This is a genomic window from Aminobacterium sp. UBA4987, from assembly GCF_002396985.1.
GTDB lineage: Bacteria > Synergistota > Synergistia > Synergistales > Aminobacteriaceae > Aminobacterium > Aminobacterium colombiense.
This window is the reverse complement of sequence record NZ_DGZF01000006.1, coordinates 53,382-111,052: the sequence shown is the minus strand read 5'-3', so window position 1 is coordinate 111,052 and position 57,671 is coordinate 53,382. Positions and strand designations below refer to the sequence as shown.

Annotated in this window: 52 protein-coding genes, 2 tRNA genes and 1 other annotated feature (2 of these 55 cut by a window edge); of the genes, 3 read left to right on the top strand and 51 right to left on the bottom strand. The window is 44.0% G+C overall.

Translation table 11 applies throughout. The annotated features are described in order from the left end of the window. The 8 genes from B2U56_RS03200 to B2U56_RS03165 form a co-directional block, all read right to left on the bottom strand. A protein-coding gene (locus B2U56_RS03200; protein WP_414631796.1) for a pyruvate carboxylase subunit B crosses the window boundary here: on the bottom strand, positions 1–1,409 show its 5' portion. The gene continues 73 nt to the left of window position 1, outside the view; only the first 1,409 of its 1,482 coding nucleotides appear in the window; it begins with the start codon at positions 1,407–1,409; its stop codon lies beyond the left edge, outside the window. Positions 1,410–1,421: 12 nt separating this feature from the next. Continuing rightward, positions 1,422–2,267, bottom strand: coding sequence for a nucleoside triphosphate pyrophosphohydrolase (gene mazG / locus B2U56_RS03195; protein WP_286952261.1), 846 nt, complete (start codon positions 2,265–2,267; stop codon positions 1,422–1,424). Positions 2,268–2,269: 2 nt separating this feature from the next. Further along, positions 2,270–5,347: a DEAD/DEAH box helicase gene (locus tag B2U56_RS03190; RefSeq protein ID WP_286952259.1), complete on the bottom strand. Its 3,078-nt coding sequence runs from the start codon at positions 5,345–5,347 to the stop codon at positions 2,270–2,272. Between the two features lie 121 nt (positions 5,348–5,468). Then, a complete protein-coding gene (pth, locus tag B2U56_RS03185) occupies positions 5,469–6,059 on the bottom strand; it encodes an aminoacyl-tRNA hydrolase (protein ID WP_286952257.1) in 591 nt (196 codons plus the stop codon). Between the two features lie 6 nt (positions 6,060–6,065). After that, on the bottom strand, positions 6,066–6,722 hold the full coding sequence (locus tag B2U56_RS03180) for a 50S ribosomal protein L25 (protein ID WP_286952255.1): 657 nt from the start codon (positions 6,720–6,722) through the stop codon (positions 6,066–6,068). Between the two features lie 50 nt (positions 6,723–6,772). Next, positions 6,773–7,741: a ribose-phosphate diphosphokinase gene (locus B2U56_RS03175; protein WP_286952254.1), complete on the bottom strand. Its 969-nt coding sequence runs from the start codon at positions 7,739–7,741 to the stop codon at positions 6,773–6,775. Then, positions 7,741–9,153 carry a bifunctional UDP-N-acetylglucosamine diphosphorylase/glucosamine-1-phosphate N-acetyltransferase GlmU gene (gene glmU, locus B2U56_RS03170; protein ID WP_333593331.1) on the bottom strand — a complete coding sequence of 471 codons (1,413 nt, stop codon included), beginning with the start codon at positions 9,151–9,153 and terminating at the stop codon, positions 7,741–7,743. Before glmU ends, B2U56_RS03175 begins: the two co-directional genes overlap by 1 nt. Before the next feature lie 70 nt (positions 9,154–9,223). Continuing rightward, positions 9,224–9,298, bottom strand: a tRNA-Gln gene (locus B2U56_RS03165). Between the two features lie 166 nt (positions 9,299–9,464). Between B2U56_RS03165 and B2U56_RS03160 the strand changes: the two genes are divergently transcribed. Continuing rightward, positions 9,465–9,725, top strand: coding sequence for a hypothetical protein (locus tag B2U56_RS03160; protein ID WP_286952250.1), 261 nt, complete (start codon positions 9,465–9,467; stop codon positions 9,723–9,725). Here B2U56_RS03160 and ade read toward each other — a convergent pair. Continuing rightward, positions 9,696–11,429 (bottom strand): adenine deaminase, encoded by a 1,734-nt coding sequence (gene ade / locus B2U56_RS03155; protein ID WP_286952248.1) that lies wholly within the window; start codon positions 11,427–11,429, stop codon positions 9,696–9,698. The genes B2U56_RS03160 and ade overlap by 30 nt on opposite strands. Positions 11,430–11,502: 73 nt before the next feature. Here ade and B2U56_RS03150 point away from each other — a divergent pair, with 73 nt between their 5' ends. Beyond that, positions 11,503–12,567 carry a hypothetical protein gene (locus B2U56_RS03150; protein ID WP_286952246.1) on the top strand — a complete coding sequence of 355 codons (1,065 nt, stop codon included), beginning with the start codon at positions 11,503–11,505 and terminating at the stop codon, positions 12,565–12,567. A 40-nt stretch (positions 12,568–12,607) separates the two neighbouring features. Here the strand turns inward: B2U56_RS03150 and glmS are convergent, their stop codons facing one another. From glmS to B2U56_RS03040, 22 genes are all read right to left on the bottom strand, one after another. Continuing rightward, the gene (glmS, locus tag B2U56_RS03145) at positions 12,608–14,440 is read right to left on the bottom strand and encodes a glutamine--fructose-6-phosphate transaminase (isomerizing) (RefSeq protein WP_286952245.1); all 1,833 of its coding nucleotides are present in this window, start codon (positions 14,438–14,440) and stop codon (positions 12,608–12,610) included. A 4-nt stretch (positions 14,441–14,444) separates the two neighbouring features. After that, entirely contained in the window at positions 14,445–14,621 is a 177-nt protein-coding gene (locus tag B2U56_RS03140; RefSeq protein WP_286952243.1) for a hypothetical protein, read from the bottom strand. Between the two features lie 52 nt (positions 14,622–14,673). Next, positions 14,674–15,558, bottom strand: a complete 885-nt coding sequence (gene galU / locus B2U56_RS03135) for a UTP--glucose-1-phosphate uridylyltransferase GalU (protein ID WP_286952242.1) — start codon at positions 15,556–15,558, stop codon at positions 14,674–14,676. A gap of 33 nt (positions 15,559–15,591) precedes the next feature. Beyond that, positions 15,592–16,968 carry a phosphoglucosamine mutase gene (glmM, locus tag B2U56_RS03130; protein WP_286952240.1) on the bottom strand — a complete coding sequence of 459 codons (1,377 nt, stop codon included), beginning with the start codon at positions 16,966–16,968 and terminating at the stop codon, positions 15,592–15,594. 17 nt (positions 16,969–16,985) lie between these two features. Continuing rightward, positions 16,986–18,248 (bottom strand): CdaR family protein, encoded by a 1,263-nt coding sequence (locus B2U56_RS03125; protein WP_273015570.1) that lies wholly within the window; start codon positions 18,246–18,248, stop codon positions 16,986–16,988. Further along, positions 18,239–19,048: a diadenylate cyclase CdaA gene (gene cdaA / locus B2U56_RS03120; RefSeq protein WP_013048136.1), complete on the bottom strand. Its 810-nt coding sequence runs from the start codon at positions 19,046–19,048 to the stop codon at positions 18,239–18,241. The genes B2U56_RS03125 and cdaA overlap by 10 nt, the downstream gene beginning before the upstream one ends. A gap of 20 nt (positions 19,049–19,068) precedes the next feature. Continuing rightward, on the bottom strand, positions 19,069–20,145 hold the full coding sequence (locus B2U56_RS03115) for an alanine/ornithine racemase family PLP-dependent enzyme (protein ID WP_286952236.1): 1,077 nt from the start codon (positions 20,143–20,145) through the stop codon (positions 19,069–19,071). A gap of 7 nt (positions 20,146–20,152) precedes the next feature. Further along, positions 20,153–20,995, bottom strand: coding sequence for a deoxyribonuclease IV (locus B2U56_RS03110; RefSeq protein ID WP_013048134.1), 843 nt, complete (start codon positions 20,993–20,995; stop codon positions 20,153–20,155). Further along, positions 20,986–21,591 carry an NUDIX hydrolase gene (locus tag B2U56_RS03105; RefSeq protein WP_286952234.1) on the bottom strand — a complete coding sequence of 202 codons (606 nt, stop codon included), beginning with the start codon at positions 21,589–21,591 and terminating at the stop codon, positions 20,986–20,988. The genes B2U56_RS03110 and B2U56_RS03105 overlap by 10 nt, the downstream gene beginning before the upstream one ends. A gap of 13 nt (positions 21,592–21,604) precedes the next feature. Further along, positions 21,605–23,356: a pyruvate kinase gene (gene pyk / locus B2U56_RS03100; protein WP_286952232.1), complete on the bottom strand. Its 1,752-nt coding sequence runs from the start codon at positions 23,354–23,356 to the stop codon at positions 21,605–21,607. A 38-nt stretch (positions 23,357–23,394) separates the two neighbouring features. Then, entirely contained in the window at positions 23,395–26,829 is a 3,435-nt protein-coding gene (gene dnaE, locus B2U56_RS03095) for a DNA polymerase III subunit alpha (protein ID WP_286952231.1), read from the bottom strand. Further along, positions 26,826–28,490 carry a DNA polymerase III subunit gamma/tau gene (gene dnaX / locus B2U56_RS03090; RefSeq protein WP_286952229.1) on the bottom strand — a complete coding sequence of 555 codons (1,665 nt, stop codon included), beginning with the start codon at positions 28,488–28,490 and terminating at the stop codon, positions 26,826–26,828. Before dnaX ends, dnaE begins: the two co-directional genes overlap by 4 nt. A 90-nt stretch (positions 28,491–28,580) precedes the next feature. Then, the gene (locus B2U56_RS03085) at positions 28,581–29,660 is read right to left on the bottom strand and encodes a M48 family metalloprotease (protein WP_286952227.1); all 1,080 of its coding nucleotides are present in this window, start codon (positions 29,658–29,660) and stop codon (positions 28,581–28,583) included. Between the two features lie 68 nt (positions 29,661–29,728). Then, positions 29,729–30,178, bottom strand: a complete 450-nt coding sequence (locus B2U56_RS03080; RefSeq protein WP_286952225.1) for an HPP family protein — start codon at positions 30,176–30,178, stop codon at positions 29,729–29,731. A gap of 15 nt (positions 30,179–30,193) precedes the next feature. Beyond that, complete coding sequence (locus tag B2U56_RS03075) at positions 30,194–31,126, bottom strand: 1-phosphofructokinase family hexose kinase (RefSeq protein ID WP_286952223.1); 933 nt, start codon at positions 31,124–31,126, stop codon at positions 30,194–30,196. A gap of 65 nt (positions 31,127–31,191) precedes the next feature. Further along, positions 31,192–32,379, bottom strand: a complete 1,188-nt coding sequence (gene trxB / locus B2U56_RS03070) for a thioredoxin-disulfide reductase (RefSeq protein ID WP_286952221.1) — start codon at positions 32,377–32,379, stop codon at positions 31,192–31,194. A gap of 82 nt (positions 32,380–32,461) precedes the next feature. Next, complete coding sequence (gene prmC / locus B2U56_RS03065) at positions 32,462–33,322, bottom strand: peptide chain release factor N(5)-glutamine methyltransferase (RefSeq protein ID WP_286952220.1); 861 nt, start codon at positions 33,320–33,322, stop codon at positions 32,462–32,464. Continuing rightward, the gene (prfA, locus tag B2U56_RS03060; RefSeq protein WP_286952218.1) at positions 33,309–34,385 is read right to left on the bottom strand and encodes a peptide chain release factor 1; all 1,077 of its coding nucleotides are present in this window, start codon (positions 34,383–34,385) and stop codon (positions 33,309–33,311) included. The genes prmC and prfA overlap by 14 nt, the downstream gene beginning before the upstream one ends. After that, on the bottom strand, positions 34,369–35,313 hold the full coding sequence (locus tag B2U56_RS03055) for a DUF1385 domain-containing protein (protein WP_286952216.1): 945 nt from the start codon (positions 35,311–35,313) through the stop codon (positions 34,369–34,371). The genes prfA and B2U56_RS03055 overlap by 17 nt, the downstream gene beginning before the upstream one ends. Positions 35,314–35,315: 2 nt before the next feature. Next, entirely contained in the window at positions 35,316–36,011 is a 696-nt protein-coding gene (gene thyX, locus B2U56_RS03050; RefSeq protein WP_286952214.1) for an FAD-dependent thymidylate synthase, read from the bottom strand. A 60-nt stretch (positions 36,012–36,071) separates the two neighbouring features. After that, the gene (gene rpmE, locus B2U56_RS03045) at positions 36,072–36,311 is read right to left on the bottom strand and encodes a 50S ribosomal protein L31 (RefSeq protein WP_013048121.1); all 240 of its coding nucleotides are present in this window, start codon (positions 36,309–36,311) and stop codon (positions 36,072–36,074) included. Positions 36,312–36,392: 81 nt separating this feature from the next. Beyond that, positions 36,393–36,899 (bottom strand): HutP family protein, encoded by a 507-nt coding sequence (locus tag B2U56_RS03040; protein WP_286952212.1) that lies wholly within the window; start codon positions 36,897–36,899, stop codon positions 36,393–36,395. A 296-nt stretch (positions 36,900–37,195) separates the two neighbouring features. On the opposite strand from B2U56_RS03040, the gene B2U56_RS03035 reads away from it, so the two are divergent. Then, positions 37,196–38,161 carry a TAXI family TRAP transporter solute-binding subunit gene (locus B2U56_RS03035; protein ID WP_286952211.1) on the top strand — a complete coding sequence of 322 codons (966 nt, stop codon included), beginning with the start codon at positions 37,196–37,198 and terminating at the stop codon, positions 38,159–38,161. 85 nt (positions 38,162–38,246) lie between these two features. Here B2U56_RS03035 and B2U56_RS03030 read toward each other — a convergent pair whose 3' ends face one another. From B2U56_RS03030 to B2U56_RS02935, 20 genes are all read right to left on the bottom strand, one after another. Further along, positions 38,247–39,422 (bottom strand): alanine--tRNA ligase-related protein, encoded by a 1,176-nt coding sequence (locus tag B2U56_RS03030; protein ID WP_286952209.1) that lies wholly within the window; start codon positions 39,420–39,422, stop codon positions 38,247–38,249. A gap of 5 nt (positions 39,423–39,427) precedes the next feature. Further along, positions 39,428–40,789 carry a sodium:solute symporter family protein gene (locus B2U56_RS03025; protein WP_286952207.1) on the bottom strand — a complete coding sequence of 454 codons (1,362 nt, stop codon included), beginning with the start codon at positions 40,787–40,789 and terminating at the stop codon, positions 39,428–39,430. A gap of 371 nt (positions 40,790–41,160) precedes the next feature. Continuing rightward, complete coding sequence (locus B2U56_RS03020; RefSeq protein WP_286952206.1) at positions 41,161–42,006, bottom strand: carbon-nitrogen hydrolase family protein; 846 nt, start codon at positions 42,004–42,006, stop codon at positions 41,161–41,163. Positions 42,007–42,081: 75 nt separating this feature from the next. After that, positions 42,082–42,861: an IclR family transcriptional regulator gene (locus B2U56_RS03015; protein WP_286952205.1), complete on the bottom strand. Its 780-nt coding sequence runs from the start codon at positions 42,859–42,861 to the stop codon at positions 42,082–42,084. Between the two features lie 61 nt (positions 42,862–42,922). Next, positions 42,923–43,846 (bottom strand): glutamate formimidoyltransferase, encoded by a 924-nt coding sequence (ftcD, locus tag B2U56_RS03010; protein ID WP_286952204.1) that lies wholly within the window; start codon positions 43,844–43,846, stop codon positions 42,923–42,925. Positions 43,847–44,253: 407 nt separating this feature from the next. Further along, a tRNA-Arg gene (locus tag B2U56_RS03005) sits at positions 44,254–44,329 on the bottom strand. Between the two features lie 65 nt (positions 44,330–44,394). Then, on the bottom strand, positions 44,395–46,746 hold the full coding sequence (locus B2U56_RS03000; protein WP_286952202.1) for an endonuclease MutS2: 2,352 nt from the start codon (positions 46,744–46,746) through the stop codon (positions 44,395–44,397). After that, entirely contained in the window at positions 46,733–47,245 is a 513-nt protein-coding gene (locus B2U56_RS02995; RefSeq protein WP_286952201.1) for a CvpA family protein, read from the bottom strand. The genes B2U56_RS03000 and B2U56_RS02995 overlap by 14 nt, the downstream gene beginning before the upstream one ends. Further along, positions 47,242–47,499, bottom strand: coding sequence for a cell division protein ZapA (gene zapA / locus B2U56_RS02990; RefSeq protein ID WP_286952199.1), 258 nt, complete (start codon positions 47,497–47,499; stop codon positions 47,242–47,244). Before zapA ends, B2U56_RS02995 begins: the two co-directional genes overlap by 4 nt. 17 nt (positions 47,500–47,516) lie before the next feature. After that, the gene (locus B2U56_RS02985; protein ID WP_213700311.1) at positions 47,517–47,816 is read right to left on the bottom strand and encodes a hypothetical protein; all 300 of its coding nucleotides are present in this window, start codon (positions 47,814–47,816) and stop codon (positions 47,517–47,519) included. Positions 47,817–47,846: 30 nt separating this feature from the next. Then, positions 47,847–50,252, bottom strand: a complete 2,406-nt coding sequence (pheT, locus tag B2U56_RS02980; RefSeq protein WP_286952197.1) for a phenylalanine--tRNA ligase subunit beta — start codon at positions 50,250–50,252, stop codon at positions 47,847–47,849. Then, positions 50,246–51,292 carry a phenylalanine--tRNA ligase subunit alpha gene (gene pheS / locus B2U56_RS02975; RefSeq protein ID WP_286952195.1) on the bottom strand — a complete coding sequence of 349 codons (1,047 nt, stop codon included), beginning with the start codon at positions 51,290–51,292 and terminating at the stop codon, positions 50,246–50,248. Before pheS ends, pheT begins: the two co-directional genes overlap by 7 nt. Next, positions 51,289–51,984 (bottom strand): potassium channel family protein, encoded by a 696-nt coding sequence (locus tag B2U56_RS02970; RefSeq protein WP_286952194.1) that lies wholly within the window; start codon positions 51,982–51,984, stop codon positions 51,289–51,291. The genes pheS and B2U56_RS02970 overlap by 4 nt, the downstream gene beginning before the upstream one ends. Positions 51,985–51,997: 13 nt before the next feature. Further along, the gene (locus tag B2U56_RS02965; RefSeq protein ID WP_286952192.1) at positions 51,998–53,317 is read right to left on the bottom strand and encodes a TrkH family potassium uptake protein; all 1,320 of its coding nucleotides are present in this window, start codon (positions 53,315–53,317) and stop codon (positions 51,998–52,000) included. 2 nt (positions 53,318–53,319) lie between these two features. After that, positions 53,320–53,679, bottom strand: coding sequence for a 50S ribosomal protein L20 (gene rplT, locus B2U56_RS02960; RefSeq protein WP_013048107.1), 360 nt, complete (start codon positions 53,677–53,679; stop codon positions 53,320–53,322). Positions 53,680–53,733: 54 nt separating this feature from the next. Beyond that, positions 53,734–53,931, bottom strand: a complete 198-nt coding sequence (gene rpmI, locus B2U56_RS02955) for a 50S ribosomal protein L35 (protein ID WP_013048106.1) — start codon at positions 53,929–53,931, stop codon at positions 53,734–53,736. 69 nt (positions 53,932–54,000) lie between these two features. After that, positions 54,001–54,585 (bottom strand): translation initiation factor IF-3, encoded by a 585-nt coding sequence (gene infC / locus B2U56_RS02950; protein WP_286952287.1) that lies wholly within the window; start codon positions 54,583–54,585, stop codon positions 54,001–54,003. A gap of 187 nt (positions 54,586–54,772) precedes the next feature. Then, a complete protein-coding gene (gene thrS / locus B2U56_RS02945) occupies positions 54,773–56,674 on the bottom strand; it encodes a threonine--tRNA ligase (protein ID WP_286952191.1) in 1,902 nt (633 codons plus the stop codon). A 38-nt stretch (positions 56,675–56,712) separates the two neighbouring features. Continuing rightward, positions 56,713–56,935 (bottom strand) — a binding site (T-box leader). A gap of 51 nt (positions 56,936–56,986) precedes the next feature. Next, positions 56,987–57,427, bottom strand: coding sequence for a dUTP diphosphatase (gene dut, locus B2U56_RS02940; protein ID WP_286952190.1), 441 nt, complete (start codon positions 57,425–57,427; stop codon positions 56,987–56,989). Further along, positions 57,424–57,671: the 3' portion of a polyribonucleotide nucleotidyltransferase gene (locus tag B2U56_RS02935; RefSeq protein WP_286952188.1), read on the bottom strand. The gene runs 1,999 nt beyond the window's last position; the window shows 248 of its 2,247 coding nt (coding positions 2,000–2,247); its start codon lies off the right edge, out of view; it ends in the stop codon at positions 57,424–57,426. Before B2U56_RS02935 ends, dut begins: the two co-directional genes overlap by 4 nt.

Below are 57,671 nucleotides of genomic sequence, written 5' to 3'. Positions count from 1 at the left end.
TTCATTAGGAAATCTTTGGCTACTGCCGGGAATAATGCGTAAGAAAGTGCGTCTTCCGGCTGAAGAGCCCATGCTTCCACTGCCTTTTTCGCTTCTTCCATTTCTGGTTCAATTTTTTCTCCGGGACGGCATGTGATGGGCACTTCATCCCCTATGGCTTTCTTTCTAATTTCAGGATCAACTTCTGCCGGGGGTTTGCCGTAGTATCCCATGAGATAGCTTCGCACTTCTTTCGGTATAATTTTCCAGCGCTCCCCTACTAAGACGTTGAGAGTAGCCTGAGTCCCCACAAGCTGGCTCGTCGGCGTTACGAGTGGGGGGTAACCCATCTCTTTGCGGACACGGGGTACTTCTTGCAACACCTCATCGAGTCTATTCATCGCGTTCTGCTCTTTCAGCTGACTTTCGAGATTAGAGTACATTCCTCCAGGAATCTGATATATAAGAACATTCACGTCTACTGCTGTCAAGCTCACAAAGATATCTTTATATTTTTCGCGAATCTGTTTAAAGTGATTGGCTACTGGTACAAGCTTCTCCAGTTTCATTTCTGTATCATAAGGACCGCCGGCCAACGCTGCTACCAGAGATTCCGTAGGAGGCTGGCTTGTCCCCATAGAGAATGGGGATATGGCGCAATCTACCACGTCTGCACCAGCTTCAATAGAAGCTAGATAAGCCATAGATGCCATGCCGCTCGTGTAATGAGAGTGGACCTGAACTGGGAGTCCTGTATTCTTTTTAATGGCTTTTACCAGTTTAGAGGCATCTACTGGACTTAAGAGACCTGCCATATCTTTTATGCAGATAGAATCTGCACCCATCTCTTTCATCTTGACTGAAAGGTCTGCAAATGCAGATAAAGTGTGAACAGGAGAGAGGGTGTAGGAAATTGAAAGTTGCAGATGGGCCCCTTCTTTTTTCACCTGATCTGCTGCAACTTCCATATTTCTCAAGTCATTAAGAGCATCAAATATTCGAATGATATCAAGACCATTTCCTACTGCTCTCTTTACAAATTCCCGCACAGTATCATCTGCATAATGCCTATATCCTACAATATTTTGCCCCCTCAGAAGCATCTGGAGCTTCGTTTTCTTAAACATTTTACGGAGGCCCCTTAACCTTTCCCAGGGATCTTCATCAAGGAAACGCATGCATGAATCGAAAGTAGCGCCACCCCAAACCTCAAGAGAGTGGTACCCTATTTCATCCATCATCTCAGCTACAGGGAGCATATCTTCTATACGCATCCTTGTAGCCATAAGAGACTGATGGGCATCTCTCAATGCCGTTTCGGTTACGCGCACCTTCGGAACATTCAAGTTCTCAATCTTTCCAACCTTTGCGCTTCTCTCATTCTTCCCGATTTTGACCGTGTTTTTACCCTTTTCTTCATTCATTATCATTCACAGCCCCCATTACTGTAATGATGAATCGCAAGCCTTTTTTGGCCGCTTCGTTGAAATGGTAAAATTCTTCGCCTTATCCCATAGAACATCGAGCTCTTGTAAATCATAATCAGACCATTCTTTTCCCTCTTTGTGAACCATTATTTCTACCTGACGAAAACGATACTCGAACTTCCTGTTTGCACGCTGTAAGGCTACATCCGGGTTCACTCCCAAATGTCTGGAAAGATTAACTACAGAAAAGAGCAGGTCGCCTATCTCTTCCTCCATCTCCTGTTGTTGCTCTCGCAGAGTAGCCACTTCCACTTCTCGTAACTCTTCCTTTACCTTTCCAACAAGAGGAGCAATATCACCTTTCTCCCAATCAAAACCAACATGAGAAACTTTAGATTGAATTCGGTACGCTTTTAATAAAGGCGGCAAACTCTCGGGAATTCCCGCCAAAATAGAGGTATCGTCACGTTTTTGGGTCGATTTTTCGCGAACCTTGATTTTCTCCCAATTCACAAGAACATCAGCGCTTCCTCTCACATTAACATCGCCAAAAACGTGAGGATGCCTTCGTATGAGCTTATCACAAATTTCGGATATTACATCTTTAATGTCAAATAAGCCCTTTTCTCGAGCAAGCTGAGCAACAAAAACAATCTGAAGCAAAACATCTCCCGCTTCTTCTCGTATTTCGTCTTTATCCTGCTGAGTAATGGCTTCTACCAGTTCATATGCTTCTTCTATTATGTGACTTCTCAAGCTTTCAAAGGTTTGTTCCCTATCCCAAGGGCAACCTTCAGGAGACCTAAGCCGCGACATAATCTCCACAAGTTGTCCGAGTAAAAAGTTCTCTGTGATATCCATATTTACCCCCCATTTTTTTTAGCATTTTTACAAAGAAGAGACCAAATCGCTTCTGATAAGTCACTCATTCCTTTATAGCCTCCAGGACCAATAATACGATCTGTTGTTCTGATCCATCCTTTAAAGCTGCATAGCCTTTGGTGTATTCGATCATTTTTTATTATGACTATAGTCTTATCACTCCCTGATACTACAGAAGTTAGACCTGCAGAAGCTCCAGAAACCCTTACAATTGCTGTATCGATAAGGTATGTCATAGAATCTGGAAGGGGGCCAAAACGATCCCGTATTTCCTTCCTTAACTGGTTCAACTCCCTCAAGTCATTGCTTTTCAACAACCTCCTGTAAAGAGTAATACGTATGGTATCCTGAGGAATATATGCTGAGGGAATAGTCCCTGTAAGCTCACTATCTACCTGCGTTTCAGGAAAAAGCTCTCCCCGGATTCGGGCTATTTCCTCCTCAAGCATTTTATAATAAAAATGATAACCTATGCGCTCATCCTGTCCATGTTGTGACACTCCTATAATATCGCCACTTCCCCTTATCTGCAGATCCTGGAGGGCTAAACTATAACCCGATCCTATGTCTGAAAAGGCAGATATAGCCTCGAAGCGTTCAATTGTTTCTTTCTGTAGAGGCATAGTTTCAGGATAAAGGAAGTAAGCGTATGCCCCTTCTTCCCTCCGTCCAACACGTCCTCTGAGCTGGTACATCTGTGCAAGACCAAGCTCTTGGGCGTCATCAACGATAAGAGTATTAGCCCGAGGGATGTCAAGACCACTTTCTACAATAGTCGTACACACAAGAATGTCCAGGTTACCATTGTAAAAATCTAACATGGTTCTTTCAAGATCTTTTTCGGCCATCTGTCCATGGGCCATACATATTCTAGCCTCTGGAAACATTGTTTTCAGTTCTTCGTATTTTCCCTTAAGGCGATTAATCCGGTTAGAAACAAAGAAAACCTGTCCCCCTCTATTTAATTCTTGCAACACAGCCCGGTGGATAAGATTCTTTCTTCTTGGCCCCACCATTGTTAAGACTGGTACCCTGTTATAAGGAGGCGTTGAAATTATAGAAAAACTTCGCAATCCACGTAATGAAAGAGATAAGGTCCGCGGAATGGGAGTCGCGGAAAGCGTTAAAACGTCTAGTCCCTCCCTTGTATCTTTAAGCTTTTCTTTATGCATAACCCCGAAACGATGCTCTTCATCGATAATCAGAAGTCCAAGATCTTTAAATTCAATGTCTTTCTGGAGCAAACGCTGTGTCCCAATAAGGATATCCACCAGCCCTTTTTTAGTGTCTTCTAAAATACGTTTTTGCCTCGATGTTGAAACAAAGCGTGATAAAACCTCAACCCTAATAGGAAAACCCGCCATACGGCTTCGAAAAGTATGATAGTGTTGTTGTGCGAGAATTGTAGTGGGCACAAGTACTACTACCTGCTTCCCTGCTTCTGATGCCTTAAAAGCAGCACGCATAGCAATTTCTGTTTTCCCGAACCCCACATCTCCCACCAATAGCCTGTCCATAGGATGTGAGCTTTCCATATCCTGCAATATCTCTTGCTCCGCACGAAGCTGATCTGGCGTTTCAACATAGGGGAAAGTCTCTACAAAGTGTCTATAAATCTCTGATGCCACTGGGAAAGCATATCCTTTTAAGAGTTCTCTGCGAGCATAAAGACGAACGAGATTCTTTACTTCTTCCCTTACTCGTTCTCTTGTTTTTTCAACTGCCCTTTTCCATCGTGTCCCCCGTAAAGAATCAAGCACTGTTTCTGCAGTTGCTTCTTCGGGTAGAGAATCTATCTTATAAATTTGCATAAAGGGTACAAGCAATCTTTGTTTGTTGGCAAACTCAAGAATTAGAGAATCAAAACGTTCCCCTCCTGAGGCAATCTCTTCTACTCCCCTGTACACCGCAACACCGTAATCTTCGTGAACTACTAGCTGATTTTCGGTTAGGCGTTCTTTCCAGTCCATAGGAAGAGCTCTCCATGGCTTGCTGTGTGAAGAGAGACTGAGCCCTCCTATTTCAAAATCTGAGATTAATACTGTTTTTCGATATTCATCTATAAATCCCTTTGAAAGTGACCCCTTATGAAAAACGAGCTTGTCCTTTAGCTCATTATCATTTTGAAGGGAGGTTCCCGAGGAAATAAGATGGATAGAATACCCCTCTTGCCTCCAGTACTGACAATTCCATCGGAATTTATCCATATCTCCCCTGAAATGGGGGCACTCCTGAATAGGCAACGCTACTCGAGAACGGGCAACAGCTGCGCTAATACGAATTTTAGGTTTATTTGTAAGTAGAGACAATGAAAAATCAGGCCACGTGCTGAGGGAGGAAACTTCCGCCTTGTGTCGCAGATCCTCCCATAGCCATCGGTATGACTCCGCTTTATTTTCAATTTGCGAGGGCTCGAAAAGCACTGTATGGCAAGAGTCTGGAATCATTTCTTCCAGTTTTTTCTCGCGTGCCGTCGTTATGCTATGGATCTCTATTTCATCAAGGTTTGCGGCACTCATCTGGGTTTGGGGATGGAAAGAACGAATGCTCTCGACTATTTCATCAAAGAACTCTATCCGAATCGGAAGAGCATAGGCAGGATCATAGACATCTACAATAAACCCTCTAACAACATATTGTCCTGGGGTCCACACAAGATCGACTCGTTCATACCCAGCGGCTTCTAGCCAATGAAGAAGACGTCCCCTTTCCTCGCCCATTTCCCTTCTTAATGGAAAAACATCTTCCCCTGTTAAGAAAGGGGAAAGCAACCCTCCTGGGGAAGTAGCAAGGATGCCTCTTTCCTGTTTCCACTTAGATAGGGTTTCTCCTCTTTGTAAAAGCAAAGGTTTATTACGTACCCCCTCAACACTGAGAGGGAGTTCATAAAGGAGTCGAACTATCTCCCCTTCCCATAGATTTTCATAGTCTGATACAAAATCCTCAGCTTGGCGTTGATCTGAAAAAACCACAAGAAGAGGCACAGAAGCCCCACCTAATATCCAGGCGCGTGCTCCTCCATCGATAGGGAGATGTACCTGCTCCCCACTCTTCCACATTTCATCTCTAATATCCCAAAGCAAACTTGTTGTTTTATTCCGTGCATCAAAGACAAAAATGAGAATCCACCCTTATTTTCGTTTATAACAACAATGGCGAGACTGAGTCTCGCCATTGTGATCAACTTTCGCCTGATCCGGTTTTATCCCTGATATTTATCTGACTCATGGCTGTTTGAATTTCTTCCATGAGCCAAAGCTCCACTGCATCCGCAGCCTTCTCTATAACATCAGGCAGCAAAGACCTTTCTTCTGGAAGAAAAGTCCCTATGACCCACGACACCATATCCCGTTCTGTTGGAGCAGCTCCCACGCCTACACGGAGCCGTGGGACCCCAAGGGTTCTTAAAGCTCCCAAAACTGAAGCAAGACCATTATGGCCTCCTGCTGAACCTTTCGTTCTTAACCGCAATTGTCCAAAAGGAAGAGCCGCATCATCGCTTATGACAAGAGTCTCTTCAGGTAAAATCTGGTAATAATGGCAAACTTGAGCTACTGATCTTCCGCTAAGATTCATAAACGTAAGGGGTTTAAGCAACAAACATTTTTCGCCTTTAATAAATAATGGCCCCCATACCATGCCCTCAAATTTTAATGAGGCATTCCCAGCAGAATAGCGACCGCATAAACGGTCAAGAACCATCCAGCCTATATTATGCCGCGTTAAAGCATACTCTATCCCAGGGTTACCAAGGCCAACAATAACTCGCAAAAGAAACTACTCCTCTTCCTCCTTAGCCTTACCCTTAGCCACTACTTCCACTTCTCCTGCCTCTACTACCTCTTCTTCCTCTTCTTCAACTTCAGCCTTGGGTTGAGCTACAGTAACAACCAACTCTTCCAAATCCACCAGGATATCGGCGCTTTTTGGAAGGGCTAGATCTTTCACTGAAAAACCTTCTCCCACATTCAATCCTGAAACATCGATAGAAACAGAATTTGGTATTTCCGTTGGCAACACTTCAATCTCAACTTCATATAGAAGCTGCTCAAGAATGCCACCATGTTTTAATCCAACACAATCTTCTCTGCCCTCAAGGACTACGGGGATATTCACCGCTATTTTATGTCCTTTCAGAAGTTGGATAAAATCAATATGAATAATCTCGTTATTAAGAAGATTCCTCTGTATATTTCTCATGAGGCACATCTCTTCCCTGCCATTAGGAAGTGATGCGTTAAAACGCACTGTTTCCCAGTGGCCAGAACGAATGACCGCAGCTATATCTGACGCCTTTACTTTCACTGTAACGGCATCCTTATATTCTGGACCATAAAAAACTGCCGGGACATAGCCCGTAGGTCTTAATTTCTTGACAGCCTGCTTTCCCTTCTCGTTTCTTTCCTCGAGAACAATCTTAACCATGTCCGCCATCTACAAACATCCTCCTTTTAGAAAACAAATCGCCAACATAAGCAACGCTTTTAACTGAACAAGCTGCTTACAGATCGATCGCTGTGCACTCGCGCTATTGCCTCTGCAAAGAGCGGAGCAATAGATAACTGTGTAATTTTATCTAAGTTTTTACTTTCAGGCAATGGAATCGTGTCTGTAAGAATAACGCTGTCAATTTCTGCTTTTTCCAATCTTTCAAGAGCTGGACCAGAAAGAACGCCATGGGTGGCACAAGCATAGACTTTTTGTGCTCCACGCTCTTTCAAAGCTGCAGCAGCGTTGCAAATCGTGCCGGCTGTATCGATGATATCGTCTATAAGAATAGCCACTTTTCCTTCCACATCACCAATAATTTCCATTACCTCACAAAGATTCGCCACATCATGGGAGCGACGCTTGTCGACAATAGCGAGATCCGCATTTAACGTCACAGCAAAACGACGAGCCCTAACGACTCCACCTACATCTGGAGCTACAACCACTACTTCTTCTCTCTTTATCTCACTGGGGAAATTCTCTTTGAAGTAATTCGCCAAGAGAGGAACGCCAGTCAGGTGGTCTACAGGAATATCAAAAAAACCCTGGATCTGTCCAGCATGGAGATCTGCTGTTATAAGGCGGGATGCGCCACTATGCTCAAGAAGGTCCGCCACAAGTTTAGCAGAAATAGGATCTCTAGCCTTTGTTTTTCGATCCTGGCGGGCATACCCAAAATAAGGTGTGACCACATTAATGCGGTAAGCAGAGGCTCGCTTCAGTGCATCTAGCATTATAAAAAGCTGCATAAGGTGTTCATTAACAGGATTGCATGTGGGCTGAACCACAAAGACATCCGCTCCCCGAACACTCTCTTCAATGGAAAGTCCCAGCTCTCCATCAGAAAATCGGTAATGTTTGGCCCGAGAAAGCCCTACACCCAGTTCCGCACAGATTCTTCTGGCGAATTCCGGATGGGCTGTTCCCGAAAAAATCTTCAGTTCCCTGGAACTGGAACCCATCACTCTTTACCCCCTTCTTTTCTGCTGCCTTCACGGCGCGAAACCCATCCCTCGATATTTTTCTGTTTAGCTCGAGCAACAGCAAGGGCCCCTTCTGGGACATCCTTAGTAATTACTGATCCTGCCGCTGTGTAAGAGTCATCACCAAGAGTCACCGGTGCGACTAACATTGTATTACTTCCCACAAAACATCGATCACCAATGTGAGTGGGATTTTTGGCAACACCGTCATAATTACATGTTATTGTTCCTGCGCCTATGTTCACTTTGCTGCCAATCACGCCATCTCCTATATAGGAAAGATGGGGCACTTTGCTGCCGGAACCAATTGAGCTTTTTTTAATTTCCACGAATTTCCCCACAAAAGCGCCCTCACCAATATGAGAGTTCTCTCTTATATAGGTGAACGGTCCAATTGTAGCATGGTCCTCTATTTCACTTGAAGCTATAGAGACAAAATTTATAATGTTAACATCTCTGCCAATTTTAGAGTTACGAATAAGAGAATGACTTCCCACACGGGTCCCTTCGCCAACACTTGTGTCCCCATACATCTGAACAAAAGGATCGATCCATATGTCCCCCTCAAGCTTTACACGGGGGCCCACAAAGATACTCGCGGGATCTGCGCATTTCACTCCTTTGTCCATCCAGTAATTTAAAATCCTAGTTCGCAAAATAGATGTTACTTCAGAAAGGTGAATGGGGCTATTGACTCCCTGAAAGTCTACGTCGTTGTTAAAACAAACAGCATCTACTTTCTTTCCCTGCTTGCAGAGAAGCTCCACTACATCAGGTAAATAATATTCTCCCTGAGCATTTTCATTTGCAAGCAAATCAATGTTTGAAAGAAGATCTGTGGATCTGAAAAGATATATGCCACTGTTAACTTCGTTTATTTTCTTTATTTCTTCTGATGCATCCTTTTCTTCAATTATAGACAATCCTTTTCCACTTCTCACCACTCGGCCATATCCATCAGGATTCTGAGTTGTAAAACTTGCAAAGGTGCAAGCACCTAGGGAATTAACATGTGTTTTAATAAGATCAGCAAGAATGTCGCTTCTGAGAAGGGGGGCATCGCCTGGAATTATAAGGACATCTGAAAAAGAGCGCCACCATTCCCTTGCTATTTGAACAGCGTGACCTGTCCCCAGCTGTTCATGTTGCCATATAGACCGCACACCAGGCCAGTGCAGGGCCATGTAAGATTCCACCAACGCACCTTCATGCCCAACAACGACCGCACTCCCGTCAGATCCTGCCTCCAGAGCCGTCTGGAGAGAATAAAAAAGGAGAGGTTCTTCGAGAACAGGTTGGAGTACTTTAGGAAGGCTGCTTTTCATTCTCGTACCCTTTCCCGCAGCGAGAATCAAAACACCCACTGTTCGACGTTTCGTCACTTCCCCCATCACCTTCTTTTCATCAGTGGTAAAACACAAAAGAGGGGAACCGTAGGTCCCCCCTTGCTTGAGTCTTAAATGGCTGGGGTGGCTGGATTCGAACCAGCGATCACGGATCCAAAGTCCGCCGCCTTGCCGTCTTGGCTACACCCCAGTATGAACGCCGGTAAATATACTAACAGAGGTTCCCATCATGTCAAGGAGGGAGTTGCAATTTTTCAAATGTGCCTATAAGCAAAACACCACTTCAATTGAATGTCAATACATCAAAAAAGCTCTATACTTAATAAAAATTATTACCTTTTAAGGAGGAGCGCCTTATGATAAACCCTTTTGATTTCTCTCTGATACAGGCAAAAACACTTCTTATCATAGTGCTAATCATGTTTTCTCTCACCGTTCCCCTTGGTGCTGTAGCCTTCAGGTCTGGTAAGAAGAGATTGATCACTACAACGTGGGTACTGTTCGTTGGTGGTCTTCTTGTTATATCGCTGTATCTTCTGCTTTATGTAGGATGGTGGATAGCCTGGTCCCCTCTTTTACCTGTCCTGCTAATTATCCTCATCATCTACAAAAAATGACATGAGTCCTCCCCTGTTTAAATCCACATACCCTTGATCTGTTATTTTCAATTCAGGAATGACACTCAAAGAAAGAAAGCTCATCGCCATAAAAGGATGGGGCATTGGAGTGCCAAGATCTCTGGCTGCCTTCTCTACTTCTTCTATAGCCTGAATTACATCAAGGGCATTCCCATCGCACATGAGTCCACCCACAGGTAGCGGAAGAGAAGCCATAACCCGATCTTCAAATGCGGCAACAAGTCCGCCTCCTAAGCGCCTAAGTTCATTTAAAGCGCTAACAATGGAACTATCATCCATACCTGCAGCGATAAAATTATGAGCGTCATGGGCTACTGAAGAAGCCAGTGCTCCTTTATTTAACCCCAGGCCTTTCACGAAACCTGAAAAAAAACGTTTGCTACCGCTATTTTTGTCTACTACCACTATCTTGGCTAGGTCTCTTTCGCTATCGGCAATAACCTCTGCTCTTCGAACAGTAGGCGTTTCTATGCAATGCTCAGTTACTACTTGTCCTTTTATAAGGCCCACAACACGTATTTTCTTATCCCCTGATGATCGTATTGATAGTTCCTCCCTGGAGGGGATATAAAGCGCTTCAGCTGCTGTGGGATAGCACCTGTCCCGTTCAAAAGGAGTATTCAACACTTCACCATTGCGTACTGTCCATCTCCCCTTCTTCCATACATGAATAACATTGCACCTCTCAAGGGAGTCGATCAACACGAGATCAGCACTATATCCAGGTGCTATTGCACCTCTATCAAACAGTTTAAAATAACAGGCTGGCGAAAGGGTGACCATTCTAAGGGCGGCAAGGGGGGAAAGACCTTCTTGCACCGCAAGCCGTACAATACAATCTAGATGCCCCTTCGTGTGAATATGTTTAGCAGTAAGATCGTCACTTACAAACATGGCGCGAGAAGAACGCGCCTCATTTTCAATGATCAACGGCAAAAGTTCCGCTAAATTGTGTTCTGTTGCTCCTTGGCGAATCATAAGCCACATGCCCCGCCGCAATTTTTCCAAGCCTTCATCCCGAGTTGCGCTTTCATGATCACTGGAACAACCACTCAGCAAATAGGCACAAAGCTCCTTACCAGTAACTCCAGGAGCATGGCCACTCTTTACCACATCCCATGAAGCAAGTAATTTGCTCCACATTCCTTCATCCCCGTTTATAACAGCGGGGTAGTTCATTACTTCACCTAGAGCAGTACACCACCCTTGTTCATAGGAACTTTTAATAGCCCAGGCATCTAGCTCTTCATGAGGCGTTTCAAAAGGAGAGGCCGGAACACAGGAAGGTGCCGAAAAGAAAATATCCAAGGGGACGTTGAGAGACTCTCGATACATAAACTCAAGCCCATCCATTCCGCATGTATTTGCTATTTCGTGGGGATCAGCCATAACGGTGGTTGTCCCTCGAAGCAAAACCATTTCGGCAAAACCTGCCGGCGTAAGCATTGAACTCTCAATATGGCAATGTCCCTCTATAAAACCAGGAGCAAGGACCGTCCCAGAAGCATCCACCTCTTCTTTACCCGAATATCCTTCTCCAATTCCGGCAATCGTCCCGCCGTATAAAGCTACGTCTTTTTTTTCATATTCGAGGGTAAAAACATTTGCAACTCTTGCATTCTTAATCACCAAATCCGCAGGAAATTCACCTTTTGCAATTGCTAGCATTTTTTTAATATCCACGAAGCGCTCCTCCTATTTAGGTCAAAAGACACTTATAATAGTTGCTACAAAGATAAGGAAAGAAGGGATTCCCATGTATATTCATAAACGTGCTGCGCATCTGTTCCTGATATTATCCGCTTTGCTTGCCTTTCAGTCACTTCCTGCTGTGGCTTCCCCTATATTCACCATCTACATCCCATGTGAAATAGACTCTTCCGCCTATGTTTTGCTGCCTGACAACTCCCGCAAAGATGTTGGCATAGTGGTTTCTCTACCTCAGGCAAGCCGATGGCCAAGCTATACGGCCAGTCAATGGGGAGAAGAGGGAACCGTATGTGCTTCTGCTGTAAATGCCATACATTTACTTTGTTCTGTTGAGGAGGGGAAAGGACGTACCATCAGTATTCTACCAGAAACGACAATAGCTCCAGCAGCAGGAAAACAAACCTTTTTTTCTATTAAGTCTGATGGCGGCAAAGGCATTTTCGGAGGATGGGCGCCCACAGTGGGAACCCCTGTCTATATCCTAAGACCAGACGGAAGCCAGGAACGGCTTTCTTCTGATAAATTACCTGGACATGGCGACACGCTGGTCATCCCAGTGGAAGAAAAGGATCTCCCCTTCTTAATAGATATAGAGAATCGCCCTGGAGGGCGAATTATAGCATGGGACACCATGGGCGCACATATTATTGCCAGGGTTATTCGACCAGTTTACGGTGTAGGGCGCTTCGAAGGGACTTTTTTTCAGAAAGGAAGCCGCATAAGGGCAAACCATACAGGAGTTATTGATGTTAGCACCTCCCCCTATGGGGAGATCGGCGGTTTTCAGATTCTGCCCCTTTTCCATGCAGTCTCTAAAGAAATGTCTTCGGCCTGGAAATTAACCCAATGGATGATCATCGCTTCAGAGAATGGAGATACACTCGTAGGGGAAGGCCCTCTTTTTTCAGGGGGGATGGTACCTGGAAGCCAGCTTTCCGATGTATTATGGAATATGTGGTCTACTTACGGTCGACGTCCCCTTATTATGTGCAGAATTAATGGGGGGGGCTGGCAGTTTTTGCCAGAACGTACGGGAAGAAACGATGAGGCATTGATTAATATTACCCATATCCGCCTCTATTACCCCTTTACAAAAGAACTAAACAAGTAAAAAAAGGAGCTTGTGAAAGAAACACAGGCTCCTTTTCAACTTATTCCACCGTTACACTTTTAGCCAAGTTTCGTGGCCGGTCTATGTCACAGCCTCTGGCACGAGCAATATAGTAGGCAAAAATCTGCAAGGGTACAACAGCCAAAAAAGGGTATAGTTCATGGTCCGTTGAGGGGATATAAAAAACGTCATTGGCAACATCTTTCATGTTACTATCACCCTGAGTAGCAATAGCAATGACGGGAGATTTACGGGCTCGCACTTCCACCACATTAGAAAAAAGTTTCTCATAAAGACTATCCTGAGGGGCGATAATCACTACGGGAATATCGCTTTCAAGCATAGCAATGGGACCATGCTTCAGTTCACCGGCAGCGAAGGCCTCGGCATGAATATAAGAAATTTCCTTAAGTTTCAGGGCTCCTTCATGAGCTAAAGGGAAAGAACGTCCTCTGCCCAGATAAAGAAAATCCCGGGATGAAGCATACTTTTCCGCTATAGGCTTAAGCATTTCCTGCCGCTCGAGTATCTCCTCTATCTGATAGGGTAATTTCAATAGACCTTTTACAAGCCGTCCCTCTTCCTCAGAGGATAGAGCCCCTGACAGCTTGGCCATGTATATTCCAAGGAGATAAAGCACTGCCAGCTGTCCAGTAAAGGTCTTTGTCGCGGCGACACCAATCTCTGGACCAGCCTTTAAAAGCAACACGTGATCCACTTCACGGGCAAGAGATGAGCCCAGACCGTTTGTAATAGCAAGACACAAGGCACCTTTACTCTTTGCCAATCGTTCGGCGGCGATAGTATCAGCTGTTTCTCCCGATTGAGACACAAAAATTGCTAGTACATCCTCTCCCAAGTGTATAGACCTTTGACGATATTCAGAGGCAATTTCCACCCTTATGTCTATGGGAAGCATCCCCTCCATGAGGCGTTCCGCGACAAGAGACGCATAATAGGATGTTCCGCACGCCACAATATGAATCTTTTTTATCTTTGCAAAAGATTCTTGACTCCAGCCAAGTTCTTTTGAAAAATCTACTGCCTCTCCTTTTATACGATCACCCATAGTGCTCCTTAGAACCGCCCCTTGTTCATTGATCTCTTTCAACATAAAGTGAGGGTAGCCGCCCTTATCCACCATGGAAAGATCCCAGTCGACTCTCTGAGAGTTTTTTTCGAGGGAAACACCTTTATCACTCCAGAAGTTTATACCCTTTGGAGTGAGGCGGGCTATATCGCCATCATTCATATAAAATACATCCTGAGTGTAGGGAAGCAACGCCGGAACGTCAGAAGCACAAAATGCTTCACCTTTCCCCCTCCCTACCACAAGGGGAGATCCTTTTCTCACGCAATACAGAGTATCAGAGTCATTTTTTAAAAGAATAGCAAGAGCAAAAGACCCTCGCAGTCTTTCGTAAATGGACACAAGAGATGCGATCATATCGCCCTTAACACTGTAAATTTGAGATATGAGCTTTGCCACTACCTCAGTATCAGTTTCTGTAATAAACTCTACCCCCTGACCAAACAGCTCTTCTCTCAGCTCTTTATAGTTCTCTATGATTCCATTATGGACAAGAACAACCTGCCCCCGCTCATCTCTGTGGGGATGAGCATTAATCACAGAAACCCCGCCATGGGTAGCCCAACGTGTATGTCCAATGCCCAAGTGTCCTTCTACATGACGAGCAGACACCATATCCTCAAGCTGCTGAACTTTTCCTATTTCTTTTAGTATCTGAACTTCACTGCCATTGTTCACTGCAATACCGGCAGAATCATATCCTCTGTATTCCAACCGTTTCATACCATCTAGAAGAACACCAGCAGCATTACGAAATCCTACATACCCAACTATTCCGCACACAGGATCAGTGCACCGCCTTTCCAACAGGCAAGAGAAGACCTATTGCTCTTTTTGTCCCAGAAATCACTTCCTGGATTTGTAGAGCAATTTTTGGGTTCGGTCTTCTGAACCCCAGGGGCATCCGCCGAATTTTCGATACTCCCCCGCCCTCGTCAACTGGAATCCCAGTCCTGGCGCTCACGAGATAAGCCGCATATTACAATTGGTTAAAAACACATAGAGAATTTAAATTTTTATTTACCTTCCCCCTTTTTATACTCTTCTACAACTTGCAGTACTATATCACGTAAAGACGGATCTTTCAGGGCCAATTCTATATTTGCCTGCAACCATCCCTTTTGCGTACCACAATCCAGTCTCCTCCCTTTATAAACAACACCCCATAAAGGTTCTTCCTTTGCTAACTGGATAAGCCCATCGGTGAGCTGTATTTCTCCCCCTGCCCCTGGTTTTACCTCTTTAAGAATGGAGAAGATGCGAGGAGAGAGGACATATCGTCCCATTATAGCCAAATTGCTGGGAGCGCACCCCTTTCCCGGTTTTTCTACCAGGTTGCAAACTTGAAAGACCCTTTCCTGAATTTTCTCAGCTTCAACTATTCCATACCGGGAGGTGTCTTCATCTGAAACCATCTCTAAGGCAATAACATTACCTCCCAAACTTTCATGTACCTCAATTAATTGAGCCAGCACTGAGGGCTGAGCAATCATTACATCATCAGGAAGAATAACGCCAAAATAGTCACCGCTGCATAGAGATTCCCCGCAGAGGACTGCGTGACCAAGCCCCAAGGGTTCGGCCTGCCGCGTAAATATAAAGCGGGCCATTTGGGGAATTTGGCGAACAAGATTTAAAAGTTCCTTTTTACCCCGCTCTCCCAGTATCTTTTCCAAGTCCCAAGTTCGATCAAAATAATCTTCGATGGAACGTTTGGATCGACTTGAAATCATGACCATTTCAGTACAGCCCGCATCTATAGCTTCTTCCACCCCATAGGAAAGGATAGGTCTATTAACGAGGGGCAGCATTTCTTTAGGAACGTCTTTCGTGGCAGGAAGAAAGCGGGTTCCTAACCCTGCAACTGGGAAAAGGCATTTAGAAACTCTCTGCTTTTGCATCCTTTCCACTCCCTTTCTACCTAGGTCAAAAAACTAACAGCACTTCATCTGTATCTGATCAACAAGATCTTTTGAAATGTCTTCCATTAATTTAGGATCTTTTGCCTCAACCAGAACCCTCATAAGTGGTTCTGTCCCTGAGGCCCGAATGAGTACTCGTCCTTGTCCCATAAGTTTCCGGTTTGCTTCCTGGGATATGTCAGTTATAAATGTGGGGTCTATAACACTATTTCGACATACCTCCACATTCCTCAAAAGCTGAGGGTACCTATCAAAACGGTCAACGAGAGAGTCGATGTCTTCTCCCATTTCCTCGCAGGCCTTCATAAAAACAAAACCAGTACAAATCCCATCACCTGTAGATGTGAACTCTCGAATAATAATATGGCCGGACTGTTCCCCCCCTAGATAAGCGCCACGATACTTCATCATTTCTAAGACGTATCTATCACCTACAGGGCAGCGAAAGACTCCGATATTATGCTTTTTTAAATGTTCCTCAAGGGAGAGATTGCTCATGACCGTAGCGACAACACCATTCCCTAATTTGCCTTTTCCCGTCAGCCATCGCGCAAGAACCCATAGAATAATATCGCCGTCAAGAATCCTACCTTGAGAATCAGTTAAGAGAACGCGGTCAGCGTCCCCATCGTAGGCAACTCCCACTTTGGCTCCGCTATTCTTCACTTGGGTGGCAATATAGGCCATGTTCATAACGCCTACACCTTCGTTGATATTAAGGCCATCTGGCACGTCACCAGAGATTTGCCATTTATGGTTCCCAACTATATCATCAATAATGTGCAAAATAGGAGCAGAAGCCCCATGAGCACAATCAAAAGCAAGAGTTTCACATGACATGGATGAAGACGAAATAAGACTTGCCAGCCATTGGGCATATACTAGAGCTATATCCTTTCTTTCCTGCACTTCTCCGATGGAAGCCCCTGTAGGGCGCCAATCATCAATTAAATCATCGCCAAGATAGTCTTCGATAGCAGCCTCTGCATCGTCATTAAGCTTGTGACCTTCGTTGTTCAGAAATTTAATTCCATTGTATTCAGCAGGGTTATGAGATGCGCTTATTACCACTCCGCCTTGAGCCTTTATATGCTTCACAGCAAAACTTACACCCGGCGTAGGAATAACACCAAGAGCCAACACCTGCGCTCCAGCCGAGAGCATGCCTGCCACTAATGCATCTTCAAGCATTTTTCCCGATCTGCGAGTATCTCTCCCCACGACAATCCTTGGACGGGGAACTCCTCTTTCCGTCAAATACAGTACATATGACCGCCCGAGACGCAACGCCATTTCTGGAGTCATTACTCCTCTGTTTGCCACATCTCTAACACCATCTGTACCGAAAAGACAACGCACTTTCTTCTCACTTTCCTCCAAGCCTTTCACCTTCCCCGCCTCCCTAATTATTCCACTTCAGCACGTACTGTAACCCGAGAGGGGTCAACTTTGACCACGTGAATACTTTTTGAAGTGTTTCTTATCTGTACTGGAACCATTAGTTTTCTTGAAACAATATTTGTCACGTTAACGTAAGGCTCGATAGGGAAATTTGTTTCGTTTATTTTTTCCACTTCAGATGGAATCCCTTCTATGGTTATGTTAACAGTGGTGGGCTCAACACTCCACCCCGGATAGATGCTATTTCCTTCAACTTCCACAGCAACATTGTTAAGGAGTTTAGACACAGTATAGGGTTTTAGAAGAATATTAACACGCACTGAAGAAGCTCCCGTATATTTTAATGACGAGTCTTCTAAAGGTTTCAATGGGACAACCATGCTTTGTTCTTGAGAAAGGCCCGTAATGTCGATAGTTTCCGTTTCAAGGCGCGAGAGAGAGCCCAAGCTAGGATAGGGACCTTCTACCTCCACTTCGGAAGGCTCTACCACAATGGCTTTCACAGAATAATCAGAATCCGGCTTGCCCACTACCTGCACGTTGACAGGAACTTTCTTTTTCGGAAGCCCCTGGGCTAGTACTGCCATAAGCTTTACTTGTCCGGGATCAATGGTCACTTCGTCTTCAAACCCTTGAGACTTGATAATTTCCACAGGAACTGTTATTTCTTCCCCGCTTTTCAGCTGGTCAAGGGTTGGAGAAACGCGAACACTTTCGATCCGAGCTAGGTCTTTCTCCACACCTTTTACAGTTATATCTTTAGGGGTAACATGGACAGACTCAAGATAAAGCCCCGATGGCAAGCCATCTTTTACTGTTACTTCCACAGGAACAACCCGTTCTACGTACCGCACCATCTCCATTGCGATCTGTGACGGATTAATACCTACCAATTTGACATCTTTTGGAACAATGGCCCTTACAGCCAAACGATACTTCCCAAGGGAAAGTCCTTTTGCGTCTACTTCACAGATAATGCTCCCTTGTTGGAGGCTGTCTAATACCCGTCGACTTCCTGAAACACTTATCTCTACAGTTTTCGCCTCTGTCTTTAATATGGTCTGAGGAGGGACATTCAAAAAATCCACCTGGCATCTAAATGTTTTCACTATTTCATTTGCCCGATCTCCTGACACATAAAACCAGAGAAGAACGGCAATGACAATAGATATTATTCTTAAAAAATTAGGGGATGAAAGAAGTGTGTCTATTTTTCTTCTTACAGGCGACATGGTAGTAAAACTCCCTTCTTCGCGGTCTATTGCCACAGAGAACGTATCTCTTCCTGTATTCTGTCCAGAAAAGAACGCCTTTCATTCTCTTCCGCTCCAAAATAATGCATAAGAAGCTTATACACCTGGTTATCCTTCAGATTTCTTGAAAGATGTCCATTAATGGCAAGGGAAATCTCTCCTCGTTCTTCTGAAACAACAAGGGCAATAGCATCTGATACTTCCGTTACTCCTAGAGCTGCGCGATGGCGAGTCCCAATCCACCTTGAAAGATTTGTATTTTCAGTCAGAGGCAAGTAGGTCCCAGCTGAAAGGATCATATCCCGATCAATGATCACTGCTCCGTCATGAAGAGGATTATCTGGCCAAAATATGGCAATGATCAGTTCTTGAGAAACTTCTGCGTTTAATCTCACCGCAGTGCTCCAGAAATCTCTCAATCCTGTTTCCCTCTGTAATACTAAAAGAGCTCCAATCTTCTGCCCTTTTAAATATCCAAGAGCCCTTGTAATTTCCTGACTGAGAGCTTCTGCTTTCTTTTGTGCTCTTTTTCTCCTCCAGATATTTCCTCTTCCCAGTTCTTCCAGCATTCGCCGAAGCTCTGGTTGAAAAACTATAGGGATAGCGATGATCAAAACGCCAAGGACCTTTCCCAAAAACCAAGAAAGGGTTCGAAGATCAAGAACGCGAGCAAGAGAAGCCACTACCCCAAGAACAAGCAATCCTTTAACAAGCTGCATTGCCCTTGTCCCCACCAGCAACAGTAACAAACGGTGGATAATCACCGTTATAATAATAATATCAAGAATATCGTGCCATCGAAAAAAATCGAGCATGTCAACCCTCCCACGCTATTTTACTTTATAACATGGATAGAAACATACGGAGACGTTGTCAAAGCAAGCAAAGCACTATATTTGACTGAGAAATGCACCTTATCGCCCACATGTAATGTTCTGCCATATTTTTCTGCATCCAGCACCATATGATCGCTAGAAGCGCCTAAAATTTCGATGCCCTCTTCAAGAGGAGAAAGTCCTTCTATTCTGGCGTCCTGTTTTCCAATAGCTGAAATAGCTCTCAACCGCACTCCTCGGTCAACAAAAGAGGGGATATTTCCAAAAGCATCTGCTGCTATTTCTCCCAGGGGGAAACTTGGTTTTCTTTTAACTTCTATGATCTCTGTTTCAAGAATCACTGTTTGTTGTTTTAAAAAAGGCAGAGGCCTTCCACCGGAAGAATCTGTTCCCAGCAATATGGCCTCGCCAATACGCAATGCATTTACATTAGACGGCATAGTGCCATCTTCAATAAGGGCCAGAGAGGACGTGCTCCCTCCTGAACAGACTTTTAAAGGGTAACCTAAAAGGCTCTCCAGTTCTTTTTCGAGAACACCCAATTCCTCTAGTTTTTCCATGGAAGGGCGGACGCCGCCAAAACAACCAAAATTCACACCCACTCCCATGCATCTCACACGTTGACATCCCTTTAGAATCTTGCCGATTTGCTCTAGCTCATCAGGCCAAATGCCTTCTCTTAAATCTCCAAGATCTATCATAAGCAAAACGAGATGATCTTTCTTTTGAAAAACACTTTCATGGTCAAGAGCACGAATTGTTTCTGGCATAGACACCACAGAGGAATCTCCATACTCCACTACTTCAGAAATTTCGCTCATCATGGGCGGGCGAAGCATCATAACAGGAACGGAAAGACGCATTTCCTTTTTTAATCGGTATAAATTCTTTATTCGGCTGTCAGCAATACCTTCACAACCGCTTTCAACCATCACATGGACAATGTCTCCCTGGGCACAGGCTCCCTTTGCCACACCATATACTCCAATATTCCACTGCCTGCATAATGAAACAATTTGCGCTGCATTGTAAGCTATTTTGTCGCAGAAGACTATAAGACGAGGGTAAATGCCCATGTCTTTGTTATCCTCCTCTTAGCTTGCGAAGTATAGCTAAATTGCCTTTATTCCCGCAACCACCCTGTGGAGTTTCTAAAAGTGCCGGAACTGCATTCCACCGCTGGTCATTCACTATAAAAGAAAAAGGCAACAATCCTAAATCTCCTTCTCCTATGTGCTGGTGTTTATCAAGATGGCTGTTACGACCATAGACGCTATCATTTAAATGCCAACAGCCGATTCTTTCAAGCCCTATCTTATCCAGAACAGATGCTACAAAGCGCTCATATGCCTCAAGAGACCGTAATTCATATCCAGAAGCAAAGAGATGGCACGTATCAAGACATACTCCGACCCTTTCATTCTTTGGGAAGTTATGGAGTATGGATTTCATTTCGACAAGAGAACTCCCAAGGACACTGCCTTGTCCCGCCATGGTTTCAAGTAGGATACGCACTCTCATATTTGAAGTTTTATCCAAAACCTGCTGCAAACTATCTATTAGCTTTTCCACCCCTTCTTCTCTGGGACGGCCACGAGAAGAACCTGGATGAACTACAAGGTCATCAATTCCAAGCATATCACAGCGCTCAATTTCCTCAATAAGGGCTACTATGCTTTTTTTTCGCATATCATCAGGAGAAGCCAGATTTATAAGATAGGAAGCATGGACCACAACTTTACGAATAGAACTATTACGCCATGCGTAAAGAAACCTCTCCGCGCGAGCCATAGAAATAGGGGCACAATGCCATTGAATCTGATTTTTGCTAAACATCTGTATAGCTTCACATTCAAGCTCTTCTCCTCGCTCTATAGCTTTCTCCAGACCGCCGGCAATAGAAATATGGGCGCCAATCAGAGGCATAAATTAATTTCTCCTTTACGAACCATAGTGATGAAGTAACGTAAGATATAAGCTGTTACTCCCCAGACGACCTTTCCGTTCGGAAGATCATAACAGGGGGTTTCGGTCACATTGCCACCATGCTCTAACCTGTAAGAACGAGGCACCTCAGGTATATCATCCAGACTCATAAACGCCGTACTGGCCACTTCCTTTGGCTCGATCAGCAAACTGGAGCTTAAAGACTCGTCAACAATAACCCCTACTACTGGATAGACTGTAAAACCACTCGATATGGCTCTATGTGGCTCTAAAAGATACAGTGGCCTTATGTTTTCCCGTTTAAGGCCTATCTCTTCTTCCGTTTCTCTTAAAGCAGTTTCGAGGGGGCCTTTGTCATAGTGTTCTCTCTCCCCGCCGGGGAAACACATTTCACCACCATGATGCTTCAAATTTAACTGGCGCTCCAAGAAAAGAATTTCAAGTTTTTCTCCTGTCTTGAAAAGAGGGATAAGGACAGCACTCAATCGTCCTTTCCCCAAAGGGGCTACTGTTTTCCATGAAGGGAAAGATGCCGATATATTACAATTTCGCGCGGTTACGTTGTTCATACTCATACAACACAGCTCCTCACGCTCTTAAATGAACACTCCCAGCGTATATTACTCCCCGGAAGCCATCTACAGTAACAGACATGCCATCATGCAAAATAGAAAGCGCGTTATTAGCGCTTACGACACAAGGAATTCCAAGTTCTAAGGCAACTATAGCTGCATGACTTGTTAGCCCGCCATGTTCCGTAATAATAGCAACAGCCTTTCTCATAGCAGGTAAAAAGTCCCTGTCTGTTTCTGAAACGACTAGAATATCTCCCTCTTCCATTTTCCCAAGGGCCTCTTCTGCAGTACGGGCCGTTTTAATAACACCAAATGCTTCTTTCTTCAAGAGGGAAAGGCCTTTCACCAGAATTCTACCTACTGTATGAACCTGCAGCATATTCGTCGTTCCAGGAATACCCATGGGGACACCTGCTGTTACCACAACAAGATCCCCTTCCTTGAGAAGTCCTTTTTTGAAGCTTGCCGTAAAGGCATTTGCCACTGCTTCATCCTGATCTTTAATATTCTCAACTAAAAGAGGTTCTACGCCCCAATAGAGAGAAAGCTCTCTCCAAGTACGAACAACTGGTGTAGCTCCTATGATCAGACATGGCGGACGATGTTTACTCACCATCTGGGCAGTGCTGCCGCTCCTTGTTAAGGACACAATCGCTGCCGCTCCCATTTCACGAGCAACTGCCACGGATGCCCCGCTTACAGCGTCTGGGATACCCGTACTTAATTGTTTTCGATGAAGGGGATGTTGCCAGAGTTCAAGTTCTTTCTCTACTCGAGCAACAATACGCTGCATAGTTTCAACGGCACGCAGGGGGTATGCCCCCTTCGCTGTTTCACCAGAAAGCATTACAGCATCAGTCCCATCAAGTACTGCATTCGCCACATCACTGGCCTCTGCTCTCGTTGGACGAGGATTCCTTATCATGGAATCAAGCATCTGAGTAGCAACGATCACAGCTTTGCCTCTTGAGCGGCAAAGGTCAATAATCTCTTTCTGAACAAGGGGAACTTCTTCTGTTGGGATCTCTACACCTAGATCACCCCTGGCAATCATAACCCCATCCACCACTTCAAGAATTTCCAATATGGCATTAACGGCCTGGCGAGTTTCAATCTTTGCGATAACCTTCATGGCGCCGCCCGCATCTTCTATTATCTTCCGTACTTCCATAATATCCTTTTGATTTTTGACAAAGGATACTGCTATATAATCCATTTCGTTTTCAAGACCCCAGCAAATATCCTTATGGTCTTTTTCTGAAAGTGCGGGGAGAGAGATAGAAGCTCCTGGAATATTGACGCCCTTCCTTTCACCCAGTTCTCCGCCTACAACAACCTGACAAAAAACATCAAGTCCCTCCACACTAGTTACTTTGAGATGCAGGGTACCATCATCAATATATATATCCTGCCCTATATTCACTTCTGAAGGAAGACTGGGGTAATTAACATATACCTCTTTAGAATCTCCCACTACGTCCCTTGTTGTTAAAATAATCTTTTGACCTTTTGTCAGCATAATAAATCCTTCTTTTAAGGCTCCGGTGCGGATTTCCGGTCCTTTCGTATCAAGAAGGGTCGCTATAGGCTTGCCTATTTCTTTTTCAGCTTTTCTGACAAGATCAAGACGAGCCTTGTGTTCTTCGTATGCTCCGTGACTAAAATTAAAGCGGGCAACATTCATGCCAGCTTCAGCCATAGAACAAAGCATTTCATATGTAGAACAAGCTGGGCCAATAGTACAGACTATTTTCACTTTCTTCATTTTAATGACCCCTTCCATCACATGTGCTATATGGTCACTCAACAAAAAACCTCATAAGCTTCTTCAGGAAGGACTGGAGCTAATCCCTTAGATTTAATCGTAGGGCCATCTACCTTTATCCCTGAAAGAAGGATTACTACGCTTCCGACTCCATTTCGAATCTCTAACAACACCTGAGAACGTCCAGGAAAGTCCTTCAAAGAACGTATAAAATTTTTCATCGAATTGGGTTGCAATAACGTTCCATCGAGAACTATCTTAACAAAGGGTGGCATTTTTTCCTGTATGGCCTGGAAAGAAACAATCTCCCTTGCTATGATGTTTCCTGACCCTCTTTCATCAAGAGTCCCACGAATAATGCAGATCTCACCTGGCACTATCTGGTCTTTTATAGAAGACCAAATCTTAGGAAAGCATATGACCTCCAGTTTTGACTCTGCATCTTCCACCTCAAGGATTCCCATGGGATCTCCCCGTTTTGTATATTTTTCATGGACGGAAAGAATCATTCCGCCTATCTGAGGAAAAAGATTTCTGCTCCTCCAGTATTTAAGATTGGAGATGCTGCATGTACTATATCTACTGACCAGCGTTTCATGCTGAGTAAAGGGATGGCCGCTAATATATAGCCCCACCACTTCTTTTTCCATGTCGAGACGTTCATAAATAGCATAATCTTCTATATCAGGAAGTTCCGGTTCAAGATCCCCACTCTCAGAATCTTCATCTAAAAGACTTAGGAGGGAACATTGGTTTTTCTCCTCGCCCTTCCTCTGAGCTAAAGCCACAAAATCAGGAAGAGCTGAAATAAGCTGGCGTCTATTCGAGTTAAGGCCATCAAAGGCTCCTGCTTTAATAAGATTTTCTATTACAGATTTGTTTACAACCCTCAAATCAACACGACATAAAAAGTTCCATAGCGAAGAAAATTCACCGCCACATTCCCGTGCCGCAATAATAGCTTCTACTGCCCCGTGACCTGCCTTCGCAACGGCTCCCAATCCGAACCGAACTACTTCGTCTACTGCGGCAAAAGACTCCATGGAAGAGTTGACATCTGGGGGCAAAACCTCTATGCCAGAATTTCTTACTTCGCGAATATAGCGAGCCATTACATCTTTTTTTGAACCTATTTGACTTGTTAGATAGGCAGCCATGAATTCTGGCTGAAAGTTTGCTTTCAAATAGGCTGTCTGATAACTGATCAAAGCGTAAGCTGCACTATGGGACTTGTTAAAACCATACCCTGCAAATTCCTGGATGATATCAAAGATTTCTTCTGCTTTTCGAGCCGGAACGTTATGTTGGGCACAACCATCAGCGAACATCTTTCGCTGCTGCTGCATTACTTCCACTTTCTTTTTCCCCATGGCTCGACGCAATAGATCGGCCTCTCCTAGGGAATATCCAGCTAGACAGGCCGCACTTTGCATTACTTGTTCCTGATAAAGGATAACCCCATAGGTTTCTTTCAATACTTCTGACAGCTCAGGGTGGAGATACTCAACTACAGCCCGTCCATGTTTGCGCTCAATATACTGATCAACCATCCCACTGCCCAAAGGACCTGGCCGATACAGAGCAAGGACGGCAATGAGATCCTCAAAACAATCCGGTTTTATCTTACGAAGCAATTGTCGCATTCCTGTGGATTCAAGCTGGAAAACACCGAGTGTGTTTCCCCTTTGTAACATTTCATAGGTCAAATTGTCATTAAGGGGAATTTTATTAAGGTCTGGCGGCGTTTTGCCATTTAACTTGATATTGTTTATAGCCTCTTCCAAAACAGACAGCGTCTTCAGACCCAAGAAATCCATCTTTACAAGTCCCAGCTTCTCCAGAGGCTCCATGGGAAACTGTGTCACAATCTGGTTTTCCCCAATCCTTCGCACTGGCACCAGATCTGTAATTGGCATAGGGGTAATAACCACGCCTGCTGCATGCTGAGAACAGTGGCGGGCAAGGCCCTCTATCTTAGAAGCGCTGTCAAGAAGCCGACTTACCGCCAAGTCTTTATGGGTGAGGTTGCGAAGGTCCTCGCTTTGATCCAGAGCCTCCGGGATTGACCTTGCTCCATCTGGAATAAGCTTAGCAACAACATCCACATCACTGTAGGGCATCCCCAATGCTCTTCCCACATCTCTAATAGCTGCTTTGCTTTTCATTCGATCAAAGGTTATTATCTGTGCGACCCTATCTACACCATATTTCCCAGCAATGTACTGCAGAAGCTCTTCCCGTCCCTTATCAGAAACATCCGTATCTATATCAGGCATGCTGATACGCTCTGGATTAAGGAAACGTTCAAAAAGAAGATTGTATTTCAGAGGATCCAGTTCAGTAATCCTTAAGCTATATGCGACAAGAGATCCAGCGGCAGAACCTCTTCCCGGGCCAATTGGAATATCACGATCCTTCGCTGCTCTTATAATGCTCGCCACGATGAGAAAGTATCCCGCAAACCCCATGTTTTTAATAACCTTCAGCTCGTAATCAAGGCGTTTTTTATATTCCTCTGGCACATTATCCTTATGAAGACGCTGTTTAAGTCCTGCCATCGCTTCCTTTTCAAGATTCGACTCAAGAGTTTCACCTTCTGGAAGGTCAAATCTTGGGAGTTTATAATCTCTCGTACCGAGGTCAAATTTCAGAGAACAGCGCTCAGCTATGGCGAGGGTGTTATCAAGAGCATCCGGTAATTCAGTCCCAAAGAGACTGTCCATCTCTTCAGGAGACCGAAGATAAAAATCATTTGTAGAAAAAGACATCCGATCGGGGTCGTTTATGGTCGCCCCAGTCTGAACGCACAGAAGTATTTCATGCCAGTCGTAGTCTTCTTTATTCAAGTAATGAGCATCATTGGTGGCGACAAGATTAAATTTGTTTTTTCTTGCCATTTGGACAAGGGCTCTATTGACCACAGCCTGTTCAGGTATGGCATTGTACATAATCTCTAGGAAAAAATTGTCTTCCCCCATAATGTCTCGATACATATGCGCCTTTGCCAAGGCATCATTCTCTTTACCCTGAAGGATCAGCGATGGAATTTCTCCCGCAAGACAAGCAGACGAAGCAATGATCCCCTGACTATACTGAGTAAGAAGATCGTAATCTATTCGTGGTCTATAATAAAAACCATCTGTATTGGCAATAGAAACAAGCTTAATTAAATTGTTATATCCTTGCTTGTTCTCAGCCAAAAGGAGAAGGTGAAAATTTCTCCCCTTTTTTTCTCTAGATGTGTGTCCATTTGGATCAACATAGACTTCACAACCAACAATAGGTTTAATGCCTGCTGCAAGGCATCTATCATAAAACTCTATAGCGCCATACATTGCCCCATGATCGGTAAGAGCCACTGCTGGCATTCCCCAGGAAGCAACCTTCTCAGCCAATTCTCCACAGCGAATGGCTCCATCGAGAAGGCTATATTCACTATGAACATGTAAGTGTACGAAAGGACGAGTGGTCATTCTTCTGTAATTCCTCCATCTAATTCTTCTACGTTGTCCTTCTTGTGGAGAAGAACTTCTCCCCCTCCCCACCGGAGAACAGTATCAACCAGGCCTGAAAAAACCGTTTCATCTTCCTCTTGTTCTTTCCCAAACTCGGGTCTGATTTCTGCAATAGGAGGAAGATCATCAAAAGGGAGACTCGATGTAGGCTCATCTTGTATTTCAACTATTGCCTCTTCAATTTCCGCTAAAAGAGGAGATTGAGAAAGATCACACTCCGTCGTTTTATCACCACAGATAATACGTAACGTCAGTTCTCCCTCAAAAACCTCTTTGATCTTTTGTTGCAATACAAAGGAGTTCCTTTCGATGGAAACAAGCTCCATGGAATACTTGCAATAATCGGGGAATTTCAGAGAAAGCACGTTTTTTTCGAGAAACACAGAGGCGAAGAGCAACGCACAATAGATGTGGATTTCTCCATAAAGGAGGTTTGCAAGCACTTTTTCCCATTTTTCTTTAAAGGCAGGGTGGTCCTCTGGCGACAGGGGGTGAGGTTTCTGAGTTTTCTCCAGCTCCTTGGTAACCAGACTGCCATGTTCTATTAATTTATTAAGAAAGAGTCCTGAGAGAACATCTGATCTCATCCCCATGCGCACTTGGGGAAGGATTTGGGCACAAAAATCCATAATCTTCAATAGATGGTCTGGATTCCAGCCCTTAGACTCCTGCTCTAAAAAATTTTTTTCTTTAGAGGAACCCTCTATGAACTGCAAAGCGCCCCCACCCCATGAAGCCACAATCCAAAGATCCCTAAATATAACAAAAAGATCTTCAACAACCTTTTGGGGGGAGGCTCCCCGTTGAAACATTTCCTGTAACTCTGAAAACACATAGATATCCCCAGAACGCACACGAGCAACCCAACGCTCAAGTTCAGGCCGACTTCCTCCCCCTAAAAGACGGCTAACATCTACCAGCTTGAGTTCATGTTCCGCCAAGGCCATAACCTGTTCTAAAAGAGATAAGGCATCTCTCATTGCACCATCAGCCTGTCTGGCTATTTCCCAAAGAGCGTCTTCCTCCGCTTTCCTGTTCTCGTTATGAACAACCATAGATAGGCTTTTTACAATATTCTGAACATCGATTTTCCTGAAAGGAATGTGCTGACAACGAGAGCGAATGGTTACCGGCACCTTATGAGGTTCCGTTGTCGCTAAAATAAAGACAACGTGGGATGGAGGCTCCTCAAGGGTTTTGAGTAAAGCATTGAAAGCGGAAAGAGAAAGCATATGAACCTCATCAATTATATAGACTTTGTATAAAGATGAAAAAGCAGACAGAGAAACATGGGCTTTAAGTTCCCGTACTTCATCTACGCTATTATTCGATGCCCCGTCTATTTCTATAACGTCAAGGCTTTCTCCTCCGTTGATAGCAAGACAATTAGGACAATCATTGCAGGGTTCTATGCTTTTTTCCTGGCCTGTACAGTTCAACGATTTGGCAAGAAGACGGGCTAAAGTAGTTTTTCCACACCCGCGAGGACCAGAAAACAAATAGGCATGACTTACCCGTTTTTCTTCCAAAGCTTTCGTAATAACCTGTACTGCTGCGTCCTGGGCCACTATTTGTTTAAACTGCGCAGGTCGATATCGACGGTAAAGAGACACTGTCATATATAAGCTCCCCTTTCGAGGGCATTCAAGTATTCCGTATGATATTCTATCATCTTTATAGAAATGAAAATTTAGAAAGCCTCATTTAATTTAATGTAGATAGTCGGCCATAGGATGAGAAGCTTTTGCCTGATGTAATCTTTCCACTAAACCGGTTCGGAGAAAAATAAGGGGGTCTACTCCTTCAGGTAAAGGTTCTGAAACAAGAAGGGTTGGTCCGACTCGGATCCCTTTTTTGTTATTAAAAAAGTCTATAACCTCTATTTCATAGGGAGCCAATTCCATTTGGTAATCCTTATCCAGCTTCTCTTTTATAGAAAGGAAGAGTTTTCTTACATCACTTTCATCAGGGCCAGACCAGACTTTAACTCCATCCACCAAAAGAGTTGTTGATCTTTCATCTGTTACCACATCAACAACCAGCATATGAAGAACTTTCTTCCTTTCAATGGGCCAATTATTCTCACGAATTATTTTTGAAAGGTAGGCTACTCGCTCCTTAACGTAAGGGTGATCCATAAATATCCCCGGATCCACATAAGGGTGGCGTAATTGCTCTTCTGCCAACCCCTCCATGACAGTAAGCGCAGCTGCAGGCGGGTATCCCGCTTTCTGCAGCGCATAAAGCCCTTCAACATCTGCTTCCTTTTCTAAATCCTTACTATATGCGTTTGTAATGGCTATTTGTGCCATGCTAGTCAAAAAAGCAGGTGCAGCTTTCCCCCCACTCACCAGAATGAGGGCCAGCGCAAAAATAGAGATGCGTTGGGATTGAGCCATCTGAAGCATAACATGTCTTCTATCAGCATGGATCATTTCATGAGCAATAATAGCCCCTATTTCAGCATCACTATGAAGAAAATCTAAAATTCCGGTCGTCATATATATAATGCCACCAGGCAAACTGAAAGCATTCAGAGATTTTTCCTGGATAATCCGAATTTCAAAGGGGAGGGTGCGAATCATGTGGGGCTTAATTTTTTCGCAGATCATAGAAAGATGAGCAATTTTTACAGGGTCGGAGACTCGTTCCCAATGCTGCTCTATCTCTTCTGAAACCTCTTTACCAAACTTAATTTCCCGCTGCATCTCATCTTCCGCTCTGGCATAAAAGCAAGAAAACAAAATAAACAGCAAGACCATCGCTGCTACACTCATTCTTCTTTTCATATAAAACCGCCCTTACAAAAATCTTTAGGGGAGAAAATAAGGCTCTTTGTATAACCAAGCATGAAAAATTATTCGTCTTCGTCACACATAATGTGTTCGATAAGGTGTGCTCGGCTCACCATACCCACAAAAACACCATCTTCTCTCACTACTGGTGCCATTTTTAACCCTTGCTGAATTAATGATAATGCCGCATGAAGATCGGAGTCGTCTTCTGAAAAATAAATTACCTTTCGCGTCATGTATTTCCCTACAGGTTCCATAACCTTTTTACGAAGTTTTTCAGAAAACTGATCAAAGTCCGGAATAAAAGTTGCTCCCTCCAGATACTCGCAATAGCCAGGTAAAGACGCTTTTATTATATCCTTCTCGCTGATAAAGCCAACAAGAAAACTCATTTCATCGACAACGGGAAGACCTGTAAGATTATGTTGGGAAAGCATTTCAATCGCTTCTTTCAAAGGCGTATTTTCCGTTACAGACGTCAAATCCCGATCCATCAAATCCCCTATTCGCATTCTTCGAGTCCCCTTTTAATCGAAGCGCTCCAGCTGCACACGCGGCATTAGAGCCTCTATTGCTTTGCGACTTGAGAATCCTTTCTCTACATGCATGGAATCTTCCCATGCACATGCCATAGCAAACCTGATTCGGTCTTCTACGTCCATTCCCTCTTCTCCACCAACAATGAGACCCGTAATAAGAGCATCTGCTGCTGCGAATATGGAAACAACCGACCGCCGTTCGGCGAGAGCTAAATAAATACCTTTAGGGGTAAAAAAAACATCTCCGTATATGTGGTATGAAGTAGTAGCCCATTCCACTCCCTGGTCGTGGAGTTTTGAAACGACTTCAATAATATTGTCAAGAGAAGTTAACGATATTCCAGATATTCGCGACATAAAACGATGATCTATTTTGGCGATGGTAGGACCAGCTTCAAGTGCAGACTGAAGGGGCAGTCCGGCAGCATCAACAATTGTCGGAATGTTATATTCCTTTGCCTTTCGAATAAGTTCTCCGTAAATATCTTGGGGAATACCAGGAGGGAGAGAACCACCTAGAACAAGTAATCTGGTGCGTTGCAGCATTCTTTGATAATTGCGAAGAAAACGATTATAGGCTTCTTCAGAGATATAGGGGCCTGGCTCGGAAAGCCCTGTTTCAATATGTCCTGACTCGTCTACTATATAAACGTTTGTTCGCGTTTCACCCTTTACATGGATAAAATTTGTTGTAATTCTATCTCTGCGCAGGACATCACGGATATAGGCCCCATTAAAACCTGCAAGAAATCCCATAGCAGCTGATTCATAACCTAACTGGGCTAACATCATGGAGACATTTATCCCCTTACCACCAGGAGTACGGATAGCATTCTTTGAGCGGAACCACCCACCTGGCCGGAACTCTGGCACCAAAAATTCCTCATCGACAGCGGGATTCAATGTTACTGTGACTATCATCAATCTCCACCCCCATGAGTAAAGGGAAGGTAGGATTATCCCACCTTCCCCGAATGAGCCCTACTCTATTTAAGAAATTCGGAAAGTTCAGAAGCAGTAGCTACTATTTTTTTAGAAGCAACTACACCTTTCTTAAGCTCCACAACAACTGGCATCTCACCCAATTCGAGTTTTTCAACCATACGAGCGTTGCGGTAACCATCAATGATAGCAACCTTTTCCCCTGTTTCCTTGCTCATCTCTTCCACGGCATTGGAAAGCCTCACCTGGGATTCCACAATGCTGGAATAGAAGAAGGCCACCACTCTCTCAGGATCCAAAAGGGTGGAGCGAAGATGAACCTGTTCATTTATATAGGCAGATGCTGCCATAGCTGCTATGGCGCCATCACTTGCAGCTGTCACTACCTGGCGAAGGTTCTTGTCGCGCACATCACCAGCGGCAAAAACACCTTCAACTGATGTTTCCATATCATCGTTAGTCACTATCCAGCCGCCTTTTTTAGCCTCAACAAGACCGCGGATGCATTCATCATGAGGAGCCTGTCCGACAAAAACAAAGACACCAGCTACAGGCAGATCAGAAACCTCTCCTGTTTTAACGTTCTTCAAAACGAGATTTTCTACCATACCATCGCCTTCGATTTTTTCGACAACGCTATTCCAGATGGGTTCAATCTTCGGATTTGAAAGTGTCCTTTCAGTGGCAGCTCTGTCAGCTCTGAAAGCATCACGACGATGAATAATGTACACCTTGGAAGCAAAATTTGTAAGGTAGCAGGCTTCTTCAACAGCCGTGTTCCCGCCGCCAACAACAGCGATTACCTGATCTTCGAAGAAAGCTCCATCACAAACTGCACAGTAGCTCACGCCGCCGCCAATATGTTCTACCTCTCCTTCACAGCCAAGTTTCCTGAAATAAGCGCCTGTAGCAAGAATAATCGCTTCGGCTTCTATTTCTGCCTTGTCTGTTACGACTATTTTGCTGCCGTCACGAAGCTCAATTTTCTTTACATCAGCGTCACGAAATTCTGTATTGAACTTCTCTGCATGCACTCGGAACATATCACCAAGTTCTTGGCCTGAGGCATGGGCCACTCCTGGCCAGTTCTCTATCTCGGCAGTAATATTTATCTGACCGCCGGGAACACCTTTCTCAATAAGAAGCACATCGAGTCCTGCTCTGCGACCATATATAGCTGATGTCAAACCGGCAGGGCCAGCCCCGATGATCACGAGCTCTCTCTTTTCCATTCAAACATCTCCTCCTCGTCCTTTGAAGCTTTATCTAATACAGAATAATATATATAGGTGATCGAATAGATCATCTGCGCCATTATACACGACGCCAAACTGCGATGCGATATATACCTTGAAAGTCCTTCGCCAGATTAATTAATCGTAGCCCTAAAGCGTTGTAATTTGCAAAAACTTCTCCTTGAATGCTGTCTCCTAATTCTACAACCAACATCCCTCCTGGTTTGAGCCAGTTGGGAGCAACATGAAGAAGCTCCTTATAGTAAAGCAGTCCATCCTCTCCGCCATTAAGGGCCACATAGGGCTCATATCCAACAACCTCTTTCATTAGTCTTCCAATCGTAGCAGTGGGAATGTAAGGTGGGTTGCTAATAATAAGGTCTAGGCTCTGAGAAGGAACTGGAATGTCACTCATTTCTCTAGAATGCCACAGCAAACAACGATGAAGCAAATTATATCTTCTCAGGTTTTTCCATGCCCATTCAATAGCCTGAGGAGAAACCTCTACTGCTACCCCTCTTGAAAGAGGTCTTTCTGCAAGGATAGTGGCGACAATGCAACCACTTCCCGTTCCCCAATCAAGAAAAGAGCCTTTGACAAAGTGCCGAAGTGCCTCTTCCACAACGAGTTCCGTTTCAGGACGAGGAATCAGACAACCTGGCCCTACTAGGAAGTCCCTGCCCCAAAAACTCTCATATCCAATGATATATTGCAAAGGCTCGCCAGAGATTCTGCGTTGTACCATTTGGCTCAGAGAAATGACCTCTTCTTCTGTAAGATACGCTTCAGAAGCTATAAGCAACAAACGAGATCGGGATATTTTCTTCAAAGAACAAAGAAGCCACTCTGTTTCGCTCTCCGACCCCTCTATACCCGCTCTTGCTAAAACCTGAACAGTTCTTTTCTTTGCTTGATAAAGAGTTTCCTTATTCGTTCCCAAGCTTCTGTAATCGCTCCGTCTGATCCGCCATAGTCATGGCATCGATCATTTCATATAAATCCCCGTCAAGATATTGATCAAGTTTATAGAGGGTTAGCCCAATACGATGATCTGTTATTCTATTCTGAGGATAATTATAGGTTCTGATCCTTTCTGAGCGATCTCCGGAACCAATCTGGCCGCGCCTCTCTTCTGCCTGCTCTTCCGCCTGTTTTCCCTTTTCCAGGCCATAAAGTTTTGCACGAAGATACATCATGGCTTTCGCTCTGTTCTTTATCTGCGACCGTTCATCCTGGCATGTAACAACAATGCCTGTGGGAAGGTGAGTAATACGGACTGCGGAATCCGTCATATTAACATGCTGCCCTCCAGCACCACTTGAACGGTAAGTATCAATTTTAAGATCTTCAGTACGTATATCCACGTCCACATCTTCTACCTCAGGCAAGACAGCTACAGTGGAGGTTGACGTATGAATACGCCCCCCTGCTTCAGTCATAGGAACCCGCTGTACCCTGTGGACACCACTTTCAAACTTCAATTTGCTATATGCACCGCGGCCATCTATTTTAAAAATAACTTCCTTCAAGCCACCGATGCCCGTCTCGTTTGACTGAATGATCTCTATTCTCCAGCCCTCTCGTTCACAAAATCGACTATACATGCGATAAAGATTGGCAGAAAAAAGCGCTGCTTCCTCTCCCCCTGCCCCTCCCCGTATTTCCATAATGACGCTTTTTTCATCGTTAGGATCCACTGGCAGCAGAAGGACATGAAGTTCGTCACGAATGCTTTCTAGAAGAGGCTCTTTTTCCTTTATCTCTTCCCTGGCAAGTTCCTGCATATCCCCATCCCCTGAATGAAGAAGGGAATGGGCTTCCTCAAGGTCACTCTTTACCTTTTTATACTCTCTATATTTCAATACAGCCGATTCTATCTGAGCATGTTTTTTTGCAAGTTGCTGTATCTCTTTCAAATTAGCTGCGATAACAGGATCAGACATTTGTTTTTCAAGATCTTCAAAAGTCTTTTCCAAATCATCAAGTTTACTCTCCAAATTCATTGTATTCCTCACCTCCGGAACGATCATACAGGGGCCTGTCCAATGCTTCCTCCAAAGCAGCTAGCGCCACCTCTACCTGTTCAATACTCGGTTCTCTCGTAGTCAGGTATTGAAATGACAAGGCAGGCCACAAGATGATCCTTCCTAACTTTTGTATAGACGATGCTGCCCGGATAATCTCATAAGAGATTCCCACTACCACAGGAAGCAGCAAAACTCTCATCATTATTTTCCAAAGCAAACTACCATGACCGGCTATAGAAAAAACTATAATACTCACTATCACAACAATCAAGAGAAAAGACGTGCCACAACGGGGATGGATGCGAGAATAGTTCATAACATTTCCCGGGGTCATATCAACTCCGGCTTCAAAAGCATTAATGGTTTTATGTTCCGCTCCATGATAGCGAAATACATCACGAATCTCTTTCCATAATCCGATACCTGCCACATACAACACAAAAAAAGTTCCGCGCAACAGGCCTTCGAGGACATTCTTCCATGTTTCAGAAAAATTCCAGAACTCTCCGCCAAGGTGGGCCAACCAAACGGGAAGGGCAACAAATACCCCTATAACCGCTATAAGCGCAAAAGCAACCGATCCTGCAAACTCAAGAGGGGTAATAGTTTCTTCGTCCCCCAGGGCTATTTCGGCAGAGCGATTCAAAGCGCGTATCCCTATCTTGAGCATTTCGAACATAATGACAAGTCCCCGTATCATTGGACACTTCCACCAGAAAGAAGAAGTTCGGAGGACTGCGTCCCAATGTTCCCGTACTATTTCACCGTTCTGCTGTCGAACTGCAAGCCCCCACCTTTGGGGGCCCCTCATCAGAACGCCCTCTATAACAGCCTGTCCTCCCACGGGCATGCGCTTCTCCCGTTTCCCAGAGAAGGTACAGGCAGTCTTATTATCTGAATTCAATACTATTCCTCCTCGAGAAGTTCCTCTATGGAATGAAAGGGTTTTCCACAGGGGCGAGCTTCACAGCAAGCACCCTTTACAACGCAGGAAGGACCTGCAATATTAAAAATGACAGGAGCTTCTCTTCGAACCACTTTAAGCATTTCTCGGGCTACCTGGCGAATCTCCCATTGAGCACGGCGACAAAGCCGCAATGAAAAGAAGTGATAAAGCTCTCTGGCATTCATGGTCATTACTAGGCTTGTTGTCCAGCCATGGGGTAATATATATCGCGCGTCTTCCTTGGGAATTCCTTGCTCAACCAGCTTCAAGTATACGGCATGAGCCGCCTTAACCTCGTTAAGGAACAGCTCTTTCCCCTCCTCATGAGCCGCAACAGATGGAGGAAGAATCACTTCTGGTTCAGCCATAGAAACATACCGCTGACTTCTTTGACTATAACTCGCTATGCGATGGCGGACAAGCTGGTGGCTTGTCACCCGGCTCATTCCATCTAGAGAAAAGGTAAAAGACGCATGCTCGAAAGGAGAATGATGACCGCTCCTCTGCAAGTGAAAAATCAGCGATTCTACTGATGAAGGGTCTTGTTCTTTCATAATCAATCCAGCAGGAATATCGCTATAACACAGGCGCGCTGCTGCCGCTACAATTCTGTCAGGATCTGGTGTATGCCCTAGCAAGGTCACCTGACACGTCATGTACTCATCAGCTCCTATCCTTCAAAAGCATGTAAAAAAAGGGGAGCTTTGCCCCCCTTTCTACTCTTCTGTTTCTACTTCGCGCTGTCCGTAATTGATACCTTCGTATTTCTTACGGAATTTTTCAAGACGACCAGCTTCGCTCACAACCCGGCTTCCCTTTTTGCCGGTAAAGAAGGGGTGGCATTCAGAACAGACCCCCACGCGGATCTCGGAAGAAGTGGAGTGAGTGTTAAACGTATTGCCACAAGCACACGTTACAACACATTCCTTATATTCGGGATGTATTCCCTTTTTCATCTATGTTGCACCTCCAAAAACTTTTCTTTACTGAACAAATATGCACTTTACCATATGGAATAAAGACATGCAAGCGGTTATTTAGATATGCATTACACCGAGACCGCATCTCTCATGATGGGCAACGGCATGATATGCTGTATCGCCCATAACTGCCACTGCAATCCAACGATCAATACGTACAATTGCTATTTTAGCTCCGACACTCGCCTCTAGCATTCCCACCGTTAAAAAACCTTCTAGAGCCTCTACTGCCGCATGCATAAGGGCGTGCATCTCATTACGAGTCTTCTCTACTACTCCAGCATTTAAAGAAGCTCCAACAAGGGCTCGAGTAATTTTTTGAGGGAGATCCCCTGCCAGTCCTCCAACTTCTGTTGCAACTGACCGCCAACCATTCTGTAATAATTCCCGTTTTAGTTCATTCTCTGAATCAGGAGTGGTGGTAGACGCTAATAGCAACGCTGCCCGACCAACCTGGTTTTCATCATTTAAATGAACATGGATATGTAACTCCAAGTCAATTCCACGCTGCGAGCACCCTATATTATTTTCCACTTTTTCTTCCTCAGCCATAACCTCCTCCATTATGACTTCCTCCTGATTATTAAATATTTTTTTCCAGAGCATGTCAGACACCTCTCCTCTCGAATACTTGTTTTACTATAGCATATTTATTTAAGAAGCTCTCTTTGTATGAATTTTATTAAAAACCTTTATAAACCTTTAAAAACACTCTATTCTTGATAGTCTTTCATAATAGCCTTATACTATATGAAACAAGAAAAATGAAATGGGGGGATGGGGAGAAGGAAGTTTTCTATATATATGAAAGTATGTTGACATAAAAAGGAACAAAAAACTTTCGAGGGGGAATGAGAAACATGATGAGAAAGACAATGGTTGCTGTAGCTATGTTATGTCTTTTGTTTGCCGTCTTTGCCGGAGCCGCCTCTGCAAAGACATTTATTTCCATCGCAACAGGTGGTACCGGTGGTACTTATTATCCTTTAGGCGGCGGTATTGCAGACATTCTGACCCGTCATCTTGAAGACGTACAAGTCACTTCAGAAACAGGGAATGCCTCTGTAGCTAACATCAACCTTCTTGGGACTCATCAGATTGAAATGGCCTTTGCACAAAACGATATTGCCTACTGGGCTGCAAAAGGAACTGGCCCCTTCAAAAAAGGCGCATACGATAATATCCGCGTTGTTGCCTCTCTTTACCCCGAACACGTTCACTGCATTACTCTGAAGGGAAGCGGCGTTAAAGACATTATGGATATTAAAGGAAGAAGGGTTTCAGTGGGAGCTCCAGGCTCTGGAGTACAGGGAGATGTAGATGCTATTCTGAAAGTTGCAGGCATAAAATATGGTGATATGCAAACAGATTTCCTTGACTTTAACAATACGACCCAGCGCTTTAAAGACGGACAGCTTGACGTAGGGTTTGTCGTCGCTGGATATCCTACATCTTCGATCATGGACCTTGCCACCATGCATGATGTTGATCTGGTAGAATTTAACGAAGAATTCCTCTCCAAACTTGTTAAAGAATATTCCTATTTTGTAAGAAGCGTTATCCCTGCAGGAACCTATCAGGGAGTCGATCATGATGTCACGACTCCTGCCGTAATGGCTCTGCTTATCTGTGACGCAGATCTTCCTACAGATCTTGTTTACCGCATGACAAAGGCCCTCTGGGATAATATTGAGGAACTTCGTCCAATTCACGCCAAAGCTCAACTTATTACCCTTGAAACTGCCCTTGATGGTGTATCTGTGCCTTTACATGACGGAGCTGCTCAATTCTACAAAGAAAAAGGAATGAAAATTCCTGAATTTTAAGAGATAAACATATAAAGTCCATTAAAGGGGGCTTCCTGGTACCAGGAAGCCCCCTTTCTCAAGTAAGAACAAAAAGGAGATCCTATTATCTGTTTACAAAATAAACCTGAAGTTCCTCTACCCATCGAGCAAGGTGCGTACATTGAGCTTTCCCGCTCACCCAATCTTTTCGTCCGCCGCCTCTAATTCCTAACGTCCTATTGTTTTTCACAAAACCCTGAAGATCAAGGAATGTTTTTTCTCCTTCCCCTAAAAGGAAATGACATCCTTCCTCGGCTGGTACTATACAAAGACAAATCGCCTCTGGTATCTCTTTAAGTTTTCGACTTACACAGGAAGAAACTACTTCTATAGGAATATTTGGAAGTTCAAAGGAATACAGAGGATGCCCCCCCATAGACTGCTCTACCCAGGGGAAGGAAACATATTCTTTAAGATGATCCAATCCTTTGATAAGAGCTTTGTTTTCCATTTGAAGTCTTTTAAAAACTTCTTCGAGTTTTTCAAGAGGACAACCAATGGTACGAAGCAATTTTCGCATAACATAGCTCTCTTTCCTCATTGCCTCTTCTCTATGGACCGTAAAGCGAAACTCCCATTCAGGAGCTCTGCCGTTGAATCCTTCTATAAAAACACCTCCAATATCGGAAGTTCTGCAAACGTGGGTCCCTGAGCACGCAATCATATCGAAGTCGGGGATAGTCACCACACGAACCAAATCATTTTCCCCTATACGCTCCCAGTTTGCTTTCAGATCTATCATCTTTTTTGCATCTTCAGGAGACAATACATTCACAGTGACAGGAAGATCTTTTTTAACAACTTCATTTGCGTCTTCCTCGGCCTTAAAAAGAATTTCCCAGTTCAATTCGTGAGGATAACGCAAATATACCGCTGTGGATTCTGTTCCTACGTCAACTTTATAAATATGCAGTTCTGGGTATGTGTTCTCAAGTACCTTTGAAATAACATGTTCCCCGGAATGCATCCGCGAAAGAAGCCACTGGCGCTCCAAGTCAACAAAACTTTCAACTTGCATATTTTCATGGATGGTACCACTTTTGACTTTTATATAAAGGACAATCTCTTCTCCTTCTTTTTGGCAATCTATGACATGGGCAAGAAAATTTTCAGCCCTTAAACAACCCGTATCTCCTGGCTGACCTCCTCCTGCAGGGTGGAAAGGATTGGGATCAACTATAATTTTTATTACTTTTTCAGTAGAATCAATTATTTTCATAATCTTGGTCTGCCCGATCATAAAAATCACCTCCGTAAACAAATACCTAAGCCAGAGAAAGACGCTGAAACTAAAAGTCCAAGAAAAAGCGGGGGGACATTAGTAAATATAAAAGGCGCTATCAATACTGCCAATAAGCCTCCACCAGCAGAGCATAGTGCCCAACAGGGAGAAAGCTGAAGGGGGAACAGAAGGGCAACGATGAAAGGGAAAAAAGTTCCAGCCCCCCGCAGGCTCATACTTAAATAACTCCACTGAAGAATCATATCGCCACTAAACAACTCTCCCATATAAGCTGCGCTTAGAACTATAAAAATCACAGCTGCCCTACTCATAAAAAGAGCTCTTTTTTCATCCATTTTCATATATGGCAAGGCTTTCAGAAAATCTTGCACTAAATTTGTAGCAATACCAAAAGAAAGACCTGCAGCAGCACCAACTACAGTTATCAATATTCCTGCCCAGAATATTCCACCCAGGATGGGGGGAAAGTACAAGCGTATGAACATTGGCAGAGCTTGTGACGGTACAATAGAAACGCCAGCAGTTCTCATAAAAAGACCTATGTAAATCCCCATTAAGCCAAGGGGAGGAATAAGGATACCAGCTAATAACGTCCCCTTACGAGCCGTGTCTGGATTTGAAGCTGCAAAAACTCCTTGTATGTAAATTTGAGTACAGAAAATACCAACTATCATCGACAGAAACGCTCCCAGTCCCTTTCCCACGCCAAATCCGAAGGGGCTGAATAAAGTTTTATTTCCAATATTATGATAAAGCCAGGAGGGGGTTACTCCTTTACCCATACCAAGTAATACCGAGACTGTCAGAATAAGGAAGAGCATCGCTATCTTTGCTTTCCCTATAACACTGTAACTTTTCAGACCGCCTAAACACAGAAATCCAAGGATCAGACAAGCTACACCAATGGATGCAACAAAAGAAGGGAAAGGGAAAACTGTCTGCAACAAAGCAACACCCGAAAGAAATTGAGCGACCACAGAAATATATGTTCCAACTGATGATGCCACCATGGAAAGCATGCTGACTGATCTGCCATAATGTCTTTTAAGAAATTCTGGAATGGTCACAACACCAGAACTTCGCAAAGGAGATGCAAATCCCCATCCCAAAATGAGACACCCTATGCCGCCACCTAGAGTGAACCACCATGCTGAAAGGCCGTATTCGTAAGCCATCTGAGCGGTTCCCACCGTAGAAGCCCCTCCAATAAGAGCCCCCATAATAACACCCGCTACTCCGCTTACCCCTGCTTTTCGTCCTGCAACTGTATAATCACTGGCTTCCTTTATTTTACGGGCAACGATCGTACCAAGTCCGAGAAAAACAAACAGCACAAGCAATGCTGAAGCAGTAAAGAGTTTCACCCTAATCATTTCCTTTTCAATCCGGCTTACGTCACAAAATGATGTGCCTGCGAGGATTCGAACCCCAGACCTTTATTTTCAGAGCTTCGTTTTTTTCAAAGCACTGATTAACGGCTTTCTTCATATGAAGCATAGTCAAAAATTAAAAAATCACATTACATGTTTCTTTTCTTTACGCTGCTAAAATAGAAAAATTTAAAAAGAAAACATACGCCATATTAAAAATCAAGGCTACTAATTTACCCCAAAAAACTTAAAGTCACGACGTATTCTTGAATTTCGTAAATCGCAGTTTGAGACACTCAACTTGGAGGCTCTTATTTTGTCTACCAGGTTGAAGATGCAATAAAGGAGCCACCTACTCTATCTGTTTATAAAGACTCACACAATCGATTTAATATATAGTATTCATTTAAATTACGATCAAGCAAAACTGAATTATTAAAGCGACATTCTCTTACATCGTCCAAGTCTATCTCTGAAAATATTAGCCTCTCTTTTTCATCTACCTTACCTGAAACAACATATCCCTTGGGATCAATCACGGCAGACCTGCCAAGAAACTCCCTCTTATCATTAGCGGGGCCTATCCTGTTCACTGCTGCCACAAACACAACGTTATCAATAGCTCTACATGCGATGTTCACATCCCACCATTCCTTGAGGTTGTCCCCTTTTCTCCAGGCTGCTACAACCACAATAAGTTCTGCCCCTTTTTCAGCTAAAATAGCTGCTGTTTCGGGAAAACATGCATCATAACATATTAAAATGCCAATATTACCTAATTTTGTTTTGAACACGGGGTAACTTTTCCCCTTACTAACGCAAAGGCGTTCTTCCGCAACAGGATGGGTTTTTGAGTATGAACCAAGAACTTTCCCTTCATCATCTATCATAATGGCCGCATTCTCATAGATACCAGGAGCTATTTTCATTGCCATAGGAGCAATAATATGCACTTTGAAATTTTTAGCTGCTTCTTTAACTAAATTGAGCGAATGGTGGTCTTTATCATCAAGATAACGTGCGTTAATTAATATTTCTTTTGATTTTTCACAGCAATACCCTGTATCAAAATATTCCGGTAAACATATCAAGTCTGCCCCTTTTGCCGCTGCTTCTTCGATATATGCAAGCGTTTTTTTTACATTCCGTTCCACTTCATGCAAAACACAGTCCATTTGGATCAAAGCTATTTTTGTAGTTTTTCCACTCACCGCAATCCCTCCACACTAGTTATAACATTCAAACATTCACAGCTAATTTTTGCTCCTGCCTCGTTCTGCCTCCTACTAAATGCTCTTTGTCGCGAAATTAAAATGTAGATTGATCTCTTCTTTTATGTCCAAAATAGCAGAAATAATTTTCTTGTTAACATCTTCTGTGGCGCGTGAGTCTGGTAAAACTACAGAAATGCTCGCATAGTTCTGTTCATGAGGAAAATAAAGTCCGGTTGCTATACCAGTAACACCATCATCCTTTTCCCCAAAGCTTATGACATAGCCCTTTTCTTTTGCTTCAGCGTATTTCCTTAGAAGTTTTTGCGGATCAATCAACGTGCGTGCTGTATAAGTTTCAAATTTACGTGTATTAAATATTTGCGCAACCATTTGAAAAGGCATTGTAGTAAGAACCGCAAAGCCAGATGCTCCCGCATGAATGGGGAAAGATTGATTCAACTTCGGTGTGACGCTAATTTGCTGAGATGCTTCAATTTTGTCGACACAAATAACTTCGTTATTATTCCACACGTTAAGCAATACCGTTTCTTTAGTAATATCGGCTAGCTTGCATAAAAAAGGGTGAACTTCCCGACATGAAGCAAACTCCTCGCGCGCTATCCATGAGAGGGTGACAAACTTCATTCCCAAGCAATACTTGTCGTTATCAGGCAATCGTTTTAACCACCCTCTGCTCTCTAATGTCAAAACTAACCGATGGGTTGTACTTTTGCTTAACCCTGTCAATCTACTAATCTCACCTATTCCAAGGGGAGTTTTTTCTTTACCAAGGGCTTCAACTATCAAAAGTGCCCGCAAAAGAGACCTGTTAAAATATTCTTCGCGCGCCATGAGGGCACCTTCTTTTTATTGCAAATATGTAATCGTTGTCCATGAAGCTTTCACCTAATTATTATTCGCCATTTTTTCCCATAAGCTCAAGAAGCCGGAGCTCAAGGACCTGTGAGGGGTCGAAGTCTGCAATTTGTAAGTAATAAGCTGCACTATCAATAAGAGCCTTGGCTGGAATCATACCATAGATTTCTGTCTCGAGAACCGACACACCCCAACGCTTTGCTTCCATACGAATTGTTTCGAGTACCCTGTAAAGAGAGTTTGCCTCGTAGTCAACCAAATTCATACTGACTTGTGTAATTCCACGCTCTTCAAGTGCAAGGCCAATGCCTTTAACATGACAGAAGCCACCTGAAGACGCACGAACAGTGTTTGCAATCTTCTTTGCTATCTCAACATCTTCTGTCTTAAGGTTAACGTTAAAGGCAACAAGAAGTTTTCTTGTTCCCACTGCCGTTCCTCCAGCTGTGGGATGAAGCCCTGGCCCACCAATATCAGGATAACGATCTGGATTATTCTTTGCCTCATCCTTAAGAACCTCATACTGCCCCTTTCGGACAACTTCCAATTTCTTTCTTGCAGGCATCTTTGCCGCATCTTCGTAAAAGTAAACAGGAATACCTGTATTTTTAAAATAGCACTCACCAAAAGAGTGTGCCAAGTCAACGCACTCTTTCATAGTGATACCTTTAAGCGGAGTAAAAGGAATGACATCAACTGCGCCAATGCGAGGATGCCCTCCATGATGTAAATTCATGTCAATATGTTTCTGTGCAGTTTTTGTTGCTTCGATAAGGGATTCTTGGATCGGAGCCGGTTCGCCCACAAGACTGATAACAAGGCGGTTGTGATCTTCGTCAGATCTGTAGTCCAGAAGATAGAGTCCTCGCTTGCCGCGAAAAGAATCAACGATTGCCTCGATAACATCCTTGCGGCGACCCTCACTAAAATTAGGGACACACTCAATCAATTGCGTTGTCATAACATACCTCCTACAATCTTTATATTTATAGTTTTGAAAAGTATTTATTGTGTTCGCATAGAAATTAGCGGATTCATATCTGCCACCCAGCACTCACAAACTTAAAATAAGGCCAATAATACTAATGGCGTACCATCTTGCGGGACACTATCCCATTAATTTAATACAAAGTATAGGCATGGATACCTGAAGTGTCAACGTTGATGGCACACCGTGCAAAAAGTCATCTGTTATTTTATAATTAAAAAAAGGGGGCTTTTCTTACGCATGGAAGAAGCAATGAAAGTGGCACTTCATGACAGTATTGTGAAATAAGGGCAAGTGGCTCAAGTTGCAGCTATACAGGCTATACATAAGAACACAATAAAAAAACCGGCCCGCTTAAGCGACCCGGCTATTTTATTAAATGGCGTGCCTGCGGGGATTCGAACCCCAGACCTTTGGCTCCGGAGGCCAACGCTCTATCCGCTGAGCTACAGGCACCTAATGAACGTCGAAAATATTACCACGTGCCAGGATTTACTGCAACTGAGTAAGTCTGAACATTATTACTTTTTAAAAGTTACAATTGTCACCCCATGCCCGCCCTCGCCGGGGCCACCAAGACGATAGCTTTCAACATAACTTAGATGTGCACAAAATTGGTGAACTTCCCGACGGAGAATCCCTTCTCCCCGGCCATGTATAATTTCTACACTCAGATATCCTGCGCGCATTGCTCTGTCAAGATATTGCTCTACCAGAGGCATGGCTTCGTCTACTGTCATCCCCCTGATCATCAAGGAAAGGGGCACGCCCTGAGGCTTAGTTGCGCTCATGGCTGGGCTTTCCGGCAAGGCATCTCTGACCTTTTTTGACGTTGGTGTCAAAGAGATCAAGGGAACATCCATACGTGCAGCACCTGCTTGCACTTCTGCTTTATTTCCTTTCAGAGCCAGTATAGTGCCTGTTATAGAGGTCCCCGCAATTGAAACAGTATCCCCTATTTCTAAATTGCGTTTTTCATCCTTCATTTTTTTAATGAATCTCTTTTCCTCTTTTTGCTCAAGTTCTTTTCTTTTTTCCCGTATGTTCTCTCTTTTCCCATGTAGATTCCTTTGAACCACAGACCTGGCTGCTTCGTCCAGGTCACGTATCATCCGCTTTGACTCTTCTTCTGCTGATGCAAGAACAGTTGCAGCCTGTTGTTCTGCTTTGGCTATTATTTTCTCTCTTTGTTCTTCAAGCGCCTTCATTTTTTCAGAATACTCCTTGCTCAAAAGGTCGGCCTTTTGACGTTGCTCTTCCATTTTTTCCCACTCATGGTTTAGCAGAGCCTTCCTCTCATGAAGATCTGCAATGACTTCCTCCATGGATATTTCCTGCTCTTTAAGGGTCGCCCTGGCCTTCTGAAGCACTTCTGACGGCATGCCGTAACGCTCTGCAATATAAATGGCATTACTTCGCCCCGGGATGCCCATGAGAAGATGATACGTAGGCGCCAGGGTCTCTACGTTAAATTCCATGCTCGCTGTTTCCACATGGGGAGTAGTTAAAGCGTAGCTTTTAATAGGATTATGGTGGGTCGTCGCTAACGTAATGCTTTTCTTTTCCCGTAAAGTGTCTATGAGAGCTATTCCTAATGCCGCTCCTTCCTGAGGGTCGGTCCCAGCCCCAAGTTCATCGAGAAGAACAAGAGAAGATCGCGTTGCTTCTGAAAGAATATGGATAATGTTTTTAAGATGAGCGCTAAATGTAGAAAGATTCTGCTCAATACTCTGTTCGTCCCCTATGTCTGCAAATACGTTGTCAAGATTACCAACTACAGTTCCTTCCTTTGCTGGAAGGGGAAAACCGCACCACGCAAGGATTATGCCCATACCAACAGTTTTAAGGGCTACTGTTTTACCACCAGTATTTGGCCCAGTAACAACAAGGACATGGAAGCTTCTCCCGCATTCAATTGTAAGAGGGATTCCCTTTTCACCCAAGAGTGGGTGAAGTAGATCATAAAAGACAAAAAAAGGATTTTTTGAGAGTTCCGGAAGAGTCCATCCATATTTTCCCATAACGTCAGTAAGAGCATAGAGCATATCTATCTGACCTAGAACACCTTCTGCGTCGACTACTGCTTTTTCTCTCCCAAGAATCATTTGGGTGAGTTCAGATAATATTCTCCTCTTTTCCTCTTCTTCATCCTGTATAAGAAGTACAAGGCGGCTATTAAGCTCTGCAAGACTTCGAGGTTCCATGTAAACAGAGTTGCCGGAACCAGAGCGGTCGATAAACGTGCCGGGGAAACGAGATGCGAATTCTTGCCGAACAAGAACAGTAAATCTATTCTGTCTAAAAGTGAGCAAACGTTCCTGCAACATATTATTTATTCGGGAATTAGCGAAAAGGGCCTGTGCCCTTAATCGAATTGATTGACGAACTGCCTCTTCACTTTTTCTAATTCGCAACAAAGTCGGAGTAGCAGAATCAAAAAGGTTTCCATCTTCATCCAAGACGGCGAGCGATTCAATCTCGTATTTGAAATCTCGTATTTTCTTAAGCACGCCTGCAAAAGGAGCGAATTCATCTTTCGCTTGGTTTAAAACATCTTTGATTCTGGTCGCAAGCAATAGAAGCATGCGGATAGCAACCAGCTCCTGACCTGTCAGGAGTGCAGTTTTTCGGGCAGCATGTATTTCTTCTGCAACACTGCTTACATTCTGATTCCATGGAAAATCTCCATAACGATCAACATAATCACGATAAGCAATCAAGAGGTTCTGGCGGTTGCGAAGGGTGGTTATTGTTTCACAGGGAGTTATAGCTGTGAGAACTGATAAGCCAAGATCGCTGCGTAGTGATTTAGCAAAGATAGAAAGAATTTTATCAATTTCAAGGAGATTCCAAACTTCCTTACGTACTTTCATGGGATAGGTTATCCCCTTCCGCAGAATAAAGAAATGTATTGACATGCGGCCATGCCTGAGAAGCTAGTTTCATAGCAATGCTCTCCTTAACCCATTGAGGAGATATAAAAGAGGAAAACGCCATCAATACTGCATAGAGGAAAAGGACAAGGAAAACTCCCTTCAGAGCTCCAGCCATCCCCCCAAGAATCCTATCAATGAAGGATAAGGCAGACCATCTTAAAAAAATCTGAACCATACGGCATGCAAGGGTCGCAATGACAACAACAAGAATAAACAGCAGGGCCATTGAAATGACAAGAACAATCGAAGGGTTACCGGCCCATTTCTCTAAATACCAGCTGGAAAGGGCGGGGCCTAAACGCCATGCAAGAAAAGCCCCCCCAATTACTCCACCAAGAGAAAACAACTCTCCTGTAAGCCCCCGGAAGAACCCACGTAAAGAGAGAAAGATCAATACAAAAACAATTGAAATATCAATACCTAACGCCAGAGTCATGATCTGGAATTTTCTCCTGGAGAATATTTTTGAATAATATCTTCAAAAGTCTGATTGGCGTGGTCAAGACAATAGGCAAGATGGAGACTTACCAGAAGCAAAAGATGCTCCTGGCCAGTCTCTTTGCCAATCTTATCAGCAGACTCTTTCAACAATGATACAACTCGCCCATATGACTCCTCGTCCAATGTTGTTTTCAAATGGTATTCCTTTTTACCGAGCTTGAGCGTTACATCCCGCACAGGGATAGACAAAGCATTCAGCTCCTCTGTTAGGAATTATGACCTTGTTCTGATTGTTCTGGTAACAAGGCATTCAGTTTATCGTAAACGCTCTTCATCTGATTGTCTAGCTGAGCCTTTTCTTTTTGCAACATCATTCTCTCTCGCTCAAGTCTTTCTATTGTTCGCTGAAGCTCTTTCGTTTCTCGTATATGCTCCAGATCTTTTTCTGACACTTTTTGCCTGAGAGAGTGAGCTTCTTTTTTTAACTGCTCATTTTCATCTTTTAACTTTGTTAGCAATTCTGCTAAACGATTAGCCAGTTGTTCGATAGAATTCAGAGTTATCATAGCCAGTGCCTCCGTTCCTGAACTCATCATTTAGCGAAGAGTATACCCTTTTGATGCCATTTCTTCCCTTACTCTATTATGCACTGCATCAACTTCTTCATCGCTAAGCGTGCGTTTCATATCCCTATAAGCAAGGGAGAAAGCCAGGCTGCGCGATCCTTCCGGAACGCCATGTCCCTTATAAACATCGAAAAGACGAAGGTTCCAAAGCAAAGAACCTGCTGCTGAACGAATTTCATCTTCTACTGTCTTTCCTTCTTTATTTTCAGGCACTAAAAGAGATATATCCCGGTGGACAGCAGGATATGGCGGATTTTCGCAGAACAAAGGATGGACATCCTCGATAAGTGGATCAAGGGATATCTCAAAAGCATATATAGGGGACCCCATGTCCAGTTCTTTTTCAAGGGATGGTTTAAGCCGGGCAATGTAGCCAACTTTTTCATTGCCAATACATATCTCAGCTGTTTGTCCCCCGTGTCCGAAGGGTTCTGCCCCCAATCTTAAGATGTAATTTACGCCCCTGCTCTGAAGAAAAGCTTCTACATCGCTTTTGACAGACATAAAATCTTCTACTAGACATTCTTTATAAACATTACGTATGTCACGGCCAGGGTAGATAAGCCCTGCTAACCTTTCTACTTCTTTTTTCCCCGCGTCTGATTCTGAATCCCGCAGGAATACCCTGCCCAGTTCAAATAGGCGAACAGCCTCTCTCCACCCGGCTCGGAGTGAAGAAGCAAGAGCGTTAATCAGTCCTGGAAGCATCAATGTCCGCATTGCCGAAAGGTCTGCGCTAAGAGGATTGGATAAGACAAAGGGGTGTGCCCTTTCATCATCTTCCGGCAACCGAAGAAGTTTTATATAAGATGGCGACAGGAAAGAGTATGTTACAACCTCAATGTATCCTCTTGCCAACGCTATTTGGCGCAGACCTGCCTGGAGTTCCGTCCATGCCCCTCTTTCTCCTGGATGGCTCATCTTTTGAGGGAGACGACTTGGCATATCGTTATATCCTCGAATTCTGGCCACTTCTTCGATAAGATCTTCCTCTATTGAGATATCTGGCCTGTAAGAAGGGATTTTAAAAATACGCATGTTCTCTTTTTCTTTTGACACCTCTCTGATACCAAGACGCCCAAGAATTTGAGAAGACTCTTGAAGATCATCCCATAACAATAGTTTATTGAGTTTTTCCCGGGTCAATACTACTTCACGGCCGGTGATGGATCCTGTTGTTGCTTCAAGGACTTCCCATTCCGTGGTAGCGGCGCCCCACTCCTTCAGTAGAGAAATGACATAGGCCATAGCTGGATATACGAGTTCTGGATCTACTCCCCTTGAGTACCTGAAAGCCGCTTCACTATTAAGCCCAAGGCGGCGAGAAGTGCGGCTAACCCTTATTGCATCAAAATTAGCGCTTTCTATGACAACATTGCGAGTCGTTTCACAAATTTCAGTATTCTCCCCTCCCATAACTCCAGCAATACCAATGGCTGATCCTCCACTTGTAATGAGAATATCAAGGGGATCAAGGACTCTTTCTTTGCCGTCAAGAGTAATGATCTTTTCTTCTGGCGTGGCAGAGCGAACTGTAATTTCGTTCTCTGGTAAACGGTCTAGATCAAAGGCATGGAGAGGCTGACCCATTAAAAGCATGGTCAGGTTGGTAGCATCGACTATATTGGATATGGGGCGCATGCCCATAAGAGATAGTAATATGCGTATAGGCAATGGAGATGGTTCAATCTTGACATCTGTAGCAAGTCCCAACAGATAACGCCGACAACCTTCGTCCTCCAAAGATATAGAGCGGAAATTAACAGGCCACTCCATACCTTCATTTGAACGATTCTTAAAGTTTTTCCTGCCTACAACATCTGGGAAAAGAGCGTACACTTCCCTGGCGATGCCAAGAGCACTCAACAAATCCCCTCTATTCGGTGTAATAGAGATATCAAGAACCGCATCGTCCAGGCGTAGATATTTCTTTACGTCTTTTCCAACAGGAGCATCCGAAGGTAGGCGTAAAATGCCAGATTCATCAGCTATATCAGGGAGACCAATTTCATCAGCCGAAAGCATCATCCCCTGGCTCACCACACCATCAAAATCCCTTTCTTCAAGCACTGTTCCATCAGCAAGTACGGCACCTGAAGGCCCATAAGGTACAAGATCTCCAATTTTTAAATTGGTAGCAGCTGTGACACAGACTGCTGCCCCCTCCCCATAATTGAGAGAGGCAACTCGAAGGGAATTTTTACGAGAATGCGGTTCGAGAGCAATAACCTGGGCAACCCGCACACCTGATAACCTTTCGCATGGACGAGTTATTGCCTCTACTTCGCAACCAGTGAGAGTAAGTTTTTCCGCAACCTCTTCAAGAGACGCGGGAATAGATACAAGGCCATTAAGCCAATTCCAGGACACTAACATGATTTGCACCTCCCAGAAAGAAGATAGGGGACATTCCCCTCAAAAAGAACGCGGAGGTCTGTCAGTTTGTACTTTAGCAGAGCAAGGCGATCAAGCCCCATTCCCCAGGCAAAGCCGTTGTAAACATTAGGATCAATACCACCAGCTCTCAAAACATTCGGGTGAACCATACCGAGGCCGCCTATTTCAAGCCAGCCCGTACCTTTACAAATACGGCACTGGGGATTATTCCCAGAGCACTCAACACACTCTACGTCCAGTTCAAGAGAGGGTTCGGTGAAGGGAAAATAGCTAGCTCGATATCGAGCTTTGAGCGGCCGACCAAAAATACTGTTAACCAGCACTTCTAAGCATCCCTTTAAGTCAGCAATGGCAATATCTTTATCCACAAGAAGGCCTTCCAGCTGATTGAACATGGGTGAATGAGTCGGGTCACTATCCCGTCGATAGACCTTTCCTGGACATACTATTCTAAGAGGTGCCCCATATTTCAGCATAGAGCGAACCTGCACTGGAGAAGTATGTGTTCTAAGCAAATGTTTTTCATCAAAATAAAAAGTATCCTGCATATCCCTTGCTGGGTGAAAAGACGGAATATTAAGGGCCTCAAAATTATGGAAATCATCCTCGATCTCGGGGCCCAAAGCAACAGAAAAGCCTAATCCTGAAAGAATATTTATGACATCAATAGTAACCTGTGCCACTGGATGGAAAGCACCCCACGTCCGGCCACGAGAAGGGAGGGTCACATCAATGAACTCTTTCTGTTCTGCTTCCTCCCATTCTTTTTCTTCCAAAAAAGTTTTGCGTATTGAAAGCTGTTCTTCTATTTCATCCCTCAGCTTGTTGACCAACTGCCCCACCGCTGGCCTTTTCTCTGGAGGCAGTGATCCAAGAGTTTTCAAAAGCGACGTGACTTTCCCCTTTTTACCAAGGTACTTCACTTTCAGATCCTGAATTTCATCAGCAGAACTGGCCTGTTCAAGCTGATCCAGAAATTCAACACGACACATTTCTATATTGTTATGAATTTCGCTCACGCTCCATTACCCTCCCTTTCACGTTCTTCCTCAATGGCCAATAAAAGTTTATCCAAATCATTCTTTTTACCGGCGATAAGAAGGAGATCGTCTTTATTTATAACCGTATCTGCCGACGGCAAAAATCGTGACCCTTTCCTATCAAAAAGCAAAACCATTGCATTATATTTCTTCCGAAAATCCAGTACGGCAAGGCTTTTTCCCAACATTTCATGCAATGGCGTAACTTCTCCCACCAAATAGTCTCCACCCGGAAGTTGAGAGAAACTCGAAAGCCAAGGATGGACAAACTGTTCCGCTACTTTTTGCCCCATATCCCGTTCTGGGAAAATAACTCTATGTGCCCCGACTCGCGAAAGGACTCTGGCATGAAGTGCCGTCTGAGCACGAGCTACAACAAGGGGGATATTAAACCCCTTGATTATAGTGGTTGCAAGAATACTAGCCTCTATGTTTTCTCCTATGGTAACGACAGCGATGTCCGCTTCTTTCGCCCCAACTTTTATAAGAGCATCTTCATCAGTAGCGTCAAGCTGAGCTGCTAAAGCTATAATATCTGCTACTGCTTCAACTTTGGCCGGGTCTGCATCAACTCCAACTACATACTGCCCCATAGCAGCCAGCTTTTCACATAAGGAGAGGCCAAAACGTCCCAATCCAACCACAAGGACCATTTTTCTTTTCTCAGCCATATCCATTAGCCTCCTAGCCTACCGGGATGTTTGTTGTAGCGTAATTCACATTATCACGTGTTTCTCGAGTTATTACTACGTACATAAATGTAAGGATACCAACCCTTCCCCAGAACATCAACATTATAAGAATAATCTTACCCATTGTAGAGAGGGACGACGTAATTCCCAATGAAAGTCCCACCGTGCCCATAGCAGAGAAGGCTTCAAAAATCAATGTGTGGAAGGGAGCCGTTTCCGTAAAAGACAATAACACTATACTAAAAAGGACGGTACTGATGTATAGAAGGCTTAACGAAAGAGCACGGCGCACATTATTAAAGGATATATTACGATTAGCATAAATAATATTATTTCTTCCCCTCATCTCACAAAGAGCCGAATAGACTAAAAGTCCCAAGGTCGTCGTTTTGATCCCACCACCAGTAGAGCCGGGAGAAGCCCCTATGATCATCAATAGACAGGTAACAAAAACCCCTAAAGCTGTAAAGTTCGCTGTTCGTATAGTATCAAACCCCGCAGTGCGAGGAGTCACGCTCTGAAAAAGAGCGTTCCATACTTTAAGAGTTGGAGATAGTCCTCTAAATGCCCCGTTCCAGTCAGAAATAAGAAATAGAAAAGCTCCGCCAATGACCAGGATACCTGTAACCTTTATGACAAGGTGGCAGTGAGGTGTCAAAGGTTCACCCTTTCTTATATATCGGGCTATTCCCAAAAGGACAAGAAAGCCTGCACCACCTAAAATAATTAGAAGCATAATAGTGGCGGGGACAAGAAAAGTATGAGCATAACCTTGCAAGCCCGTTGAGAAAGGAGAAAAACCTGCGTTGCAGAAAGCACTAATGCTATGAAATAAAGCCAGATATAAAGCCCGCGCCGGGTTGTAGTTACGAACAAATGCTATGAAAAGGGGGACGGCTCCAGCCCCCTCTATTGCAACAGTCATCTTCAATATGCGAATAAGAAGCTTAATAGCTCCTGCCGGCGTATCGAGCCCAAGACCTCCTGCAAAAAGCAAACGTTGGCGTATCCCTATTTTTTGTCTGAAAAGTAGTAGAAGGGTCGTAGCGGCAGTCATAACCCCAAGTCCTCCCAGTTGTATAAGGACAAGGACAACCCATTGAGACAATAACGTCAGATCTTTACCAGTGTCTACAACAGTCAGTCCTGTAACACAAATAGCAGATGTCGCCGTAAATAAAGCGTCTACAACTGTGATAGAGTGCCCACCCTCCAAATTAAAGGCCCATATAAGCAGGGTTCCTATCACTATCAGCGATAGGAACCCTGCTACAATGGTTCTCTCTACTCGGAGAGAACTATACGTTTTCAAAACTACTGTCCTAACGCATTACGGGCTTGTTCAACCAATTTTGCAAAGGCCGGCATATCGTTGATGGCCAGTTCTGAAAGCATTTTTCTGTTAATTCCAATGCCCGCTTTTTTAAGTCCGGCTATAAGCGAACTATAGCTCATCCCCTGGGCTCGCGCAGCTGCATTTATACGAGTGATCCACAAACGCCTAAAATCTCTTTTCTTCAGTTTGCGGTCATCATAGGCTCTAGACAGAGATTTAAGAAAAGCTTCCCTCGCTCTTCTATAAACATTCTTCTTTTTGCCCCAATATCCTTTTGTGATGGAAAATAGCTTTTTCCTTTTTTTATTACTAACGCTACCACCCTTAACACGAGGCATAGCATGTCACCTCTCTTAATCATAAATTCTTTATTTTATATGTGAATTCGACCCCTAGCTATAGGGAAGCAGCTTTTTCAGATCTCCAGCCAATGTTTCTGGAACATACCCCGTTTTACGAAGACGACGAAGACGACTTCTGCTCTTTCCTGTCAAAAGATGCCCTCTTCCATTTTTTCTATAGCTGAACTTGCCTGTTCCGGTTGAAGAGAATCTCTTTTTTGCTCCTGAATGAGATTTCAACTTAGGCATAGTAATACCCTCCTTTCACACTGTTAAGTATACTAAAACACTACACCAAAGAGTTGTTCAGTAAGATTATTACTCTGACTGTTCAACTTCTTCCTGATTTTTATCCTGTTTGTTTGTTTCCTTTGTTTTTGTCGGCCCTAAAGGTGTGAGCATCATTCTCATATAACGACCTTCCATACGAGGTTCTGCTTCTACCTTGCCTAAACTCTCTGTGTCATGAACCACTCTTGCAAGGACATCGCGCCCTTTATCAAGGAAAGCCATCTCACGACCTCTGAAAAAAATAGAAACTTTTACCCGGTGTCCGCATTTCAAGAAATTCATAACAGCCTTAACCTTGAAATTATAGTCGTGTTCATCGATTTTCGGACGCATTTTGATTTCTTTTAGGGTTTGTCCCTTCTGTTTCTTTCGTGCATCTTTTTCTTTTTTCTGCAGTTGATAACGATATTTGCCATAATCAAGGATACGGCAAACTGGCACTTTAGCCTGGGGAGCCACCTCAACTAGATCAAGATTTCTCTCTTCTGCCATACGTAAAGCATCCTCTATTTTGGTGACACCTATTTTGACTCCGTTATCGTCAATCAATAACACTTCACTCACAGTGATTTCATCATTGACGCGGGGTTCCCCTGCTTCTCTTTTGGCTATAACACTTCACCTCCGTGATAATATAAAAAAGGGCCGATGGATTTCCACCGACCCTCACACATACAAAGCAATACTCTCAAAGAGTGTTATGGTTTCGACCAGACAACAACGCCTTGCGTCGTCAGGTGAGAGGGTGGGCCTCTTCTTTAGACTAAGAAACTATATCACAGCTGCTGAAATCTGGCAATTACTTGTTAAGTAGCGGATTCTTTTCTTCCATTAAAATATCAATAAAACTGTTGATTGACATTGCACCAAGATCCCCTCTGCTCCGCTCTCTAGGCGCAACCTGATCGCTGGCAACTTCTTTTTCTCCGATAACGGCCATGTATGGGATTTTCTGAATCTGGGCATCTCTGATCTTCTTCCCCAGCTTTTCATCTCTGCTATCTATTTCAACCCTGACATTATTAGCAACCAATTTCGCCTGAACCAATCGTGCGTAATCAAGAAAATCTTCCGAGATAGGAAGCAAACGGACCTGTACAGGCGCTAACCAATAAGGAAAAGCTCCAGCGAACTGTTCTATGAGTATTCCGAAGAACCGTTCCAGACTTCCCAGAATTGTTCTGTGAAGCATTACGGGCCGATGTTCTTTTCCGTCAGCTCCGACGAATGTCAAGTCGAATTTTTCAGGCATCTGGAAATCAAGCTGAATTGTTCCACACTGCCATGTACGTCCGATACAATCCTCAAGGTGGAAATCTATCTTGGGACCATAAAAAGCGCCGTCACCAGGATTGACGCGATATTCCATATTAGTTTCTTCCAGAGCTTCTTTCAAGGCAGTTTCAGCTATATTCCACTGTTCTTCTGACCCCATGGAGTTCTCAGGACGGGTAGAAAGCTCCATTGTATATTTAAAGCCAAAGATATCCCTATATATGTACTGGCAAAGATACATAATCCCTTTGATCTCATCTTTAACCTGCTCTGGTGTGCAGTAAAGATGAGCATCATCCTGCGTAAAACAACGTACTCGCATTAAACCATGAAGAACACCTGATCGCTCGTGGCGGTGGACTATCCCTAATTCCGCCATCCGCAAGGGAAGATCACGATAACTTCTTATCTGACTTTTATAAATAAGAATTCCACCAGGGCAATTCATTGGTTTAATGGCAAAAGGCATCTCGTCGATCTCTGTAAAATACATGTTGTCACGATAGTGATCCCAATGCCCAGAACGAATCCAAAGACTGCGATCAAGAATAAGAGGGGTTCGAATCTCGCAGTACCCGTTCTTTTCGTGAACTTGCCGCCAGAACTCAGTGAGCTTGTTCAGTATAGCCATGCCCTTGGGGTGGAAGAAGGGAAATCCAGGACCTTCCGGCTGAATACTGAAAAGATCGAGTTCTTTGCCTATTTTACGGTGGTCTCTATTCTTCGCTTCTTCAAGTCTTGTTATATAAGTTTGAAGAGATTCTTCATCTGCAAAAGCCGTTCCGTAGACACGGGTCAACATTATGTTTTTTTCATCGCCCCTCCAATAAGCTCCGGCTACTGAAAGAAGTTTAAAATGCTTTATCCATGAAGTATTCGGTACGTGAGGCCCTCTGCAAAGGTCTACATAATCTCCCTGCCTGTACAGACTCACAGTCCCATCTTCTATCTCCTCTATCAATTCCACTTTGTACTTTTCTCCACGCTCTTTAAAAAAGGCAATCGCTTCTTCTTTTTTCAAAATCTGGCGTTCTATGGGGAAAGCACGCTTCGCAAGACGTTTCATTTCCTTTTCAATTTTTAGAAGCGCTTCCTCCGAAATTGATTCCGGGAGTTCCATATCATAGTAGAATCCGTTTTTAATGGATGGTCCTATCCCAAAGAGAGCTTCCGGATAAAGAGATTGAAAAGCCTGAGCCATAAGGTGGGCTGTTGAGTGCCGTATAATATCAAGCCCCTCTTCGCTGACACCATCTATAGCTTCTAGCAATCCGCTCTCTGCGATCTCAGCTGAGAGATCGACATAACGGCCGTTAATCTTGGCTGCCACAGCCCCTTTATGCATCTTCCAGCGCTTCAATACATCAAGAACACTGCCATTTTCAATTTCTATCATATCCCCATTGGCGTTTTTAAGCTCGAACATGCGTATCACCCCTAAAAAATAATGCCCACATCTCTCCTTCTGGAGACGATGTGGGCTATATCGCGGTTCCACTCCAGTTCCAGCTTATAAAGCTGGCCCTCTTTACGCTGTAAGGGGCGTTCCCCTGCATCTTACGCCAAAAAGCTTCGATGCCGGCTCAGGAATGGTCTTCGGTCTACCCTGCTGCAGGAGGCTCTCAGCCCACGGCCCCCACTCTCTGTTCAGTGGTCGTAAAATTACTTTTCCCTTCATAGCCTTACATATTCTATTTGGCGAAATTTATACTACCTAAAAGAAAGAATGTCAACTCTTTTACTTCACACCGGTACTGCCAAAACCACTTTCTCCACGTACTGAATCTGAAAGGGATTCATTTTCCTCCCATTCTAACTGAACCACAGGGGCTATGATCATTTGTGCAATCCTATCCTGTGGCATAACCTGAAAAGGTTCCTGCCCGAGATTAATAAGGATAACCCGAACTTCCCCCCTGTAATCAGAATCTATAGTCCCTGGAGTATTAAGCACCGTAACACCGGAACGAAGAGCGAGACCGCTTCTTGGTCTCACTTGAGCTTCATAGCCTTCTGGGAGCTCCATATAGAGACCAGTACCCACACTTCCCCTTTCTCCAGGCTTTAGAAGAATGGACTCCGCCGCACGAAGATCTACCCCGGCAGAAAAGGGAGTTCCATATTCCGGTAATGGTATTTCTCTGTTTCGCCGGGCGACCTTAACCATTATACGCTTCATCGACGAGGTCCACCCTGCCTACGATCCGGCCGTTCCTGACTTCCACCACGACGCTGGCCAGGAGCGGGACGGGGAGCGGAAGCTGCTTTGGCTTCAATAGCGGTTTCCTTTGCCTTCTCCTCTTCAAGAGCTTTGCCGAATCCCTCTTTTACAACCCTTTCTTCCTGGTCATACAGTTTCTTGCGTGTCAGATTAGTCCGTCCCATATCGTCTATTTCTTTGACCATGACAAGGACTGTATCCC

Coding starts and splice junctions, on each gene's coding strand:
- mazG (WP_286952261.1), bottom strand. CDS start 2,267: ATGGATATCACAGAGAACTTTTTACTCGGACAACTTGTGGAGATTATG.
- B2U56_RS03190 (WP_286952259.1), bottom strand. CDS start 5,347: ATGTGGAAGAGTGGGGAGCAGGTACATCTCCCTATCGATGGAGGAGCA.
- B2U56_RS03180 (WP_286952255.1), bottom strand. CDS start 6,722: ATGGCGGACATGGTTAAGATTGTTCTCGAGGAAAGAAACGAGAAGGGA.
- B2U56_RS03175 (WP_286952254.1), bottom strand. CDS start 7,741: ATGGGTTCCAGTTCCAGGGAACTGAAGATTTTTTCGGGAACAGCCCAT.
- glmU (WP_333593331.1), bottom strand. CDS start 9,153: ATGGGGGAAGTGACGAAACGTCGAACAGTGGGTGTTTTGATTCTCGCT.
- B2U56_RS03160 (WP_286952250.1), top strand. CDS start 9,465: ATGATAAACCCTTTTGATTTCTCTCTGATACAGGCAAAAACACTTCTT.
- B2U56_RS03150 (WP_286952246.1), top strand. CDS start 11,503: ATGTATATTCATAAACGTGCTGCGCATCTGTTCCTGATATTATCCGCT.
- galU (WP_286952242.1), bottom strand. CDS start 15,558: ATGCAAAAGCAGAGAGTTTCTAAATGCCTTTTCCCAGTTGCAGGGTTA.
- cdaA (WP_013048136.1), bottom strand. CDS start 19,048: ATGCTCGATTTTTTTCGATGGCACGATATTCTTGATATTATTATTATA.
- B2U56_RS03115 (WP_286952236.1), bottom strand. CDS start 20,145: ATGGGCATTTACCCTCGTCTTATAGTCTTCTGCGACAAAATAGCTTAC.
- B2U56_RS03110 (WP_013048134.1), bottom strand. CDS start 20,995: ATGCCTCTGATTGGCGCCCATATTTCTATTGCCGGCGGTCTGGAGAAA.
- B2U56_RS03105 (WP_286952234.1), bottom strand. CDS start 21,591: ATGAGTATGAACAACGTAACCGCGCGAAATTGTAATATATCGGCATCT.
- pyk (WP_286952232.1), bottom strand. CDS start 23,356: ATGAAGAAAGTGAAAATAGTCTGTACTATTGGCCCAGCTTGTTCTACA.
- dnaE (WP_286952231.1), bottom strand. CDS start 26,829: ATGACCACTCGTCCTTTCGTACACTTACATGTTCATAGTGAATATAGC.
- dnaX (WP_286952229.1), bottom strand. CDS start 28,490: ATGACAGTGTCTCTTTACCGTCGATATCGACCTGCGCAGTTTAAACAA.
- B2U56_RS03085 (WP_286952227.1), bottom strand. CDS start 29,660: ATGAAAAGAAGAATGAGTGTAGCAGCGATGGTCTTGCTGTTTATTTTG.
- B2U56_RS03080 (WP_286952225.1), bottom strand. CDS start 30,178: ATGCGAATAGGGGATTTGATGGATCGGGATTTGACGTCTGTAACGGAA.
- B2U56_RS03075 (WP_286952223.1), bottom strand. CDS start 31,126: ATGATAGTCACAGTAACATTGAATCCCGCTGTCGATGAGGAATTTTTG.
- trxB (WP_286952221.1), bottom strand. CDS start 32,379: ATGGAAAAGAGAGAGCTCGTGATCATCGGGGCTGGCCCTGCCGGTTTG.
- prfA (WP_286952218.1), bottom strand. CDS start 34,385: ATGAATTTGGAGAGTAAACTTGATGATTTGGAAAAGACTTTTGAAGAT.
- thyX (WP_286952214.1), bottom strand. CDS start 36,011: ATGACGTGTCAGGTGACCTTGCTAGGGCATACACCAGATCCTGACAGA.
- rpmE (WP_013048121.1), bottom strand. CDS start 36,311: ATGAAAAAGGGAATACATCCCGAATATAAGGAATGTGTTGTAACGTGT.
- B2U56_RS03040 (WP_286952212.1), bottom strand. CDS start 36,899: ATGGAGGAGGTTATGGCTGAGGAAGAAAAAGTGGAAAATAATATAGGG.
- B2U56_RS03035 (WP_286952211.1), top strand. CDS start 37,196: ATGATGAGAAAGACAATGGTTGCTGTAGCTATGTTATGTCTTTTGTTT.
- B2U56_RS03030 (WP_286952209.1), bottom strand. CDS start 39,422: ATGATCGGGCAGACCAAGATTATGAAAATAATTGATTCTACTGAAAAA.
- B2U56_RS03015 (WP_286952205.1), bottom strand. CDS start 42,861: ATGGCGCGCGAAGAATATTTTAACAGGTCTCTTTTGCGGGCACTTTTG.
- ftcD (WP_286952204.1), bottom strand. CDS start 43,846: ATGACAACGCAATTGATTGAGTGTGTCCCTAATTTTAGTGAGGGTCGC.
- B2U56_RS03000 (WP_286952202.1), bottom strand. CDS start 46,746: ATGAAAGTACGTAAGGAAGTTTGGAATCTCCTTGAAATTGATAAAATT.
- B2U56_RS02995 (WP_286952201.1), bottom strand. CDS start 47,245: ATGACTCTGGCGTTAGGTATTGATATTTCAATTGTTTTTGTATTGATC.
- B2U56_RS02985 (WP_213700311.1), bottom strand. CDS start 47,816: ATGATAACTCTGAATTCTATCGAACAACTGGCTAATCGTTTAGCAGAA.
- pheT (WP_286952197.1), bottom strand. CDS start 50,252: ATGTTAGTGTCCTGGAATTGGCTTAATGGCCTTGTATCTATTCCCGCG.
- B2U56_RS02970 (WP_286952194.1), bottom strand. CDS start 51,984: ATGGCTGAGAAAAGAAAAATGGTCCTTGTGGTTGGATTGGGACGTTTT.
- rplT (WP_013048107.1), bottom strand. CDS start 53,679: ATGCCTCGTGTTAAGGGTGGTAGCGTTAGTAATAAAAAAAGGAAAAAG.
- rpmI (WP_013048106.1), bottom strand. CDS start 53,931: ATGCCTAAGTTGAAATCTCATTCAGGAGCAAAAAAGAGATTCTCTTCA.
- thrS (WP_286952191.1), bottom strand. CDS start 56,674: ATGTTCGAGCTTAAAAACGCCAATGGGGATATGATAGAAATTGAAAAT.
- dut (WP_286952190.1), bottom strand. CDS start 57,427: ATGAAGCGTATAATGGTTAAGGTCGCCCGGCGAAACAGAGAAATACCA.